We start from the raw sequence: 57,671 nt of genomic DNA on the forward strand, positions 1-57,671 counted from the left end.
CGCTTTCAACAACTTGGAGAATATCCAATTTTTCAAGCTTTTCTTTATCCGCCTTGTTATTGTCCTTGAGCATGAATCTTAATCGGGTCACGCAATGAGTGAGGCTTGATACGTTTTCTTCCCCTCCGACGGATTGGAGAATATCCTTCGCCAACTTTTGATAGCTCATTTCCTTCTCTCCCTAAAATGTAAATTAAAACGCTAAGAGGAACCGGTTCCAAAACTCCTGAAAAAGAAAACCGATGACTAGAACCGGTTCCATGCGAGTTATTCTATTCCCTTTTCGATTTATTGTCAACGCTTTCTCGCTCAATCATTTCAAATTTGGATAACGTGACCGGCGGAAAATCCTCTCCGTTAACCAGTTTGATCATCCCGCCTGCCGCGTCCCGGCCTGCGTCCTTATAATAAAACTTAATCGTAGTCAATCCGGGGTGGGTGATCTCGGTGACTTCATACCCTCCAAAACCTGTGATCGACAAATCCTCGGGAACGCGAATCCCTTTTAGGTGAGCCGCTTTTAATGCGCCAAGCGCAATGTTATCGGTCGCGCATACCAGAATCGAGGGATGGAAGGCGTCGATGATGCCGCCGGCTTTTTTCACCGCCTCCTCCATTTTAAAGCTTGTCTCATAGTACTTAACTTCACAGTTCCCCGCTTCGCTCACGGCCCGTTTGAACCCTTCCTTGCGCTTCAAGCCGACTGCGATATCTTTTTCGGAAACGCCCAGATAGGCGATTTTCCGGTGGCCATTCCGAAGAACGTATTTGCCGATTTCGTAGCCGGCCGATTCGTCGTTATGTATCACGCTGTACACTTGGTCATGCTGCTGGCCTACCAGGATCACAGGAATGTTCATTTTATCGAACGCCTCCAGATGAGCGTCGGTAATTTGCGTAGCAAGCAAAATAATGCCGGCCACCTTTTGATTGGACAAACTGTAGATACTTTCAATTTCCCGCTCCAAATCCTGATTGGTATTCGCAATCAACATTTGGTAATTCAGCGCTCTCAATTGCTCATCAATCCCGATTAACACCTGCGACGAAGCAAAAGAATCGAGCCGGGGAACCACCGTTCCGATAATGTTGGTTTTTTTGGCTTTTAGGCTTTGCGCAAAGGTGTTGGGGACGTACCCCGTATGATGGATAACTTGTTCAATCTTCTTTTTGGTCGCTTCGCTGATCGGCCCGCCGTTCAGATAGCGTGAAACCGTACTTTTGGCCACGCCGGCCAGCTTGGCGATATCCGCAATTGTTTTCATTCTTCCAACCCCGTGTATCAAAAAATTATGATTCTATGGGATGTATTTTATCCCATATTGTTAAACAAAGCCACTTAGATCACGATATCGGTCCGGTGGCGGCTTCATGTTCTCCTCCCCATCGCGGAGCTGTACGGCGCATAATTTTTCATCACCCATTCGTGAAAAATCCGGAAGGCGGCACTGGCATCGGGCGCCGGAAATATGAATCTGCCGCGCGCTTCCTTGCGGCTAACGCGAGAATCGGCAAGCGCTTTGTCCTCCCCTTCGTCCAGAAATACTTCGTAGGCGCCGTCTTTGTTTTTGAAGCCCACGGCGTGGATATCAAGCCCCTGCTTCAAAAAGTCCAGATGAATCACGGAAGGACCGGGCTCGGTGAGCCATTCGCCGCCGAAGCTTTGTTCGTCCACGAGATAACCTTGAAAATAGCCGTCAACCGCGGCGTTCAGCCGCTCGATGAAAGCATGCAGCCGGCCGAAGGGGAAGTTGCCGATTTGAAACGCGTCATCGTCGGCATATTCCCAAAGGAGATGCTCGAGGATTTTGGCCTGCGTGAAGCTGACGGCCCTGGCGAGCTCCCGGTCAAGCGGTTGTCCGAGCGTCTGCCGGACGATCTCCTTCAAGCTCTGATAATACTCCCCAAATAAGTCCGCATCGAAAAACGCCTCTTCGCTTAACCGGTACAAAAAGCTATTTTCCGCGCCATGAAAATTATCCATTAATACTTGCAAATGCTGGTTCATCAGGTTCCCTTCCTTGGTTCCAAGTGAAATCTTGGCGGTTAGTTATTCTGTATAACTCTACGATAACCGGGAGCGCTTTTTTTGTAAATTATATCGCCAAAACGTGATGTCCAAGTTAAAATAAGGTAATTCGAAAAACAGGCTTAAAACCAGGGAGGTATGGAAATGGTGCAGGATCATTTAATCCGTATCGAAGGAAAGGCCATTGAACTGCGTTATGCGCGCGTCACGGATCTGGACGCCTATTTCGCCTTTTTGCAGGATGTGGAGATGCTGCGGCTGACGGGGAGCCAGGGGGATTTTACCCGGGAAAGTACGGAAGTTTGGCTGCAAAAGATCAGCCAGGCGAATGAGGACCGGATCGACTTGATCATCGTAACGAAGGATTCGGGCGAATTGATTGGCGAAGTGGTCTTAAACGAGATCGATCCCGTAAACCGGAGCGCAAACATCCGGATCGGGATCAAAGGAACCGAGCATCGCGGGAAGGGGTACGGAACGGAAGCGCTGATGCATATGCTGCGTTACGGCTTCGAGGTTTTGCGGCTGCACCGGATTCATTTGGGGGTCTACTCGTTTAATCCGCGCGCGATTCATGTGTATGAGAAAATAGGCTTCCGCCGGGAAGGAGTGCTGCGCGACGAGCTCTTTATGGACGGCGGATTCCATGATTCGATCCTGATGTCGATGCTGGAGGACGAATTTCGCGCTCTGCATTCCCAAGAAGGTGCATAACGGCGCTAACAGGTGTAACTAAAGCAAAAAAAGGATGAGGTGACGATAATATGGGCAACGAATTAATTCGCGCATTTCAATTGTTGAAAGAAAAAGAATGGGTGGACTTGACGCATACGTTTGGTCCGGACTCCCCTCATTTTGCGGCTTTTCCCGACGCCGAATTTACGACATTGTTCGATCATGATGACGGTTTTTTGGCGCAAAGCTTTACGTTCGCAGGGCAATACGGAACCCACCTGGATGCCCCGATTCACTTTGTCCGGAACAAGCGCTTTCTGGACGAGCTGGAGTTGAAGGAGCTGGCGCTCCCGCTCATTGTGATCGATAAATCCAAAGAAGCGGCGGAAAACCATGACTATACGCTCAGCATAGAAGATATTTTGCAATTTGAAGCCGAACACGGCAAGGTCGCGGAGGGCTGCTTTGTCGCTCTGCGCACCGATTGGAGCAAGCGCTGGCCTGATAAAGAAGCGTTCAGCAACAAGGATGCCGACGGCAACAGCCACACCCCCGGCTGGTCGCTGGCCGCGCTGAAATTTCTGTTTCAAGAACGGAACATCAAGGCGATCGGCCATGAAACGTTTGACACGGACGCAAGCAGCGATTATCAAAAAAACGGCGCCCTTCTCGCCGAGTATTACGTGCTTGAGCAAGACACCTATCAGGTCGAGCTGTTGCGCAATTTGGATAAAGTGCCTGCCACGGGCGCCGTCATCTTTAATATCGTACCGAAGCCGCACAAAGCATCGGGATTTCCGGTGCGGTCATTTGCCATTTTGCCGTAAAGCCGCCCCAATTGAAACGCGCCGTTGCCAAAGCGGCGTGTTTTTCTACTACAGCCCGTCAGCTTCCAGATTTCTCTTCTCCCCCTTCTACCTGGGCCACAGTCCTCTACCCCGCCGGAAATTATCTAACTCAACTTTCGCAATATGAAAATTGGCAAGTAAGTGTTGATATAATTGGTCGAAGCAGCTATCGAGACCTGAAGTTGACACTGAAAAACTATCCCGGTCGTTTAGGCGACTTTGTGGATTAATTCCAGCAGTCGTGGTAAAGCGATCGCTCCATCCGAGTGTACCTGCTTCGTACTCCAGCTTTCTGGGTCTATTGTTGAAAGGAATAGTTGCAAAATATACAGTAGCTTATCCGGAAATGCTGCCACAGCGCTTGATCAAGTGTAAAACCTGCAATTACTCCGCTATATTTCGATAAAGAAGCAAAAAGACGAGGAAGTAGTTGTATGAAATGCAATTAAATAAGTAATTGGGCAAAAAGATGTAAAGTTAGTTGTATGATTTGCAATTAATGGTCAAGATTAAAATTTTACTCGTAGTCCATCTGTACAGTATCAGCGGTTAAGCCGTTTTTTCGTCCTGCGAACGTTGAGTTCCAGTATCTTAAAAAAGGCGATCGGGCCGATATATCCGGCACCAATCGCCTCTCGCTTTAATCCATCCGGTATTTGCGAAGCCCTAACGCTTCAGCTTTAACATTTCGCTCATCATTTTAGCCATCTCGGCGCGGGTGACGGAGCCCTTCGGTTCGAAACGGCCGTTGCCTTTTCCGTTCAGCATGCCAGCGGCCTGCATTTGGCTTACGGCATCCCGCGCCCATACGGAGATGGAAGCAGCGTCGGCAAAATCCTTGCCTTGGCCGGACGGCGTCAGGGAAGCGTTCATGGCCAGGGCCATCTTACTTAAGATGACCGCCGCTTCCTCCCGGGTGATGCCGTCCGCCGGACGGAAGCGTCCGCCGCTGCCCTGAACCAGGCCAAGCGATGCGGCTTGCTCCACCGCTTCCGCATAATACGCCCCGGGCGGCAGGTCGGTAAACCGAACTACGACAGCGTCAGGCCGAGCCCCAAGCACCCGCATCATCACGACCGAAAAATCGGCCCGCGTCACCGGAGCGGAGGGGGCAAAACGCTCGGCGTCCAGCCCTTGAATCAGATGTTTGGCCGCAAGCTGCCGCACGACATCCTCCGACCAGTGGCCGCGCAGATCGGCAAAATCCTTCCGCAGCTCAACGATTTCATAGATTCCGGCATGATCGGCCGTAAAAGTAACCGTCCGGCCGTCAAACGATCCGCCGATATAACGCAGTCCGCCGTTCACCCGTTCGTACACTCCGGCATAAGCGGAATTCAGCAGCTTCGCTTGCTCCTCCGTTAGCGTCAGCCGAATTTCCGCGGCAGATTCCAGGTTCCCGTAATCCGCCGATTCGCTCCCCTTGACTAAAGACAACCCTAACTCATAAGCGATGCCGGTGGAGGTCATCCCTTTTTCCAGACCGCTATTTCCGGCAGCCTGGTATCCCAGTTTAACGCTGAGTTTATCGGCATCTCCAACGCGATTCCGCAGCGAATCCTGGGCAAATGTAATTTGGCTGCCCGGTGCGCTCAAAGACAAAGATACTTTGCGCTCCTTCGCCAATTGGGCAAGGGTGGCCGCATCCAGGTCCACGATAACGGGACGACCTGCCTCGGCATCCTCGGGCTTCACCTGAACTTCGATCTTACCGTTCGCAGCCGCGGACGCCGCTTTCCGAAGCTGATCGGCGGAAACCTCATAGCGGCCGTTTCCGGCCGGAGCCGCCGCGATCACGCCGCTGGTTACGCCGTCATTTGCAGGCTGCTCGGCCGCAGGCGGGTTGACCGGAGCGGTAGTGGCGGCGCTGCTTGAGGACGACGATTTGGAGCCTCCTCCCGAACTGCCGCTTCCCGGCTTGCTGCCGCCGGCGCCGGTATAAAAGCCCCAGATGTCCGACAGCGTTAGACCGCTGTTGGCATCCTCCGCCTTGGCGTACCATTGATAGTAGGCGCTGCTGCCCAGTCCCGTCCAGTTAACCGCAGCGTTTTCGCCGCTCTTTACGCCCGCTTGCTTGCCGATCAACTGATCGGTATACACCTTCACCCCGATATAATCGGTGGCCACCCGTTTGGTCGCCGCCTGAAGGTCCAAATCCAGCGAAAATTCGTCTTTGCCCGGATACTCCGCGGGATCATAGAAATTATAGTCATCCAAGTATGGCGAATAGGTTTTGATATGCAGTTTGTTGTTCGCCATATCGAACTGCATCAGCCGGATATAACCCAGGCCGCCCTCCGGAGCGCCCTGGTAATCGGCCAGCATCTGATATACGTTGCGGTCCGGGATGCCGTCTCCGTTGTCGTCAAGCGCATCCAGCTTGAGTTCGGCATCATGATAGTGGCCGGACAAGGCCGCAATGACGTTTTTGTTCGGTTTGACGACTTTCTCAAAAATTTTCTCCGCGATCGGTGCCCGGTTGCCCGAGACGAGCAAATATTCATGCAGGCACAGAATCGCCTTCCGTTCCGGATACATGGACACGACTTGATTCATCCACTCGATCTCTTTATCGCCCAATCCCCAGCCCATATACACGATAATAAAATCATTGCCGTTTGCGGAGACGAGATCGTAATGTCCGCGGTTGTTTTCATAGGAGCCCGCAAACACCGGGCTGTCCTGAAAGCGCCAATCCCCGAAATACTTGGTGAATTGGGAATAGTCGTTATTCTGGTGGCCCACGTCATGGTTTCCGGCCAGCACCCCGTACGGAATATTGGCGTTCTCCAGCACCTTCATATCCTTGTCGGCTTCGATCCACTGGTATTCCTGGTCGGCCTTATCGACAACGTCGCCGGTGTGAATGACGTATTTCAGCTTCAATTTATCCTTATTTTCGGCGATCCACTGCACGTTCTTCTGATAAATGTAAGGATAATCCTGCGCGTAGTACTGGGTATCCGACATCCAGATAAACGAAAAATCATAAGGATCTTCGGATACCGGACCGCTCTTGTCCGCCAAAGCGGCGGCTTCTCCGGCGATCTCATCCTGCACCATCACCGAGATAATGCCACCCGCCGCATAAGCTCCTGCAGTCACGGTCGACTTCAGGATAAAATCCTCCGCGCCGGCGATCACCTGATCCAAGGTGACCCACTTCGACTCCGCCGCGCTCCAAGCATACAGGCTGACTTTGCGCCCAGGCAGGGATTTGCCCTTCCATTCCACGTCCACCCGGTCGCTTGGCTTCACGGAGGGGTCCAGTTTGATCTCATAACGCTGATAAGGGAAGCGGTCATCCGCATCCGTGGTCAGGTATTCACCGTCGACCGCCCCGATTTTAGCGTAATCCTCGCCGGTCAGACTCTTCTCCCCGGCAGGCGCCAGCTCACCGGGCGGTTCCGTATCCGCCGTGTTCTGGAATCCCGTAAAGCGGTCCTGATGCGCTCCGTCATACAGATACCCGCGGTAAAAAGAAACGTTCATGTCGTCACCGTTAGGGTCCTTGACGTTCACCTTAAGTTCGGCCGTGCTGCCTACTCCGGTTTGGCCGTTGGCCGGCGCAATCAGCTGCGGCGCCTCCGGATTTTCGGCCGGCACTTCAAAGCGAATCGTCTTCTCCGCCGCGTTTCCGGCCCTATCTGCTGCTTTGACGTACAGTTCGTGGCTGCCCGGCGCAAGCTTGGAAGAGCTGGTCTCCAGCGGCAATTGCACGGCTTTTCCGTCAAGCGCGGTTTCGAGCTTTTCCACCCCGGCAAGGGCATCGCTGGCTTCGGCCCGGATCGTAAATTTACCGCGGTACATTTTTCCGTCTTCGACGCTGGCAGCAATGTTCGGCGGCGTGTTATCGACCGTCACTTTGGCGCTGGCCGCAAGCTCGCCGCTGACCGCCTTGACGGTATGCTCCCCGTCCGCTGCCCCCGTGGTGTCCCACATAAACGCCTTGGACGCAAACAGGCTCTCCGGAAGTTCGAAGCGGAATCCGATGGATTCATTTTTACCCGCCGAATCGCCCATCTTGATCTCTTTGTCCCGCTCGGCATAAGCCGGGTCGGTAATTTCCGTACCGTCGGCCAGCACCAGCCGCACGTTTTTGATCTCGAAATCGTCCTTATTCTCTTCCGCCCGATCGTCAAACGGACCGGATTTGGAACCGGCGCGGATATAGATGACGTTGTCGCCGCCCGGCTGCAAACGGCCCCCTTCGATCGGGAAGCTTAACGTCTGGTACGAAGTAATCGGATCAAGGAACGTATACAGGATCGTTTCGTCCTTAAGCTCCTCCGGGCCCATGGTAATGGCATTTTTGAAATAGTAGTCGACGTTTTTGACATCGAACACAAAGTAAGCGTCGTGCTCCAGAGCAGCGCTCGTGCCTTCCGTAACGGGCTTTCCGTCGATCTCAAAGGTCACGCTGTCAGGTCCGCCGGTTTTGGCCGTGCCTTTGACCGTCTTCGTTCCGCTGAGCAGGTCGCCGTCCTTTAGATTGAGGCGCAGCTCGGACTGATCCGGTCCGCCCGTAATCTCGACCTTGTATTCCGGGGAGGTCACTTCATTGAAACCGTCGGATACCACATAGTAGTATTGGATGAACTTGCGTCCGATGAGATCGGCCGCGTAAACCTTGTGATGGTAATGCAAATCGCCGTAATCCTCGGTCAGCAGATACGGAACGTATTCGGTTTGCTTGTCCGATTTAACGTACAGGGTCACGGACGCCACTTCTTTGTCGTCCTGCGCCCAGCCTTTAATTTCGAAGCCCTGGCTTTGATCCGTTGTCGTAATGCCGGTACGGTCTTCTATGGTAGGCGGCACCGTGTCATCGGCAATCGAGACCGGAGTATCCGGCACTTGAGCGGAATCCACGGCGCCCGGCGCAGGAAACTGCAATCCCCCGCTCACTTTAATCATTTGGTTGCTGCCGTTAACCGGATATTTATACTGGAGGCCGGTGTTCTCTTTCGTTTCCGTTTTGCCGTCTTCATAAACGGTGTCGGCATCATAATAAGCCGCCGAAACTTCCTTGCCGGCATTCGTTTTAATGACAAATCCGCGTCGTCCCGAGTTGGAAATGCCGCCGGCCGGGACTTTGAACAAGTCCACGTTCTCCTCGAGGCTTGTCCCGTAAAATTTATTGAAATCGGCAGCGGTCAACGCCGTGATGCTGTCGCTTATGATCCAGAACACAACCGCCTGCCCGGATGGAATCACGAAGTCCTGCTTGTCCGGAGACCATAATACGTCCCCCGGCGGACCTTTATCCGTATAACGGTAGTACAGCTTGTAGTTCCGGAAATTCACGTCCCGGTCCGAATTGTTGTAGATTTCCACCAGTTCGTACCCGTCCGCTCCATTAACGTTGGTCGTGTTGGCGACGATTTCCGTTACCAGAAGCGGCGGCGCCTTCTGCGGATCGAAATCTGGAAAGTTTACAACTTGAACCGTATACAGGTCCGTTGACACCGGCTGGCTCCCGCCGACCGCTTCAATCTGATATTCCAAGGAAGGTTCGGTGAGCTGGTCCGCCGGGACGGAAGCCGTATAAACGCCGTCCTGCGCTTTCATCGCAATAACCGCATACCTCGATTGGGAAGCCGTTTTATATAAAAAATTCAGGGTAACGCCCGCCATCTCCGGCCCGGCCGGTTCCAACGAGGCTTCCACGGTCATGCCGGCCGCGGCGTCCACGCTTGTCACCGGGGCATGCTTAATCGAAAAAGCAGCCCCCGCCGGAGCTTCCGTCTGCTCCTGCGTTACGGCCCCCGGCGTTGCGGGCAGCGTTCCCGGACCGTCCATCATGATCATTGCAACGTTTCCGTCCGTCGGACGCTGATAGAAAATACCCATGTTCATCTGGGTCTGCGCATCGTTCTCATAAGCGGCCGATACCAGCGTCGCGCCCGCAGCGTCCTTGATTTCAAGCTGGCGCGGGCCGGCATTGGACATACCGCCGCCGCCGCTGATCCGGAACAAATCCGTTCCTTCGGTCAGCCCCGTTCCATAATTCCGGTTAAAATCGCCGGCTGTAAGCTGGTTGTTTTTTCCGTTCATGACCCACAAAACGATGGCTTTGCCGGCCGGGATGACGGCGTTTGCGCTTCCCTCCAGCGGCCACTCCGTACTCGTGTTATAAACGAGCTTGAAGTCGGCAAAATCCAAATCGCGCCCGCTGTTGTTGTACACTTCCACAAACTCGTAGGCGTCCGCTCCGTTTACGTTATCGCTGTCCGGCACCAGTTCGGTAATCAGCAAATCCAGCGGCTTTGCTTCAATGCCGGGCTGCCCGCCCCTCACAAGCTCCACAGTGAAGTCGTCGCTTCGTGCCGAAGTTCCTTCTTCATCGCGGGCTTCAATATAATAGGTCAAGCTGCTTCCGCTCAGCCCGCCGCCATTCAGATCAGCGGAATATTCATCTCCGCTGCCGCCGGCCATGGACACCTCTTCCAAGCCCTGACCGTCCACCCGGTAATATACCGAAGCGGTCACCGTTGTTTGGGCGCCCGTGATGAGGGCCGCTATCGTTAAATCTTGCCCGGCCTCATGCGTAGCCGATGCCGGCGTATGCACAATCTGCAGCGTTTGCTCCTGTCCTTCCGCCGCGTTCCCCGTACTTTCATCTGCCGCTGCGGCCACAGCTTGAAATCCGTTTTGACCGCCAGCTTCCGCGTATCCGGCAGGCGCTGCCGTTCCCAGCAGCAGACCGGCAACGGCTGCGATCGAACCCCATTTTTTCAAGTACACCCAGTTCAACTTTCCTTGCACCCTTTCTAATAGTGTCTGATTTTCCCGACATTTTTTTCTGTCCTTGTTCAAAGGCACTCTGAAAAATATACAACGGTTATGTAAAACGACGATTATATGCAGGTAAATTATCCCGCCCTTTTTATGAAATCTCGTTCAAATGAACACTAACATGCAATCAAAAAAAGACTGCCAATCGGCAGTCCTTGAAGGGGATACATTCAACCATTTTCCCGCTCATGCGTCTTCCTCCGCGACGCCGAGCGCAATGTTCTTCTCCTTAAATATGGCATTATGGGAAGAGACGTAAGCCGCCGCAGGCGCATCCGGCTCCAGGTACAGCTTGGCGCTGTTCACCGCCAGCGCCGCATCGGTGAAGGCGCCGGCGATCAAATGCAGCTTGCCGGCATAATGAGCCACATCTCCGGCGGCGAAAATCCCCGGGAGGTTGGTTGCGAGTTTTTCGTTCGCGCGGATGTCCCATGGCCCCATCTCCAGCCCCCAGTTGACGATATTGCCGAAATCGCCGCGCAATCCGTGATTTACGATCACCGCATCCACTTCGAGCCATACCGCTTCTTCCGACAATCGGCCTTCCGCGTCGACGCGCGCGATCGATACCCCCTCGATCGCCTTGCCGTCCGCGCTGCCGCGCAGCTGTTTCACGGCATACGGCGTAAGGACGCGAACCGAGGACTGCATCATCCGTTTCACATTGCGCTCATGCCCTCCGAAACGCTCGCGGCGATGTACGACGGTGACGCTTGCGGCTAACGGTTCCAATTCGTTCGCCCAGTCCACCGCAGAATCGCCGCCGCCGGAAATGAGCACCCGTTTGTTGCGGAATACCTCCAGTTCCTGCACCGTATAATGCAGATTGCCGACCTCGTAACGCTCGGCCCCTTCGATGTCCAGCTTCGCGAGTTTTAACACCCCCCGCCCCAAAGCGAGGATCACCGTTTTTGTCCAGTGACGCTCGCCCGTTGCCGACGTAAGTATCATCGTGCCGTCGGCCCGCCGTTCCAGTTCGCTGATCTGCTGCCCCAATACGATCGTAGGATCGAACGTCATCGCCTGTTTGATCATTTGCTGCGTAAGCCGCTCGCAGCGAATCGGCGTTACTCCGCCGACATCCCAAATCATCTTTTCCGGATAAATCAGCGTACGGCCGCCGAGCTCCTCCTTCGCCTCGATCAGCTTCGTTTTCATGTCGCGCATTCCGCTGTAGAAAGACGCATACAATCCGGCCGGTCCGCCTCCGATAATCGTCACGTCATAAAGTTCCAAATCTTGCGTCATCTATTTCCCTCCCGCCTTTTAAGTCCCAAATTGCGCCCGGTGCAAGCGGCTGTAAATCCCGCCGCGGCCACCAGCTTTTGGTGCCGGCCCTGCTCGGCGATGCCCCGGTCCCCGGTCGGTCACAACCACGATGCGGTCGGCTGTTTGCTATTTAAACAAGTCCGGGTACATCTCCTTGGCCAACCATTCCATCCCATCGATCGTATTGTAGCTGTATCCGAACATATAGTTATAATCCACCGCGTAAATTTGCTGGTTTTTGATCGCTTTCATGCTGGATAATTTGGGATTGGCGTAAAGCGCTTCTTTGAGCTTGTCGGCGCTAACGCCGCCGGTTGTGGCCCAATCCGGAATGATTAGCACGTCCGGGTCAGCCTCAATCAGCGATTCTACGCTAACCTCCCCGGTTTCATTCTTAAAAATATTGTCCAATTTAACCATTTTGAAAGCGTCGTTGAAGAACGTTTCATCTTGGGCCGCGTAGACGTTCACTTCTTTGGGATCGCTTATATGCAAGTAAGCGAACGTTTTTTCCTCCGTAATGCTTGATAGTTTCGAGGCGATGGTTGCTTGTCTGTCCTTTAACTCCTGAATAAAGCTCTTGGCTTGATCCTGCACGCTAAAGATCTCGCCTAAATTCTCCAGATCTTTATAGATCGAGTCATACGTTCCCCCGGCGACCGAAGATTCCAGGACGTACGTTTTAATGCCCATGTCGTTAAGCGCGTCTACGGTTCCCACTCCCCAGTCGGCATTATCGAACAAACCGCCGCGGCCGAATACCAGGTCGGGGTTCGTTCCCAACGTCACCTCTTTGCCGACGTATTCGTCGCTTAAAATATTCAATTTGCCGTATTCCGCTTCCACCGCTTTATCCGGGGCTCCGAAATTTGCCCCTACCCCGGCGATTTTGTCGGCCAACCCCAAATGGAGCAGCAACTCCGCCGCCGGTCGGGTATTGGCCATAATACGTTCCGGCGCTTTATCGAACACTTGCTCTTTCTTTTCCCAAGTCGTTCCGCCCTCCGCCTTCGTAAAGTTTTGAATCGTTACAGGATAGCGGCTTTGCGCTTCGGTTTGCGTTTCGTCCGGGCCGCTTGTCGCCGCCGTCCCTCCGCAAGCGCTTAATGTCAGCATCACGGCTAAAGCGATGCCTGTTAGCACATGCTTTTTCACTGATCATTCTCCCCCTTTATATTCCAAAAGCGAACCCCAGCCCGTTCGTAACGGGATTAATATAAGTCTGGCATTTGACTTGATAGAGCGACTCGATGGTTTCCGGCGTCAGTACCTGATCCGGCGTGCCGTGCGCATACACCTCGCCGTTTTTGATCGCATACAGATAATCGCAATAATGCGCGGCCATCTCCAAATCGTGAAGAGCCGCCAGTACGCCGATGTTTAAACCTTTCACACAGGACAAAATTTCCAGCTGATAGCGGATGTCCAAATGGTTCGTCGGTTCGTCCAAAATCATAAATTTAGGCTGCTGCGCGATGGTTCGCGCCAAAATCACCCGCTGTTTTTCCCCGCCGGACAGCGATAAATAACTGCGGTCTTTATAATCGATCAGATTCGTTCGCGCCAACGCTTCCTCCACGATCGCATAATCTTCCCGCTTATCCGACTCCAGCAATTTTTTATGCGGCGTTCGGCCCAGCATCACCATTTGCTGAACGGTTAAATCAAAATTCATTTCATTAAATTGGCCGACCACGCCGAGGCGCTGGGAAACTTTTTTTTCGGAGGTCTTCAGCACGTCCATGTCATCCAAAAAAACGGTGCCTTTTTGGGGCACTAAGCTTTTGTATATGCTTTTTAACAGCGTCGATTTTCCGCAGCCGTTAGGCCCGATCAGGCCGACGAATTGCTGGTTCTTCACCAGAATCGAAACATTTTTGACGATTTCCTTTTTGCCGATGCGGACTTCCATTCCTTTCGCGGTCAATTCCATTTTGTCACCCTCCGAAATTGTAGCCTTTTTTTACGATCATGTAGATGAATAACGGCGAACCGATCACCGAAGTAATGATCCCGATGGGTAATTCGACATTGTGTATGAGCGTTCCGGATAAGATGTCCGACCATATCAAAAACAGCCCCCCGAGCAGAAGCGTTCCCGGCATCAACCGCTTGTGGTCCGCGCCGAACAGGCCCCTGGAAATATGCGGGACAATCAGCCCCACGAAACCGATCATTCCAGCATAAGCAACCATGGTTCCCGTGATAAGAGCGGCGGCGATCATATAAAATTTACGGTAGGCGCTTAAATTGATGCCGAGGGTAATGGCGGATTCGTCGCCAACCAGCATCGTATTGAGCACCCGGTGTTGAAACAGAAACAGGGCGCATCCCAGCAAAACGACAACCGCCATGATCGGCGCTTTTTCCCAACTGGACGAGGCCAAGCTCCCCATGGACCAAAAAGTGACCGTCTTAATGCCTTCGGCATTGTTGGCAAAATAGATGATCAAACTTGAAAAGGAGCTGCACAACGCGCCGATGACAACCCCCGACAAAACGAGCTTCACTGAGGTCGCTTTGCCGCCGATGCTGGACAAAACAAGCACCGCGACCGAAGTGATCATAGCGCCGACAAAGGCTCCAAAAGCAACGCCGAACTGGGACAACAGGGCGCCGCTGCCAAACCCGACCAGAATAGCGAATGTCGCCCCTAGCGACGCCCCCGACGAAATGCCGAGAATATAAGGATCGGCGAGCGGATTTTGCACCACGGCCTGCATCACGGCTCCGCACAAAGAAAGCCCCATGCCGATGAGCAAGGCAAAAATGACGCGGGGCATTCGAACCTGCAAAATGATATTCAAGTAAGATTCGCTTTCGACTTGATCCAATGACCCCCATTGGCCGTTTGTCAATGTATGTACCATGATCTCCATGGCTTGACGGAACGGAATATGAACCTGACCGATGGATACGGAAAAAACGGCGGATATGAGAATCAAGCATAATAAGAAAAATATGAAAACATAGTAGATGCTGCCTAGCTTTTGTTTTTGGACGTCTACGCTGTTCAAAAATTCACCTCCTCAGCCATTGCGCTAGCAAAAAATATATGATAATGAGAATCATTATCATATATTACGTTATAATTTGCCAAAATTCAATCGCTATTGAGAAAATCGCAAAAATAAACAGCAGTAACTGAGAGTCGCTCTCAATTACTGCTGTTGTAATAGTACATTAGTTTTCGATAAAGGCGGAAAGCTTTTAAAAGTGGTGATCCCCTTGTGCTCCAAAGCCCGTCTGGCAGGATTCGAAAGCAGCGAAAGAAATCCCGTGTCCGGATTCAGTTTTGTTCGCAAATTCTCTTGTATTTAGTTCATTTTATAAAGCTTGTTTTCTTCAGCTTCACCACTTGCTCTTCGGACAGCCCCGTAACTTTGGCTACCAGCGATATCTCCATCCCCTCACGGAGCATATTGAGGGCAGTTTTCTCGATGCCCTTTTCCATGCCTTGTTCTATCCCTTTCTCTATACCTTCCTCCATACCTTCTTTCAAACCTTCCTCGTATTCCAAACGACTCCACGCGGGCATCAGTTTCATCATGGATTCACCTTCCTCCGGGTATTGTTCCTTCAACTCTTCCAGCAACCGCTTATCTTCCTCGGGATCGGTATTGAAATACAGATCCGCCACCGACATGATCAGGGCCATCGCGCATCATCCAACCTTCCTTGCAGCCGTAAAATCCTCCGTAAATAAATCGTTATGAACTTTGCGATAGACGTCAACAAAATCTTCATAATTTGGCTCATCAATCAAAAACATCAAATCGGCTTCCACAGGCGCCGGTTTGGGTTGGCACGGGAACGGGGAGCCTGCCTTTCAAGCGGCTATGTTCCATAAGCCAAATCGTAATCGGCACATAATGATCAATGAGAGCGGTCCATTTTGGGGTCGATGCCCGGCTTTTTTCATAAACCTTTAGGAGAAGGAGCTCTCGCGGCTGTATACTTTAAAAGCAAGCGCCGCCCAACCGCCCTGTTGCGGTAATTTATTGGTAACTTCTAGATCGTAATGCTTTTTCAAAAGGTTTGTGATCTTGTCCATGAGGTTCCCCCAAAATTTCCATGAAAATAATTGTAATCGTAACTGTCTCAGACTATCGTTTTTCATGAAGTGGGTTATGCCGAATTTTGCGGTCTATCCATTTGGAAGATAGTCCTCTACATCAAATTCTCTATCTTTAAAATAATATTTTCGATCCTCTTCCGTGATTTCCCGGACCACTTTGCATGGGCTTCCTACGGCAATCACATTATCCGGAATATTTTTCGTCACCACACTGCCTGCCCCGATCACAACGTTGTTGCCCACCTTGATATTTTTTCCATAATCACAGTGAAAAGGCGGTTCAATGTGTACATTTGCGCCTGCTTTTCCAAGAGTACTTCGGATCATTTCATCCATTTTTGCCTTTTCGTCCGGGCGTATTAAATTATACTTTCGTTAGATCCATCAGCTTCTGTATAGTCAACAACACACCATTCTCTTCATTGGACTTTGTGATAAAACTGGCCGCTTTTTTGGTATTCTCGCAAGCATTGCCGACCGCAAAGCTGTACTTTGCAATGCGCATCAGTTCCACGTCATTTTCACCGTCCCCAAAGGACATCGTTTCCTCGAACGTCACTCCGAGCATATCCTGGAGTTTTTTGACCGTTTCCCCCTTATGGGTGTGGAGCGCGGTAATGTCCAGCCATCTAGGTTCAGAATCAACGATGTAGATTTGCCCCAGCAGCATATTTTCCACATGTTTTCTTAACGCTGAACTGCGGCCTTCGGGATCGTAAACGGTAATTTTAATAAAATGACCGTCAATTTGCCTAAACGAGTCAAGTTTAACCACTTTTTCATAAGAGCCTTTAACCACGCTGAACAATTCGTCTTTTATCGTGGCATCAACATAAGCCGCTTCGCTGGTACAGGCAATAATCGTCATCTTCGGGTCAAAATTTTGAATCTCTTCAATGGATTTCCGGGCCAGATCATAATCAATCGTAAACTCCTTGACAACCTCCCCATCCTTTTTGATTCTTGTTGCGCTATCTCCCAGAATCCAGATGCCTTTGCCATGCTCTCCAAACAACTTCTCCACTCTCTCGCATTGCTTCCCGGTACAGGCAGCGAAAGCCATACCTTTTTTCTGCATTTCGGCATATACCCGGTTAAACAAATCGATATCAAACGATCCCTCATTATTTAAAAAAGTACCGTCCAGATCGGTCACGACGAGTTTAATCATGTCAGTCCTCCTTCTAGTGCACGTTCTTATCTTCGTCCTCATCCCCATTTCCATGAACATTGCGTGTGAACTTCTCATGTAAACGTCGGGCGTAAATATGTGTCCGGGGAGATTCAACCGCACCTCTAACCGCAAAATAGACGCCAATCAGTATGCATATACCTAAAACGGCTTGAACGATGATTGACATGGCGCACTCTACCCCCTTTTATAAAAGTTAATACAACCCCTTTATAATGTAGTTTTATAAAGTATCTGCACCAATCACGTGATAACTTGGCTGATACATTAAAAGCATAAATGTTGGAACGCGTTACATGTCAAGGTTTAATTCTATTCAAATAAATCCTCAATGGAACGAACCGGTTTCACCTCCACGGGCTGTTTCGGCATCGATAGACACGTGTAGGTTCCAGTCCATATGACGGCACATAAGATAATGTATGAAAGCATCCTAAATCCTCGCTTTCTCTTGTTTGCTTAAAATGCGGTTTATTTTCTCCGCGCTCAACATCATGAAGATAAGAAAAGCAAGCACAACAAACGGGAACAAGGTTATGTCCGTCTGTGTGGCGATGATTCCAAAAAGCGGGGGAAGAAATGTGGTTCCCGTATATGCGGCCGCCATCTGATACCCCATCAGCCTCGCTGAATTTTCCCTTCCAAACCGGGCCGGCGTTTCATGAAGAAGCCCTGGATAGACGGGAGCAAGGCCGAGTCCAATCAGAATGAATCCAATGAGGGAAAGCGGAACGGACAGCGGAAGCAAAAGGATGATCCCGCCGGCAATGGCGACAATCTGACCGCACCGGATTAACACACGATTATGGACTTTCATCGTAATAAAACCGGTAACCAGCCTTCCGACGGTAATTCCCCCGTAGTATAAAGAGATCCAGCCGGCAGCCGTCTCCGCCGCAATATTTCCCGCACCGACCAGGTAGGTGGCTCCCCATAACCCTACCGTGGTTTCAACCCCGCAATAGAATAAAAAAGCGATAAGGGAATATTTGACGCCTTTGATGCGGAGGACATTGGCTTTGGAACTTCCGTTCGGCTGCACGATCACGGATTCAACTTGGGTCTGTTGTACTTCGTTTTGCGAATGTTCAAGCTCGCGGCGGGCGGCGACGCGTTTCCATAGGGGGAGCGTAACAAACAAGATAATGACGAGTCCGAACTGTACCATCGAAATTGCTGCATACCCCCCTCTCCAGGAGTGATGGCCGGCAATATAGGCGGACATAATAATCGGCCCCATGGTTGCCCCCACACCCCAGAAACAGTGCAACCAGTTCATATGATAGGCGTTGTAATTTTCAGCCACATAGTGATTCAGGGCCGCATCAACGGCACCTGCGCCAAGGCCAAGAGGAATGGCCAGAAGAACAAGCCAGATCATCGAGGGAGCCACAGAGAATCCAAGCAGCGCACCGGCAGTCAGACAGCAGCTAATCAGGGTAACCTTGCCCGTCCCCAAGCGCTGAATTAGGCTCCCGCTAGCCAGACTGGATACGATGGTCCCTCCCGCCACAACCATGGACAAGATCCCGGCAGAGCCGAAGGAAGCACCGATGTCGGGCCATATCACGGGCCAGGCCGATCCCAGCAAAGAATCGGGAAGCCCCAGGCTAATAAACGCCAGATATATAATGATTAAGAACCAAGTTGCCATAGCAGTTCCCCTTTCATAGTGAAGGTATATGATCCCAGTTTCATCTGCTTCCTAATGAAAGCACCTTACTTAAATCACTTTATAAAGTTCATTTATTTAATATGCATCAGCAGCTCTCTTTTGTCAATACATGGAGTTGAACGGCAAAAAGAAAACCCCAAGATTCGATCAAGGGGTTCCAAGTCAATTAAAATGGCTTAAGGCCGGCTCCAATTCTTTGAGCGTCAGCCAGCGCATGCCCGTCTCAAAATCCTGTTGAAAGGTCTCCTGCAGAATCACTTCAGGATATGACGGCATGGGATGCTGAGTCCGATAAGCTTCCCACGCGGAGTTCCAGATATCCGCTCCCACCATGTCCTGGTATATCACGATTTTGTCCGGAGCAAGCACGGCATTTACGCTTTGAATGACTTGGCATACCGAGCCCACAAACGTTTCCTTGTCCATCTCATGATACCAGTCCACATCCATAGGAAGGAACTTGATCTCTCCGGCCATGCCGTTTTTTCCTTTGAATACTTTTCCATCAAGATAAATGCCCATACCTGGCGGGTATTTCGCGGGAAAATAAATACCCAGTACACATTGCTCGTCATCCGGATCCCGGTTCGCACAATACCCGCTGATAGCGGCATTAACATCATTCTCCACCATAACGGGCAATCCAAATTGCGTTTCAATATCTTCAATCATGCGCACACCCATCAGCGCCTGATGAGCGCTCACCGTAATCTCGCCATTGACGGCCTGTCCGGGAATGCCGATGCCAATTACTTTAATGGAGGGATACAACGTGAGGAAGCGTTCAATCATGTCATAGAACTGTTGCCGGTCAAAAACAGGCATTACATATTCTTCTTTTTGCAAAATATGATCTTCCAGATTCACGACTGCCGCGGAAATAAGCTCCTGCCCTTGGGTCTCCTTCATGTAAATGACGAGCGCGAGACTAAAATCGTAATTGTATCGATAGGTTAGCGCCGGTCTTCCCCCGTTGGACGGAACGGTTTCGTCCTCAAATATCTCACCAAGGTCATGCAGTTCTTTTACGAGGGAATTCACCGTAACTACGCTCAGTTTGGTCAACGCAGCCAGCTGTGGTTTGGTTGCCGTTTCCACCCGTTTCATCGCCTGGCGCACATTGTTTAAATTGATTTCTTTTATTAAATTAGCGTTTGCTTTTTTCATCAGTATCCCTCTTTAATGAGCATGTTTCCAATCCATAACCTGTTCGCACATATAGATAATTTTACACGGATATCCCCCGGTTTTCATCTTTTTCTATATGCCGCCGACAGGGTAGCAATCGATAAGAAACGTAAATTCAATTTTTCGGGTACAATAAAAACGATTGTCCACCTTACAATTTAGGAGGAAAATGTGATGAATGACGCCAAAAACGGTTCGCTGACCCGTTCCATCATCCCGCACCTGTGGTTCGACAAAGCGGCCAAGGAAGCCGCGGAGTTCTATTGTACCGTCTTCCCGGATTCTAAAGTCACGAGCGCAGTGACCTTGCGCGATACGCCCTCGGGCGATTCCGATCTCGTTACGTTTACCGTCTGGGGACATCCGTTTATGGCGATCTCTGCGGGGCCGTACTTTAAGATCAACCCTTCCATCTCGTTTATCGTAAATTTCGACCCGTCCCGGGAGGAGAACGCAAGGGAGATGCTCGACGAGGCGTGGAGCAAGCTGTCCAAAGACGGCACCGCGCTTATGCCGCTGGATAAGTACCCGTTCAGCGAACGGTACGGCTGGATTCAGGACAAGTATGGCGTTTCGTGGCAGCTTATGCTGACGAATCCGGACGGGGAGCCGCGGCCGGCGATCATCCCCTCCATGATGTTCGTGGGCGAAAATTACGGTAAAGCGGAACAAGCGCGCGAGTTCTATCTTTCGGTCTTCCGCAATGCCAAATCAGGAAACCTGTTTCGGTATGGCCCCGGCCATGAGCCGGACCGGGAGGAAGCGGTGATGTTCACCGACTTTATGCTGGAAAATACCTGGTTTACGGCCATGGACAGCGCGCATGAACACCATTTCAACTTCAACGAAGCGGTTTCCCTGTTGGTTAATTGCGAGACGCAGGAGGACATAGACTACTACTGGGAAAAACTTTCCGCCGTCCCCGAAGCCGAGCAGTGCGGCTGGCTCAAAGACAAATACGGCGTTTCGTGGCAAATCTCCCCCGCTCTGCTGGACGAAATGATGACCAAGGGCACGCCCGAGCAAATTGACCGCGTCACGCAGGCGTTCTTGAAAATGAAAAAGTTCGACCTTGCGGAGCTGCAAAAAGCGTTCCAAGGGGATCGAGGATAAATCGCCGCGCTTGAATGAACTCGTAAAAAACGGGAGAATGACACGGCCCGCCGGCCGGCATCCTCCCGTTTTGCACTTTATTTTGCCGTTCAAATTATTCAGTTATGCCCAAACTTCGTTTATACGCAAAAATCTCTTCGACAGCCTGCTGATAGCCGCCCGCGGCCCGGAACGAATCGCCGAGTTCAACGCATGCCTTGCGGATCGACGGATCGCCCAGCACCTTCTCCGCCGCCTCTCTGAGTTCTCCCGCAGTTAAGTCTGCTTGATTTAACTGGACGCCTGCGCCCAGTTCAGCGACACGCCGGGCTATTACAGGCTGGTCGGCGCTTTGGGGCAGTACGATCAGCGGCACGCCATAATACAGGCCTTCACTGGTGCTGTTCATCCCGCCGTGGGTGATAAACAATTTAGCGCGCTGCAGCACTTCCAGCTGCGGTACGTAGCCCGCCACGATAAAATTCGCCGGAATATCTCCCAATTCCTCCATCCGGGTTCGGCTGCCAACGGATAAAATCACGGTGTACTTTGTTTCGGCGAACGCCGCAAAACAAAGCTTGTAAAAATCCAACGCCTGGTTGAAAACCGTGCCGAGCGATATGTAAATCAGGCGTTCCGTGTCCACTCGGGAGAAATCAAATGAATCGTTGGAGCGCGGCACGACAGACGGCCCGACAAACTTGTACGTCTCATCGAAACTTGCTCCATCGGGTTGGAAGGGTCTCGAAGTGTAAACAATGGTCATGGGCGCTGGATTGCAAAAAACTTCGTAAGCGGAGCCCGCTTGCACATGGTATTTCGCTTGCACCTCGCTGACCAGCTGCTGGAACTCCTTAATGGCCCGTTCATTCACGTCTGCCGGAAAATGGCGCGACAAGCCCTCCTGCAGACGGTCAAAGCCGCTTTGCTCCATGGCAAAACTCGAGCATGAGTTGATCGCCGGCAAACCGAGGATTTGCGCAAGCAAACGCCCGCAGCCGAACATCGAGTCATGGATGATGTAATCAAAGCGCTCTCCCTTGGTTTGCTCCAGGACGCTGGGAATGACGATATCGGCGGTGCGCAATAGTCCGCCTACCCGCGCCCAAGGCGTTCTTCCGCCCGCAAGGAACGCCTCCAGAAATTTCCCGACGTCGAAGGTGATCGCTTTTGCGCCCGTCCGCTCCACGCGATCGCGAAATTGCTCGGCAACGAAATACACCACCTCTTCGCCGCGATGGACAAGTTCCTGCACCACACCGAGAGTTGGATTGATATGTCCCTCGGAGCCTCCATTGATAAATAAAACGCGTGCCATAGCCATCACCCTTTCTTGACAAATTTATTCGTATTCTCCGCCGGTCGGCTTCAATTCGTCAAGCGGAACAAGCGACGCGGCGGCAAACAGCAATTGCTCCTTGCTGACCGACTTGGCCGTGCTGATGGAAATATGCGTCGATCCGCGCGTGATATACCAAGTCCCGTTTCCTTCCTCCTGCTGCCGCAAATCCATGCTCGACTGCCGGACGGCAAAATGCGGGTATGTCAGCTTCACCACCCCAGCTTTCTCTTGCTCCGCTGTCATTCCGTAGTCCGTAGCAACGCCTTTTCGCGGTACGTAAGGATCAAAAACGCGGGCGGCTTCGGCTTGTTCCCGGATGTGTTTTACTTCTTCGCTTGTATATGGGATGGTAACGAAACGGTCGGAGTAGTATTCGTCGCTTGCGTACTGGCCAAATTCTTGCAGTCCGCCCTTTTTCATCCAATACAGCTTGACGTGGGACTGATCCTTGCCGAACGCGGCCAAAACCGCCCCCTCCTCGGTGATGGAAACAGCTTCCGCGCGCAACGCTTCGTTAAGGTTGCTCCGCTCGATATGCCCGTCTTTCCACCGGTAAATCGACGTATGCGGGACCGTCCCCGAGCTCACGATCACCTCAGGCAAGCCGTCGTGGTCCACATCCGTTTCCGCGGCATAACCTTCATCGATCACCATAAGCTGCACCGGCTCCCCGTCTTGCAACTCAATGTAACGGGTCATGGAAGCGGCCGCGCCGACGGCGCCCTGGATTTTGACGACTTTTTTACCGAATAACATAATGCTCTCGACAGTCACAGCGTCGTCCTGATCGTAATGATATCCGGCTACCGTTCCCAAATCGTACACGAGATGATCTCGGACTAAGGCTGCATAAAGAGAATCGGTATCGTTCTTGCGGGTATAAATGACGATCTTGTTTCCCCGGGAAGCGTCTCCCCCGCTCAAAGCTGTTTCTTTCACGATGCGATCCGCCTGCTGCAACCCTTCTTCCAGCACTTGGACTTTCCCGGAGCCTTCATATTTTTGCCACAATAGCGGCAGTTCCCCGCCTTCAGCGGCATCTGCAAAGGTTGCCGAAGCGCTGGCCGTATTCGATATTTGCGGCGATGCCGGGCTGTCCTTTGCCCCGGAAGCTTGCCCGGGATCCGCAACGTTCCCGTAAGCTGCGCTCAACAACAAGCAGGCGGCGCTAATGACCAAAATTTTAAAATTCAAATAAGATCACTCCAAACGACTATGATACTCTTATAGACGCATGAACATGGAAAAAGTTGATATTACTCCTTGTTTTGCTGTAACTCTTATTATACACATCAAGAAAAAGAGGTAAAAACCAGGAAGCGATCCGATATCACGCGAGTGATACAGGATCGCTTCTTCATTTTGGCTGTTTGTTGAATTAACCGTTCCTTTTTTTCTTCAAATCTTCCGCAAGCTGCAGAGTCCGATTTTTGCTCAACGGGTACAGCAGAACGATAACTAAAAATGCAAAGAGAATAATGATCGCCGGCGCGAGAGTAGCCAGCATATAGATACCGTCCAAGGTTCTTTGTTCCTGAACTTCAAGCTTAACATTGTAGCCAACAAGTCCGATGGCAAATCCGCCAACTCCTCCGGCGACCGCTTGGCCCACCTTTCGCGAAAATGAATAGACAGAATAGATGGTACCGTCCTCCCTCAAACCTGTTAGAGATTCATGATAATCAATGATGTCCGTGACAAAGGCCCAGATCATTAAGTTAAAGAAAGCGTAACCAAACATGCCGATAGCGGAAAGGGCCACAAATTGATTGGCTGAAAGATCCGGTAAGAAGTACAGTATTCCATATGCCATGACGGTCAGAAGCAACCCCACACAGGTAATTTCTTTCTTGCCAAATTTTGCAACCAGCGGTTTGGCCAGGGGCATGGCGATGAGAACGGTTGCCACCTGCATTACACCTACCAGGCTTAATGCTGTAGAGCTACTAAAATAATCTTTAAACAAATATACGTTGGTACTTCCCATCAAGGTCAAAAACACTATAAAAATCAACGATGCAGCCAAAATTGAAATCAGCGGCTTGTTTTTAAGCAATCCCTTTAATGTTGTAGACATAGAGGATTTAACTTTATTATTTGAGTTGTAGGAAGTAATTCGCTCTGTAGACAATCGGAAGCATCCAAGATATGAAGCCAAAGATAAAATGGCAAAGAGAACAGCAGCAAGCAAAATTCGGTTTGCGTCTATCTTGTTGTCTACAAAAATAATCAATGGGACTACCGCATTGACAAACAACTGAGCGATGGTGGCACCGAGCGTACGGAAAGTAGATAAAGTAGTGCGTTCAACAGGATTACCTGTGATGACAGATGCCATAGAACCATAAGGAATGTTGACCGTGCTGTACAAAGTACCCCATAAAATATAAGTCACATAGGCATACGCAACGTAAAAGCCGTCTGACAACCCGGGAATGTGTACAAACATTAACACGCCACAAATGACGAGCGGAAATGACATTCTAAAAATCCAGGGCCGGAACTTCCCCTGTTTGCCCGGATTTCTTGTGTCGATAAATCTGCCCCATGTAATGTCCGCGAGCGCATCCCATAGTCTTGCGATCATGAAGAGAACCCCTACAGCAACTGGGCTGATCCCCAGAATGTCTGTATAATAGACCAATAAGTAGGATCCTACGAGCATAAAGAAGAAGTCATTGCCTAAATCCCCCAACATATAGCCGAACTTATCTCTAAAACCAAACTTTCTGGTCTGTGTGCCTGTTTGCTCAATTTGCAAAGTTTCGAGATTTTTTTCCGGATTCATGTTTCCTCCACCCCCGCTGATTATTCGCTCTGTTTATAATGGAAATCAGGAATTTGCGTCCACCGTTTCCTTAATTCATGGGCTGCGGCTTTAGGCTTGCGATCCCTGGTGAAGATCCCTTTTTTATTGCCCTGTACACGGATGATTCCCTGACTTGTGGCAAAATCCGCAAAATTCCAGACCTGCTCCCCCACGAAATGGTCAAATTCATCAAAGATTTCGTGGTTTGCCTTGTAAAACTCCACTTGGTATTCTTCCGTAAACATAATGGGTTCCACATCATGAAGGCCGGCGATCGTATCGGTTCCATATTCGGTCATCATAATCGGCTTTTCCGGGCAGCGCTGCAGCCAACCGTTAAGTTCTTCGCGTAACTTGGCTTTCGCGGACTTTAAATCTCCCCCATCAACATACCAGCCGTAATAACGATTAAATGCCAGCACATCCACCAGCTCGGCGATTTTATCCGCCTTTGGCGAAGCCTCGATATGAGTGACTAAGGTAACCGGGCGTTGTTGCGGGTCGGCTTCCCTCATCAATTCAATAAGCGGTTTGAAGTATTCATAGGCACCTTCTTCATAAGAAGCTGGCTCATTAGCTACATTCCACATCACTACGCAAGGATGATTTTTGTCGCGTTTAACCAAATCGTTGATCACCTGCTGATGATGCTCAAAAGTCTGTACCTCTTTCCACGTATTTTTCTTCTCACCGCCGGTTAACATCACCAGAAAATTCAGATCCAGACCTACAGCAGGAGTTTCATCAATAACCACAAACCCTTCCCGGTCGGCGAGACGCATGATTTCTTCCGCATAGGGATAATGAGCGGTGCGGAAAGAGTTGGCCCCCATCCATTTCATCAGATTAAAGTCCATGATATTAGCGGCTTCATCCATCCCTCTTCCGTGAATGGGCGTGTCCTCATGTTTGCCAAACCCTTTAAAATAAAACGGTTTATGGTTGATCAGAAACTGTCCGTTCCTAACTTCCACAGTTCTCACGCCAAAGGGCTGCTCGTATACATCGATCAAGCTGTTATCCCGGATTAGCTCTATTTTTAATGTATATAAATAAGCGTTCAAAGGCTGCCATAGCCGTACATCGGAAATGGTGACAGCACCTTCGGCACCGTCTGCCGCGGCTACCGCTCGCCCGTCTTCGTCAAGCACGGTTACGTGAACGTCGGCGGAGCCCGAAAAATCTACAGAATAATTCACCACACCGGAATTCCCGGCAATGTCCGTAACCACCGTGACATCCTGAATAAACGTTTGAGGAGTCGTGTAAATCTTCACGGGGCGCTGAATGCCGGCATAATTAAAGAAATCGAAATTGGGACGGTTTTTAAGTTCTTTACCGCCTCCCGGAAGCTCAATCTCCGTATAAAGCCCTACAGGCAGCGTCGAATAATCAACAATATTGTTAACGGCCACAGTCAAACGATTTGCCCCCGTATGGACGAAATCATCAATCACCGCTTCGAAAGGAAGGAATCCCCCTTTATGTTCGACAACAAACTCCCCGTTGACATAAACCTTGGCCGTATGTGTGGCTGACCCAAACCTTAACACCAAACGCTCGTCCTTCATCGCACCGGGCAATGTAAATTCTTTCTCGTACCAAACCCAACCTACATGATCACGAATATCGGCGGTTACCCCGATATCGTTGAAAGAGGCTGGGACGGCCATTGGAATCGCATCTTGCAATCTGGATTTATACCACTGCTCATCAAAACCGGCACCATGATCGAGCTTGAAGTTCCACACTCCATTAAGCTCAAGCAAACTGCGGGTTTCGGTCATTATGGGATACAACATCAACAACACTCCTTGTTTCATGCTCTGGTCATGTACCCTCATAATAATGAAATCCTGTTTGTCCAACTACCGTTTCCCCGACTTCCTCTTTGCACTTTGCCGACTATTTTGCGCCAACAAAAAAACCGGTCAACGTCAGGTTGACCGGAGCATAAGCAATTTTCCGAACTCGTTACTTATTGTTTTTCGCCCACTCGTTGAGCTGCTTTTGTTTCTCCGCGATAATTTTATCGATTCCGGCGGATTTCAACTTGGAAATAAATTCGGGCAATATCTTATCCGGATCGACGCTGCCCGTTTCGAGCGGAAGCTTGTATTCCGTAACCACATTGGACACCGCGGCGTATTCCGTCTTAACAGGACTTGCATCGAACGTAAAGCCAAGCGCCTTGGATTTTATTGCCGACTTGTTGAATTCATCCATTTGCTGCCAAATCGTCGGGTCGCTTCCTTTAAATACATAAGACAGGAATTGATTGCCGAACAACCATCCCAAATTTAAACTGTAGCCCGAAGTTTGAGCGTCGATGCCATGAGGAAAATCAATGACGTTATCCGAGTGTGACACATAATGCTTCCCTTCGATCCCCCAATCGAATAGATTCACGATTTCTTTGTCCGAATACATCAGGTTCAGGAAATCCATTGCTTTGTCCGGTGTTCTGGAATTGACCGGAATCCCCCACATAACACTCGTTACGTTTGAGGTTGTCGATACCGGCGGAAGCAAGCTTGCCGTAACCACCGCTACGCCGCTGCTCTTCGATTCTTGCTGTTCAAACCCGGGCTTCATGTTGGAGAAGTAGGAAAAACCGCGATTGAACCTGATTAAATCGAACTGGGACGTTTTATTCGTTGCGGCATCTTTCTGGATTAAACCTTGAGTGTACCAGCTTCTCATCTTTTGGAGAAACTGCGCATATTCCTGAGATTCGTATAAATTGACGACTTTGAAATTGTTGTCATAATTCGGCAATACGCCAATCGAATCGCCGAGCGTGTCGAACGTGTGGTACGAATCAAGCATGGACCGGCCAATGTTGCCCGGAATCAACGGCGCTACATTGGGCTCATTAGCCTTGATCGTTTTCAAGACCGCCTCTACATCATCCAGCGTACGAATGTGGCTGACGTCGATATGATATTTATCCGCGAGATCCTGCCGCATGGTAAATCCATGATTGTTGGCAAAGTCGCGTACCGTCGGAATACCGTAAATAGCCCCTGAAATTCGGGCCGCTTTCAAATAGACGGGGTCCAGCGCTTTTTGTATCCCTTGGCCATGCTGCTCAAGCAGCTGGTCCAGCGCAACGAGTTGCCCTTTTGCAACATAGTTGCTGTAATTATTTGCTTCGACAAACATCAAATCCAGCTTGTCCTCACTGCTGAGCATCAGATTGACTTGTTGGTCCCAGTTCCCGTAGCTGATCGGTATTAATTTTACGGTTGCATTGATTTTCTCCTGTGCGATCTTGTTAATCGAATCCTGCACCAAAGGCAAGTCCTTTGGCACTGCTCTGAAGATCGGGAAAGCCACATTCAGCTCCACCGCTTGTTCCGTCGGCTTCGCGGACCGATCTCCCGCTGCCGGCGCTTGTCCATTATTGCCGTCACATGCAGATAAAAGAAGCGCCGCCGCAACGAGGAGAGCGCTTACACCCTTTAGGCTTATCGTCATGACCATTCCCCCTGATTTGCCTGGCGATATTCGTTTGGAGTAAGGCTGGTGTACCTCTTGAACATCCGGGAAAAATGAGAAAAGTTAGCATAACCGATATGGGATGCGACGGCGCTGATCGGCATATCGGTATTGGCGAGCAGTTCTTGCGCCCGCTTGAGCCGTTCCTGAAACAAATAATCCGAGACAGCCATCCCGGTCTCTTTCTTGAAGATCCGGGTCAGATAGTCCGGGTTCAAAAACACGTGATTCGCTATGTCTTCCCGCGACAGATCTTGTGCAATATGAAGTTTAATGTAATGCTTGACTCTTTCGATAACACTCTTCGATTGCTCAACCGTGTTTACATATTCCAGCGCTTTGCCAACCGTATGCTTCATCCATGCGGTCAGTTCGGTCACGGAACGGGTTGCGCTCGCAGCAAGTCCCACTGAAACGTTATCGCTGAACAATTGATGAGCCTGAATCCCTTTGGTCTGAAGCATATAATACAACATCTGCTCGAAATCCTGATAAAATTGGCGCAGCAGCTTCGCATCCAATGCATCCTGCTGCACGAGCCGATCTAAATAACCGGCCGCCTCTTCCAATACCCGGCTGTCCTTTCCCTCCTTCAGCATGAGCGCCCACAAGCTCATATCAGGGAGCCGATTGACGGGAGGTAGTAATCGAACACGGGACAGCAGGAAAACCTTATTGTTATATGCAACATTGTTTACCTCTAAAGCGTTAAGCCGGTTTACCATATCGAACATCTCGTGTCCGCGGACACTTTCTCCGATGTAACAGGATAAATCGCAGTAAAAATACTGCCTGCAACTCGCGATGTATTGTTCGCAAGCTTCCCTCAGCGATGATTCGATCTCTCCATTGCTCTCCGCGGATAAAATGGCCAGCAATCGTCCGCTGCCGATCACAATTACTTTTCCGTCTTGACGGGGACCGAGCAAAATTTCTTCGGCAGAACTTCTAAGCGCAAATTCCAAAATCTTCTCATCGCGCAAAGTCAATAGTTTATGCCACCTCTGCACACTAATAAGAACCGGCACAAATTTCATATCTTCGGTATAAGGGAGATTGCGCTCGTCCGCGGCCCGCTTTACCGACTCCGCTTGCGGCGGGATCGTCTGGTCCAAAATATCCAGCCAAAACCGTTCGATCAACACCGGCTGATGCCGGAACCAGAATCGGCCATATTGGCTGTATTCGGCTAATTCCGTTTTCTTGTTAATTTTATGGATCGCTTTAAGAAGTACTTTCTCAAGCTCGCCAAAAGGGACCGGTTTGAGAATGTAATCCAGACTCCCTAATTGGAGAGCCTCCTGGGCATATTTGAAATCGGCATGGCAGGTCAGGAAAATCGTTTCCGTCTGCGGATACCGCTCCCTGACCCATGCCGTCAACTCCAATCCTGTGGCCTGCGGCATTTCAATATCGCACAGCATCATATCGATCCGTTCTTTTTCGAACAGCTCCCTGGCTTGTTTTACGGTAAAAGCGGTGAACACGGCTGTTATGCCTAGCTTATGCCAATCCATTCCCGAACGGATCCCCTCTACGGCATGAATTTCATCGTCAACAATCAATAATTGAAGCATTCCTTAGACTCCTCTTTCCGAATAATATGGAAGCCTGATTTCTACAACGGCACCGCGCGGAAAACCGTTATAACAAGAAAGGGCCGCTTTATCGCCATACAACAGCTGCAATCGCTTGCGAACATTCCATATTCCGATATGCTCGCCTTTTTCGTCAATGACACGGTTTCCTGAGCGTATCTGAGTTAGTATCTCCTCCTCGAACCCTTTCCCCGTATCGCGGATGAAGATCTCGATATATGGCTCCAGCCCGGTTTCCTGTAAATCGATATCTACAGATAAATGTATAGGCTCCTCCAGCGTCACGCCGTGCTTGATCGAATTTTCCAAGAAGGTTTGGATTACTAGCGGCGGTACTTGAACATTCTCCAGAAAGTCAGGAACGTTGATGGTACAGGTTAAGCTGTGCGGAAAGCGGAGTTCCTGAATCCGGACGTAGTTGCGGACATGCTGCAATTCCTCCTGCAGAGAGACGAACGTCAAGTTGCTGCGGAACATGAAACGGAAATACTGCACCAAACACAAGATCATTTCTTGAATCAATTCGTAGTTTTTTACTTGGGCCAGATTAAACAAAATGTTCAAGGAGTTCATGAAAAAATGCGGATTAATCTGAAGCTGCAGGTGCTGCAGTTCCGCCTTTTGTTTACTCAACTGCTCTTCGTACACGCTGATTTTCAAATCCTCAATTTGCCCCATCATCGTGTTGAAGGTTTCATTAAGCAACAGAAATTCATCGGATGTACGGTACGGCTTGATTCGCATTTTTACGTTGCCCTCGTCGTTGATCCTTCTCATAACGGAAATCAACCGTTTGAGCGGCAGGAGAAGGATATGGCGAAGCAACAGCAGGCTGAGCGGGATAAGACCAATGGAAGCCAGTGAAATGAACGCAATGATTCGCGTCAAATGCGGCAGATTCTGCAAAATTTGCTCATTCGGGATAGCCGCTACCAGGTTAAAATCACCTATTTGCGAAGATTCCCCGACGATTAACACCTTATTTTTACTTCCAGACGTGTAAGACTGCTCAAACCCCATCGTGAAATCGATATTTTCAACCATCAAAGGATTGGTGCTGACCATCGGTTCTCCCTGATTGGTTACGAGCAGCGCGCTTCCTTCCTTGCCCAGATCGATCAAATGAAGCGGGATAAGCAATGTTTTCGCGTTTACCCATGCCCCGATATAAAGGTCGCCCGATTGAAGCACTCGCAGTACATAGTAGTCTTGTCCGATTTTCCGCACAAACCATTTGCTGCTGCCGGTCTCCGCAAGAATGGTGCGATCACCAAGGAAACGGTGCAAAAACTGCTCTACCTGATCCCTTTCCGAAAAGGGAACCCCGTCCTTAAAAACGTCCAATAAATCCTGCCTTGCACGGGAATACACAAAAAAAGCATCGACGGATTTGTAGAGAGTAATATCGTTCGCGAGCGTAAGCGAGACACGGTACTTGGCCATTTGGTACTCGTCCTCCGAATTAGGGGCGCCCATAGACTGGATGCTGTAGTCGTAAGTCAACAAACGAATTAGATTTCGATCCGCATCCTGCAGTTGGGTGTCGATCTGTCTTGTGTATAAAGAAAGTAAATTTTTATTGGAGAGCGTCACTTGGTTACGCACAACGTGGATGCTGTAGTAGTTGTTATAGATCAGCAGCGTGATGAGCGGAATCAAAACCAGCAGCAGCCCCACAACCATCTTGAATCGCAGCGAATTCAGTGAAATATGCCGGATTTTCATGACTCTTCACCCCACGTTCTCATTAAAAGACTGCCGAAGCGGGCTAGGGCAGTCCTGTCATCATCCTATTATCGGTTATTTTTCGATTACAGAATCATAACAAATTTCTCATTCCCACACTACCGTTTTGACGACAATTCACTGTGCATCTTACGACATACTCTTATTTAAGCTCTCACAAGCGTAAGGCCATTTTCTCTAAACGCTAAAGAAGAGAGGGGGCCCCCTCTCCTCGTGAACTCTGCTTGTTCCATATGGTATATATTGGGGGCAAGGCTGACCAGGTATTGAAAATTGACTTAAATCACATCGTGTGTTAGCATGATTTTAGCCAATAACCGAATATAAAAGTTTTCTAGGGTTCCGCGGTCGCAAGACTGGTCTGGTCCGAGAGAAAACGCACAGCCAAGCGGCTGTGACACGGAGGGATAAAAGCCTGGGAGATAAACGCATTTAGCGGTTTATTTCCCAGGCTATTTTTTTGTGGCTAAATTTAGGTTCAACCTAATCATCCGTGCTTGACAGTCAAGCCGGCAACAGACCGTGGCCTGGAGCGAGACTCGCTATCCGGTGGCTTTGCACGATTATCCCGTTTGACCAGGTGACTTGACTTCCTGAACCAAAGGAATAAAGGTGCAAAGTGGTTTGGAGAGCCTACCTCCATCGACTTTGGTCTTGAGCCCAAATTTAAAAAAAGAGTTTAAGGAGGAAAGAGTTATGAACAAAACGTGGATTTCCGTCATTGTTGCGGCTATATTCGAGGTTGCTTGGGTTATTGGGTTGAAGCATGCGGATCACTTTTGGGAATGGGGTGGTACACTGATCGCTATTTACATCAGCTTTTATTTGATGATCAGGGCAGCGCGTTCATTACCGGTTGGAACGGTATACGCCGTATTTGTCGGCTTGGGGACGACAGGGACTGTGGTTGCCGATATCCTTCTGTTTAACGCTGACTTAAGCGCTGCGAAAATAGTTTTGATCGGCCTGCTGCTCATTGGCGTGATTGGACTGAAAATGCTTAGCAAAAACAAGAAGGAGGAGGCAAGCGGAATATGAACTGGGTGTATTTGATTCTGGCCGGCCTTTTTGAAATGACCGGGGTACTGCTTATCAACAAGTTTAATCAATCCCGCAATTGGCAATCGTTAACTCTTTTGATAGCTGGTTTTGGCCTTAGTTTTGTATTTTTGTCATTGGCCATGACAACACTCCCCATGGGAACAGCTTACGCCGTATGGACTGGAATCGGCGCTTCTGGCGGAGCGATCCTGGGAATGATCCTCTATAATGAGCCGCGAAACATAATGCGCATTTTGTGTATAGGATTGGTCCTCGGCTCTGCTGTGGGGCTGAAACTAGTCAGTTAGGAAAAACGTATATCGGCGTACTTTCAAGGAAACATGAAATTGGGAAATAAGCGTCGATGTATTTGCAATTAATGGTCAGAGTGGGGCCGGTCAAACACACTTTTGCCCGCCATCCGACTAGGCGATAAAAATAAAAAGGAGCTTATAACAATGACCGTAAAAATAAAAAAATGCCGCCGTGAAGATTTGCAAACACTCCAAGAAATAAGCATTGAAACCTTCAACGATACATTTAAAGATCAAAATTCACCCGAAAACCTGCAAGCCTATTTGGAAAAAGCATTTAACGCTGACCAGTTGGAAAAGGAACTGTCCAATAGCTTTTCGGAATTCTATTTCATCTGGTTTAATGAAGAACCCGCCGGATATTTAAAGGTAAATATGAATGACGCCCAATCCGAAAACATGGGTGATGATTCCCTCGAAATTGAGCGGATTTATATAAGAAACAAATTTCAAAGAAAAGGGCTGGGAAAATATCTAATCAACAAAGCGCTGGAAATAGCCATAAGCCAAGCCAAAAAGACGGTCTGGCTGGGAGTTTGGGAAAAGAACGAAAACGCCATCGACTTTTATAAAAAAATGGGTTTTGTTCAAACCGGGGCTCACTCTTTTTATATGGGGGATGAAGAGCAGGTTGATTTGATAATGTCCAAAACACTAGGAGGGTCACAATGATATATAGAAACGCTACTGTTGAGGATATATCTGCTATAGTGGATGCAAATGAGCAAAAAATATCCGATATTGATAACTTTTATAAACCATATCAATCACAAATCATACGCTGCCCATACCAAAAAGCTTGGTCTTGACGTGATTAAAAGCTTTGATTTCAACAATAATACTTACTAAGAATTGGGTTGTTACACTGCAGAGTAATCAGCTTTCTGAATTCAAAAAAAGAAAAAGCGAGCATTTGTGGAAATCCGGCCACGAACACTCGCTCTTTTTGAATTTCAAAATGGATTCATTTAATACCTTTTCATAGACCCAACTGAAGCTGCTGAATTAGCAGATCCGTAAAGTGTGCGGCATGAGCGGCAACGGCATCCAAATTATCATCGAAGCTGTTAGCCGTCACACCGCCATGTCCGGCGATATCGGATACCGCTTTTACAGCTAATACCGGTATTCCATATTGCGCAGCGGCCTGCACTATGCCAAGCCCTTCCATATCCGATACCTTGGCGGCGGGGAAGGTTGATTTGATCCTTTCTACCCGCTCCGGCTCACTCATGAATGAATCCAGGGTCAGTACTAATCCGAAATCGAGAGAATACTGGAGCTCTGCCGCTGCAGCTACTCTCCTCGCCCGATCCAGCAAGCCAGCATCCAAATCGTAGCTGGCTGGCATTTGCGGAACCTGACCGGGTTCATATCCGAAGCAAGTAGCATCAACATCGCCATAAATGTACCGCGTTGCAACAACGACATTGCCGACGCTCAATCCTGCGCCAAATGCGCCAGCCGATCCGGAATTTAGGATCAGATCCGGCTGATACCGTTCGATCAACAGCGTGGTTGCGACGGCTGCGTTGACTTTGCCGATGCCGCTTTCTACGAGGATTAGGGATTGGCCCCGGTACACAGCCTCCTCAATGATAACCTTGCCTACTTGGGTCCTGGCCGTAATTTGAGCCTGACTGCGAAAAGGAGTTATCTCCTCCTCCATCGCCGCAATTATAGCAATCCGCATAGAGCCTCTCTATTCTTGCAGATAAGAGATCGGCTTATCTACAGGCACCTTTGTGCCGCCGAACTCCTGCTCAATATATTTCTGCGTATCCTCGTTGTGATACAACTCACCTAATTTCAGAATGCCTGGATCATTCTGCTTATCGGAAGTAGTCGCCAGCACATTGATGCTGTTCTTCGTATCTACGGAAATTTCCTCATGGAACAAGGAGTCCTTCAGGACATTCAATCCGCCTTCCAGAGCAATCGTATTGCCGATCAGTACCAGATCGACGTCTTGAATCACCCGCGGGCCGGTTGTATCGTCGATCAGCTTGAACTTCAGATTTTTAGGATTCTCGACAATATCGTTAACCGTACCTGTCCCCAAATTAAAATCATCCTTCAATTTGATCAGCCCGGCAGCCTGCAGCAGGCTTAAGCCTCTGGCCGTATTGGCCGGGTTATCTGCCAGGGCGACGAGGGCGCCGTCCGGAACCTCCTTAATATCCTTGATCTTCTGTGAATAGATGCCCATCGGTTCAAGATATGTGGTCGCTGTTGCTACCAGATTGGCATTGCTTTCTTTATTATAGTTGACGAGATAAGCCCAGGATTGAAAAGCATTCACATCGACTTCGCCTTCCTTGGTAGCGTTGTTCAACTCAACGCCGCCATTGATCTCCTTGACTTCAATATTAAGCTTGGCATCCTTAGCCGCTTGTGATTGCGCGATATGCTTCCAAATCTGAGCATCGGAACCCTGCGAACCAATAACAATCTTCTCGCCATCGCCCGATGATTTGCCGCCGCAGCCCGCAGTCGCCAGTATCAATACCAATCCGAGTGCTAGTCCGCCCCATAGTTTACTTTTTCTCATATAATCTTCTCCCCTTTATATCTGGATGCAAATTTCTCCTAATGCATGGTCATACCGCCAGTTACATTAATGGCTTGCCCTGTCATATACGAAGACAAGGAACTGGCCAAAAAAAGAGCGACGTTGGCAACATCCCTGACCTCGGCCGTTCTGCCCAGCGGAATTTGGGAACAGTCCTCCGCATAGATCTCCTCGGCCGTCATGCCGCGGATTAATCCGCCTTCGATGCGCTCCCGATGCTTCATTGGCGTCTCCACAATACCCGGACATATCGCATTGACGAGTATGTTATGCCGTGCCAGTTCAATCGCCATCACCTTGGTTAATCCAAGCACCGCATGCTTCGATGCGCAATATCCCCCCATAGCCCGGTAGCCGTTCTTGCCGGCCTGCGAAGCCATTTGGATAATTCTGCCCGGCTTTCCGGCATCGACCATCGCTTTCGCAAATATTTTCGATACCAGGTATAACCCCGTAGAATTAATGGAGAATACCTTCTCCCAATCCTCCAGCTTGCTGTCAATCACGTAATCCATCGTGGAAGTGCCAGCGCAATTCACGACGATATCCGGAATCCCCGCCTGTTCCAACACAATATTTGACCAGCGATAGATATCCTCCGATCGGGACAAATCCAATCTGGACTCAAACAACTGCCCGTTAACTTCTTTATAATCCCCTTCATGAGCGAGATCGGCAGAAATGACCCTGGCCCCGCTCTGCAGTAAAATTTGTACGATGCCTTGTCCAATGCCTGAATTGCCGCCGGTTACAACCGCCGTTTGAGGCGATAAATCCAAAGTAATCATGGCGATTACAATACTCTTTCAAAAGGATCTCTGCTGATTCCGGCTTGCAATACGATCTTCGCGTATTCTTGAGCAGAGAACAGGGAATGATCCTTGTAATTGCCGCATTCCAGCGCTGAGACAGCCGGAACCTCGGTTGTTTCCAGCACGCGCTTCAGCGTTCGTTCCAATGCGGATGCGATCTCTTCGGGATCATGCTCATTCCAGAGAATCAGATAATATCCGGTTCTGCATCCCATCGGAGAAATATCGATGATGCCTTGAATCTCGTCTCTCATATAGGTAGCGAGCAGATGCTCAAGGGTATGAAGTGCTGCCGTCGGAATAGCGTCTTTATTCGGCTGCAGGAAGCGAAGATCATATTTTTGCACAGTGCTGCCTTTTTCGTCATGCTCAAGCCCTGCCGCCCTGACATAAGGAGCCTTTACGATCGTGTGGTCCAATTGGAAGCTTTCTACTTTTGCCATTGTTTTTCAGTCCTTTTTATAATGTTGTATATTTGACCGGTACCCGCCCAGAGATTAGAGGCAGTATCCCGCGCAAACCCTAGTAATACCCCGATGTCAATGCGTCGTCTTCTTGGTGAAATAATCCCCGATGAATTGGCACACGAACACCAGAATCAAGATCAGAATCGTAGCTACAAGTGTAATATCCGTCTGGAATCGGTTGTACCCCTTATTGATAGCCAAACTACCCAAGCCGCCCGAGCCGATGGCCCCAGCCATCGTGGTCAGCCCGATCAGGTTAATGATCGTCACCGAGGAGGCCCTGATAATCGCAGACAAGCCTTCTTTCAGGTACACGCGGAAAATAATCTCAAGCGGCCCCAACCCCATTGACTGAGCTGCTTCAATAATCCCGGAATCAACTTCCACTAACGCATTCTGTATTTGCCGGGCATAGAAAGGCACGATGCCGATGACCAGGGGCACGATCGCCGCATTCATGCCGATCGATGTGCCTGTAATAAGACGGGTAAGCGGCACGACAACAGCGATAAGAATGATGAAGGGAATGGATCTGAACAGGTTAATGAGTTTCTCCAACACACTATAAACCAGCCTGTTCTCCAGAATCCCTCCCCTGTCCGCCACAACCAGGGTGACGCCAAACAATATTCCAAATAACACGGAAAATAACGAGGTAACGACCACCATATAAATCGTCTCATAGGTGCTTAGCAGGATGTCCTCTCTTAAATTCCAGATGTTAGGGAAATATTTCGTAAAAAACTCATTCATGCTGGATCACCCACCTTACTATTCTGAAGAAGCCGGGAATTGATAACTTCAACGTCTACCCGAGCCGACTGCAAGTAGCGCAAAGCTTCCTCCAGATCACTGGTAGAGCCAGACATCACTACGATCAGATTGCCAATAGGCGTCTGCTGTAAGATCTCCACATTCGCGAATAAAATATTCGTCTTAACCCGGTAACGGGCAGTAAGCTCGGAGATAACCGGTTCACTTGTACTATCGCCGATATAAGAAATCTTGCACAGCATATCGTTATCCTTCAGATGAAGGAGTGAAGGATGCAACGTGAGCTTGTCCAGCATCTGCTCAATATGAGTAGCCGTATTAATGAAATCACGGGTCAACGTATTTTGCGGACGGCTAAAGATCGAGACGATATCGCCCTGCTCGATAATCCGCCCGGCTTCCATAACGGCAACCTTATTGCAGATCTCTTTCACGACCTGCATTTCATGCGTAATAATGACAATAGTCAGTCCCAGCGTTTGATTTAAATTTTTCAGCAATTCCAGAATGGATAGCGTCGTCTTCGGGTCCAAGGCACTGGTCGCTTCATCGCACAGCAATATTTCCGGATCATTCGCCAGCGCTCTGGCTATAGCTACCCTTTGCTTCTGCCCCCCTGACAATTGTGAAGGATAAGCATTCAGTTTATCCGATAAGCCTACCAGCTCTAGCAATTGTTTAACCTTCCGGTCCCTTTCACGCTTCGAGAGCTTGGAACTCTTCAAGGGAAAGTCCACATTGTCATAGATTGTTCTGGAGTTCATCAGATGAAAATGCTGAAAGATCATCCCGATCCGCTTCCTGGCCAAGCGCAAATCCTTAGGCTGCAAAGCCAGCAAATCCTGCCCATTTACTACCACACTTCCCGCCTTAGGCCGCTGCAGCAGATTAATCACACGAACCAGCGTGCTCTTCCCGGCCCCACTGTAGCCGACAATGCCGTATACGTCTCCCGCGTCAACCTGCAAGCTGATATCCTGAACGGCTGTAACCGGTTGTGACCCAGTTTCAAAGGTAACTTGAATATTGGATAAAGTAATCATGATGCCCAACCCTTTCTAAACTTCTACACTACGACTGTTCCGGAAAATTTATTTCTGTCATTTTACATCAGTTTACTCGGAATTGCTACAAAATTTTTTTCCCTATTTATGGCTCAACCTAATAATTGGCGCTTGACAGTCAAGCCGGGAACCGATCATGGCAAGAAATATCGGCAGATCAACATCTGCTGTCCGGACGCTTTGCACGATTATCCCGTTTGATCCGGAAGCAGAAAGGAAGATAAATTCAGGAGAAGAAAATAGGCTTGGGAGCAGCAGACATGTTCGAGATCGTTAGACAGGTTTGTGAGATAGAGGTTTAAGAGAATGAGGTTTAAGAGAAGTGAAGCAGACCTGACGGGAGGAATGGGGCAAGACACCGAAAAAAATGAAAGGACCGTGATTAGCCACCACCCTCTCCCCCCCTGAACAAAAGCGATAATCGTGCAATGCAGCATGCAAGGATACCAAGACACGAACACTATCATAATTTATTTTGTCAAGCACTGATCTCGGTTTTGAGCCCTATTTATTGTCAAACATTCAAATAGAAGATCGTTTTCGGACAAGAACACTGGCTTGATCGATGGTTTGTTTAACAATTGAAGCGGCAGGTTGGCCGCTTGCTAACCGAAGGCCCTGACCCGCCCAAAGTGACATATACTCGGGGTTGTTCGCTTTTGCAGCCGCCTGGCGAATGTCCCGGGTCATCGCGTTTTGAATAGGGTAAGCCGGGATGGTTCCCGGGTACTGATGCATGTCAATCATAAATTGGGTTTGAATGCCTCTTGAAGCTTTTCCGGAGTATGCACGCGTAATTTCCGTGGATTCCTCGTTTGTCGAGAGGATTTTCTGTTTGTACGTTTCGTGGGCTCCGCTCTCGGGGCAGGCCAGAAACGCCGTGCCCATCTGTACGGCTGAAGCTCCTAATATAAGGCTTGCTGCAAGTCCCCGCCCATCCATGATTCCCCCCGCTGCGATGACCGGGATCGACACATGGTCAACGATCTGCGGAACAATAGTCATCGTGCCGATCAAAGCATGAGAAGGGTCTTTCGTGAAGGTCCCCCTATGCCCGCCTGCTTCGCTCCCCTGAGCCACAATGGCATCTGCGCCGGCTGCTTCCAATTGCTTGGCTTCATCAACCGTTGTTGCCGTTCCAATGATGAATATTCCATGCTGTTTTATGGTTTGGATCACGTCTTGAGAGGGTATGCCAAACGTGAAGCTAAATACGGGTACACGCTCCTCCAAAAGTACCTGTACCTGTTCCTCAAATGATTCTGAAAACTTCATAAGCGATGGATTTTGAGCCGTGCCAAGTTCGATGCGGTATTTATTCAGATAATCCGTCATCCGGTAAATTGCTTCTTCCGACTCTTCCGCTTGCTCAGGCACAAACAAATTTACTCCGAAAGGCCGGTCCGTTCGCTGCTTGATTTTTTGGATCTCGCTCCGGAGTTGCTCCGGCGTTAAGTATCCGCCCCCCAGATTGCCCAGCCCGCCGGCATTTGAAACAGCCGCAACTAATTCGGGTGTCGAAACGCCACCGGCCATCGGCGCTTGAAAAATCGGGTAGCGAATTTTAAGCGTACGCGTCAAATCAGTTTCAAGCACTTTTAAGGACCTCCTTTTATTGTAAAATCTCAGACTTTTAATTTTTTTCGTTAATCATCCATTCCATTTGTATCTGGTTCCAACGCAAATTGCCTACGATCTAAATTAGCTCTTGATCAGGATGAATACGAGTTTGGTTTAAATTTCCCATCGCCGCTTTTTGACTTGAAATAACTGCACCAATTAGCAATATTATAGCGGCAGCAACAAGCACCAATGTGGCCAAAAGAAGCGATAGGCTGTAGCTATGCGTCACTTCCAACACGATTCCGGCTCCGATGGGACCGAGTATTTGCCCGATACCAAAAAAGCCCGTCATCAAAGCAATGGCTCTATTCCCACTGGATGGTCTAGACATACGAGCCGCGGCGAGAGCAAGCATGGAAATGCCCATAAACGTGCCGCCAAAAAGGATAGACCCTAACGTTACGCCGAATATATTGGGAAGCCATACCGGCAGTATGACCCCAACGGCCTGCAGGACAAGCGCAATAATCAACGGTTTGATGTAATCGGCTTTACTTGCCAACCAGGACCAGAACACGGTTGATGGTACCGCCGCTATCCCAACGATAATCCAGCTATAGTCGGCAAAACTTGACACTTGAGGCATTTGCTTAACCATGGCTACAAGAAACGTCGCGCTTACTATATAACCCAACCCCTCGAGCCCATAAGCAACAAGAAGCCAGGCGAAGATAGCTGGATTTTCCGCTGATAAACTCGGGGATTCAGCATTTTGAACAAAACTCGAGGATTGGTTGCATTTGCAAGGAATTATTCCGGCTAAGATCATGGAGTTCGGAACATTGGAAGGCATCCTTGGATGTATTCATGCGGGTCTCGGGGTATCCCTGTTACCTCGCTCGGTGGTTGAAAGAGCCATGGTCCAATATAACTTGCGCATTCATCAGATTTCGGATAAATCCTATTTAACACCAACTCTATTCATACGCCGTAAAGATACTTATGAAACTGCAGCTATGTCCGAATTTATCCGGATTTCAAGACAGAGGTTCAACTCCCCCTGACGTCTTTAATCCTGATGTTGGCACTGTATAATGCCGAATCACTGGTCACCTTGAACGACGGATATGCTCGATCCGCTCCCAGCTTCAATGTATTGTCAAACAAGCTCTCCTGCTGCTTGTCGATCAGAAAAGTAAACTGTTTTACCGTAATCGTAATATCGGTTTCAAGCGGTTTCTCAAGAATGTGGATGACCAACACCCCATTGCACCCGCAATCCTCGGTATCATAAAAAAGCTTAAAAAAACCGGGACGTCCTGCCAAACATTCCGCTAGTTTTTCTTCCGTGTAGGCATCAATTGAAATGATCACCTTCAGGCCCTCCATCCGTCTTCTATTTTTTGGTTCAGTAGCTTTAACGGTGTTTTTACATTATAACACGACCTCGGTTGCTTACAGCTTGAAAAGCGTTGATTAAAGTGAGCTTATAAGTTTTAATATAAAAAACCCATGACTACAAAATTCAGCCATGGGTTTAAATTTATCGGTGTACTAATCAAAGACATTCGTTGTTTTCGCGTCGCGATTCAGGCCAGGGAGACGATCTCTTAGAAGTTGCTTGCCGTCGTTTCCAATTCCGTCATCATCCCAACAATTTCGATGCCATAAGTGGGGCTGGTCGCCCATGATCCGCCTAATGCTTCCACCGTAACGACCTGCCCCAACAAACCTGGAAAGTGCCTTGGATCGGGTGTATACGCTTTAGGATAACCTGGAGCGCCTGCGTACAGGGCCAAGTGATCAATCTGCGCCTGAACCCCTTCCTGCCAACTGAAAAAGCGCTGATGTGCCAGATGATCCGTGTCGGAGCCGCCTACCTGCGTTTTTAAGCCGGCCGGATTATTAAACGTTTCATCCAATAAGCCGCCAAATTTTCCAAAGCCCGTTTCCTTTGCAGCCTGGCAGTACACCACAACCGGATCGACGCCCGCTTCGAGCGCCTCCTCCCAGACAATATCCGCTAGATCTATGAACACGTCCGTCGCTCCCTTGGCCCTTGCCCATGCTTTGGCTTGCTCGACAGTAGCCCTTGGAGCGGACAATATGTAAGTATCGCCGGACGTGGTCCAATCCTCGGCATTGTCTTCTGGCGGTGCAGCGTTGCCTTCTAGCGGTGCGGTGTAATCTTCTGCCGGTTTGGCGGTGTCTTCTGGCGGTTTGGCGATGTCTTCTACCGGCTTCTTGTAAGACAGTGTAACGGTATCGTCGGCGGAGCTCCACGTAATATCCATTCCGGCAAGTTCACTCAAAAATCGTAAAGGGACATAGGTTCTTCCCTGAAGTAACATCGCGCTAGTATCCATACTTATTGGCATCCCGTTGACAACAGCGGAGTTGTCGCCGATTTTCAATTCGACATTCACATCGCCTTTGGATAAAATAAGCGTTTTTTGAGTCCCGCTTCCCTCCCATTTCACGTAAAAGCCCAGGGATTCTGCCATAAACCTGACGGGCACCTGTATTCTGCTGTTTGCATCCATATACGGTTTTGCATCCGGAAAATTAACTTCCGAGCCATTGTAAATCAAACGGATGTTGCGTTGGGTAGCGCTATTCGCCTCATCAAGTTGAGGCGTATCGCCAGAAGCATCCGACTTGACGCTTAAATAGCCGGCGCTTGCCCAACCCGTCCGTCCATCCGGCAACTTGACATGGAACCAATCCCCTTCATTGGCCAAAAGGGTGACTTGCGAGCCCTCAGGAATTTTGGCGATTACCTCATACTGCAAGCCGCCGCCGTTTCTAATGTTTAAACTGTCAACAGTAACCGTAGCTATTTTGCCGGTATCCTGCAAAGCCTGCGATTTTGCGGCGTCGGCGGCGTCCGTAGAGCCGCTGGAAGCTTTGGATCCTCCCAGATTGTCAGGCAAACCGTTAAGTTCGGCCATCGTAACAAAAGTGTAGCCTTTCGACCGGTAGTAATCAATAATTTGGGGAAGCGCCTTGACCGTCTTATCCCGTTTTCCTCCCCCGGAATGCATCAGCACGGTGATCTTGTTACTGGAGTTGGACTTCACCGCTTTGAGAATATCGGCAACGGAGCTGTCCGCCGCCCAGTCCCGGGTATCTATATTCCACAGCGCCTCGGCATGTCCCAACGCCTTAATTTCTCCCTTCACCCGAGCCGATGTCGCCCCATAGGGAGGGCGCATCATGGTCGGTGCAGCGCCGGTAATCTCGCGAATCGCATTATCCGTCTTTACAATTTCTTGGCGGGCCTTCTCTTTGCTTAGCTTGGTTAATTCAGAATGACTCCACGAATGATTGCCCAGAGCATGACCTTCTTGTACGATGCGTTTCATAACATCGGGATACTGCTTAACCCTGTCTCCTACTACAAAAAACGTGCCCTTTACTTTGTGTTCCTTCAAAATATCAAGCACCTTATCGGTATATTTTTTGTCCGGTCCATCATCAAAGGTTAACGCCACCATTTTATTGGCTTTGGTCCCCTTTGAGGAGGCCGCCGCCGCGTAATCGGCTCCGGCTGTAAAAACCAAGGCCAGCGCCATTACGGTAAACACAACAAGTCTGAACCAATGATGCCTTTGCTTCATTTCCATTGACCTACTTTCAGCAATATTATTTTATGTACTAAAATAGTATATATAGTAATTGTATCAGAGTTTTAGAGAACTAGTAGCTAAATTGTAAAACATGAAATTGGAGCAAATGAAAGACTATCATATAATCTATCATAATTGCAAATTAGACGCAGTATTCCGTACAAAAATAGAGCGCATTATTACAAGCACAAATTTATGGCGCTCCCGCATCCCATTAACGTACGATATTGTTGGATCAGTTCAGTACAAGTGGAGGAGCAGCACCTTACCAATTCCGAATATGCAAAAAGCTCCTGAATCTCCACGACGGGAAACCCAAGAGCTCGTTTGTTTAAGCTGATGCGGTCGAGAGGACTCGAACCTCCACGGGGGGTTAGCCCACACGGACCTGAATCTTGTATGCGATTCGGAACTAAGCGGAATATAAGTCAATGGAACGGAATTAAAAAACCGTCAAAAGCCTTGTGAAATCGGGGTTTTTGGCGGTTTTTTCGTTCAAATCCAAGCCCCGCAAGGACTCCCAGTAATGCCCTAAAATGCGGCCAATTTTGGACGTTTGAGAGAACTCGGAGAGAACAACGACCAAACCAGCCCACTCCCTGCCATTGACAAATTAACGAAGCGACCGCTTCGGGGAGGGTTAATATGAGACACGCAACGACGATTACCGTCGCTAATCAAAAAGGCGGCACCGGCAAGACGACCACCGCCTACAATTTGGCTTACGCCTTATCCAATGAAGAAAAAAAGGTTCTTCTGGTAGATTTCGACCCGCAAGGTAATCTAACCTTATGTTTCGGCATCGAGCAGCCCGACAAGTTGGACGTCAGCATGTTCAACATCATGAACGCAGTCATGGGAGATGAGCCTCTGCCCTCCCCTAACCAATATCTTCATTCCCAAGGGAACATTGACCTCATCCCGAGCAACATTGAATTGTCGGTTGCTGAAATGAACCTCCGGGATGAGATGGGCGGCGAAAAGACGTTGGCCGCGCTGCTGGAGCCGATGAAAATGCAGTACGATTTCATCATCATCGACACAAACCCGTCACTCGGCTTGCTGACGATCAACGCGCTCGCAGCCAGCGATAGCGTTTTGATTCCCGTCAATCCGCAGCTCTGGTCGGCAACAGGACTTACGCAACTATTAAACATTATCGTCAAGGTAAAAAAGCGGATCAACCCCCGCATTTCTATTGAAGGCATCCTGATGACGATGTGCGATGTTCGAACCAACTTGTACAAAGAGGCTTTCCGTCTGATTGAGGATTATTACGGTGATCGCATTCGTATTTTTGAAACGCAAATTCCCTTGTCCGTCAAAGTTGGTGAAGCGAACTTTTACAGCCAAAGCATCATAGAGTTTCATCCGAAATCCAAAGTGGCTGGCGCCTATCAAGGTTTGGCAAAGGAGCTGATGAATCATGGCGGGTAAGCGCCCTGTCCCCAAACTTGCCAGCATCGACGAATTGCTGTTGCTTTCGGAACAACCTTCGGAGCCCTCCGCTCCCTCTGTGCAGTCCGGAGGAATCCAAACTATTCCTATAAGTAAAATCAGAATGTATAAAGATCATCCATTCCGTCTCTACGAAGACGAAAGACTGACGGACATGGCAGACAGCATCCAGGTCAACGGCGTTCTGGTTCCGGTTATTATCCGCAAGATTGAACCGGACGAAAATGGCTGCGAGTATGAAATGCTGGCCGGCCACAACCGGATGAACGCCGCCGGGATGGTAGGACTCGATCACCTTCCCTGCATCGTCAAGGAAAATCTATCGGATGAAGAAGCGCTCATGTACGTGGTTGAAACCAATGTGTTGCAACGCTCCTTTTCAGAGATGCTCCCTTCCGAAAAAGCCAAAGTGTTGTCGCTGCGATATTCGGATATGTTCTCTCAAGGGAAGCGAAATGACATCATTGAGGAGCTTCAAAAGCTCGAAAATCCGCAGTACATCAAAGAAAATCCAACTTCGCCCCTAGTAGGGGCGAAGTTGCGAACGGATGAAAAATTGGGGATTGAATATGGTTTGTCAAAAAATACGGTTGCCCGTTTGTTGCGGATCAACCATTTAACTATTGAGTTAAAACGACGCGTGGACGATGCCGAAATCGGCATTTACCCTGCAGTCGATCTCTCCTACCTTTCCGAGGCCGAGCAACGTCTGGTCGACGGCCTCCTTTCGGGACAAGGCTACAAGGTGGATATGAAGAAATCCTCGCTGCTGCGAGAATACTCCGGCAAACTCACTGATGAACAGGTCGTACGGATTTTATCTGGGGAGGCCACTCGCAAGCCGAGAAGTAAAACACCGGCTCCTTTCAAGCTTAAGCATAAGGTGTACGCAAAATATTTCTCACCGCAAAGCAAAGCTTCGGAAGTAGAAGAGATTATCGACAAAGCACTGGGCATGTATTTTGCCCATCAACGTCAGCAACATCAATCTAAAGAAATTGAGGAGGATGACCATGCTAACGAAGTTTAAAGACATTGACCATCACCAATTTTATGAAGGCATGATTCGCATGACATACAGCCAGACGGACCCGTATCGCCAAGCCTTATTTTTTTTGTTCGGCTTGACAGAACAAACCCGTTCCCACGTTCGCGACCTGTACGATTTCGATGGAAACAGCATTTGCCTGGAAGGCTTGAATAAAGGCTGGCAAACCAGTTCCACCCTCAAATTAACTCGTCTTGCGTTCAACTTGTACAATGGATATTCCGGGGACGAAGACCGGGATGCATCTCGCAACTACAGCCCGTACTTTATGTTTGATACCGGTCTGTTGCCTTACTTCTTTGAAGCCGTTAAACTGCGTTATCCCGAATATGCGAAGATTCATTCTCGCGATTTTGTGCAATTTCCATATAGCGCGGCGGAAAGATATGAGGAATGCGATCTAGAACATTGATTGCAGTTTCGAGAAGGGAAAGTCGCCAAAGAAAGGAGGGCCAACATGCGACGAGTCGAACGGTTGCAGAGCCTATATGAGTCAGCTATAGCAGACTTGACCCGAAGCGGAAATGCTTGGACCGATTTTCTATCCTTTGCCGCCTCCATCTACAAGTATTCTTTCGACAATATGTTGCTCATTTACAGTCAAAACCCGGAGGCCACCATGCTGGCCCCCCTGCCCGTTTGGAACAAGATTGGTCGTTATGTAAAGAAAGGAGAAAAAAGTATTGCCGTCTGCGATTTCGGGCAAGACAACCTTGTTCTAAACCACTTGTTTGACATAACGCAAACAACGGGCAAAGCGCCGCCTGTCCTTTGGAATCTGGAACAAATCGATCTTACGGAATTGGCCGGACGGTTGTCTTCTTACGAAACACATAATATTAGCGTTTGTATATCCAACATGGCAAAGGATGCCGTCATCTCTTCCATGGATGAGGTATTGCAAGACTGGACCTTAGATATGCAAGATCATTTTTTCGATATGCTTCCTGCAACGGGCTTTGAACAACACATGCAGGACATCATTCAGGATAGCGTCGTGTTTTTGGTTCATCGGCGATGCAAATTGCCGGAACCGGAGCGAATGGATTTCTCCACCATTGTCCATTTCGATTCGCTGCCGCTTGCCGCCCGATTGGGGCATCAAGTAACGACGGTATCCCGCGACATCCTGCAAGACATCGCCCGCCATGTAAAAATCCTTACTAATGAAAGGAGAATTTATCATGAGCAACAGCAAGTCCAACTTGAATTATCACGAGATCGACGGCCTTCAGTATCCCGACCTGCAAATCTCGAACCAGGCGGAAGCCGACCAGCAGCCGCTGGGCAAGTACGGCCGGATGGCGCTGAATTTCCTCCGCAATCATCACCCGCAGCGCTTCCTGATTCTCAAGATGCAAGGCAATCTGATGAAAAAAATGCACCAAGTAGAGCAGGAAGCCCACGCGAAGATGGACACATTGACCAAGCAGCTTATGAGGCACCACCCCATGCCGCAGACGGAAGACATCTTGGAGCGGACACGCCACCTCAATCAGATCAAAGCGACCGCCGAGGAACTGGTCCTGAACGACATCATACTGAAACCGCGATAACAACATTCTCATCCGATCCAGAGCCGCCCACCAGCGGTTCTTTTTTTCTGCCCAGAAAGGAACACGGCCAGCAAGAAAAGATATCCGCAGATCACATGTTGGAACTCCTACTGCAAAGCAGCAGAAGCGGATCAACAACCAAAGAACGTGTCTATACGTTCGTAATGGAGCACCACCCCGTCAAAGCCGCCAATCTTAGCACTGTACTCAAATCTCTATATGGTATTGGCGGCGCTAGAGGCGAATTCGGGAATGGATTGCGTGGTTACGACCACGACAGTAAAGGAATGCGACTGGAATGGATAGATGCTGACGGCTCTCATGAAGCGGCATTTACATGGAATAAAGTCGCCGCGACGACCCTGCGATTGATTCAAGAGGGGCGTTATGATGAACGTTTTGCCCCCTACCCACCGATTGAACCGGAATGGACGCTGTTCGATTACGTTGCCCAAATCGAACATGAGGCGTCTGAGTCTACAATTTTGGATTCCGGCTCCGACGCTGTTTCAAACCGCCAAGAATCCACCGACAGCATCCCTGAAGCCACGCCTGCTTTACCAATTCAAACGGTAACCGGCAATTATCGCTTTAACCCAGAAGCCTCCCCCTATCCTAACGGTCCAAAAAGCAAATATAAACGCAATGTCGAAGCTATTCAACTGCTGAAACAATTGGAGACGGAGAATCGGCTGGCGACTCCAGATGAGCAACAGGTCTTAGCAGGTTATGTAGGTTGGGGCGGACTGGCCAATGCCTTTAACCCTTCGGCTACCGGTTGGGAATCCGAGTACCACGAGTTAAAACAATTGATGGATGAAACGGAATACGCCGCGGCACGAAACTCGACCATTACCGCCTTTTATACGGAACAGATTGTTATTCAGGTTATCCATAATGCCTTACTTCGCTTTGGCTTGACCGACGGAACGAACCGCAAACTGCTGGAGCCTTCCATGGGAACCGGTAATTTCTTTTCTGTTTTGCCGACAGCATGGGAGAATGCCGAACTGCACGGTGTGGAGCTGGACAGTATAACGGGCCGTATTGCGCGCCAACTGTACCCTAAAGCAAATATCCATCTGCAAGGCTTTGAAACGCAGGACTTCGGAGATACACGTTTTGACGCCATTTTTAGCAATATCCCGTTCCACAACGTTCGCGTCTTTGATCCACGATATACAAATAGCTATCTGATTCACGATTATTTCTTCATTCGAGCATTGGATTTACTTAAACCCGGCGGCATTCTGGCTTTCATTGTTAGCAAAGGAACGATGGATAAGCAGGATTCCAGAGTGCGGGAGCTCATGGCACAAAAGGCTGACTTGATCGGCGCCGTCCGTTTGCCCAATACCGCTTTTCAATCATTGGCAGGTACCGAAGTAACCACCGACATTGTTTTTTTGCAAAAACGGGAACATCCCATCCAACTTCAAAAAGCAGAAATGCCCGAGTGGGTGTATGTTGGCACAACAATGGACGGGATTCCTTTGAACCGTTACTATCTCTCCCATCCCCATATGGTACTTGGAAACATGGTTTGGGATCGCGGCATGTATGGGGGAGAAAGAAGTACAGCTTGCATGCCGCATGAGGGCCAAGAGTTGTCGGTAGCACTGGAGCAGGCGCTTGCTGCGTTACAAGCCAATTTCGCCGCGCTGCCGGATGTGCCGGAAGAAGAATTGGATATTCTTGACGTAGAGCCAGATCGAATCAAAGCTCCTTCCGGGACCAAGAACTTTACCTATGTCGTTAGAAATGATCGGATTTACTATTGTGAAGATGGCTACTTGTTGCCCCAGGACATCAAGGGCAAAAAAGCCGAAAGGATCAAAGGGCTATGCGAAATCAAAGCGGCATTGCTTGATGTCATTCAGATTCAAACCCGCGACGGCTATCCGTTGACCGAGCTGGAGCAAGCGCAGCGAATGCTGAATCAGGTGTACGACCGTTTTGTTCGGGAACACGGTGCAATAAACGAACGGGCCAACACCACAGCCTTTGCCGATGACGATCAATTACCGCTGCTTCGTTCTATCGAGGATCTAACAGCAGACAAAACGTGGACGAAAGCCGCCATCTTTTTCCGACCAACCATCAGGCAACACCGTTTGCCAGACCGTGCGGAGACTGCACTAGAAGCCCTACAAATTTGCCTGAACCAGAGAATGAAAATCGACCTGCCCTACATCGCTCATTTGTGCAGGAAAACCACCTCCGAAGTCCGTGAGGAACTGGACGATCGCATTTTTCTCAATCCTCAAAAATATACCGGCGACGAGGAAGAAGGCTGGGAACTGGATGAAGAGTATTTATCCGGCAATGTCAAAGATAAGCTGGCCTATGCCACGCTGAAAGCTCAGGAACATCCCGAGCTGTTTACCCGCAACGTCGAAGCACTAACCCGTGTGCAACCTCCTCCACTTATGCCGGGAGATATAGATTTTCGCATCGGCAGTCCGTGGATTCCCGTTCGTTATTATCGTGACTTTATGTACGAAACGTTTGGATCGGCCAAGGTGTTCCAGGCTAATCAAACTATCGATGTGGATTATCTGGAATATACCAATACTTGGCGCGTATCCGGAAAATCGCTGGAACGGAATTCGATTAAAGTCAATCAAACCTTCGGAACCTCTCGCGTCAACGCTTACGAGATTTTTGAAAGCAGTCTGAATCTGCAGAGCATCACCGTTCGCGATCCTGTCACCTACCTGGACAGTAACGGTAACGAGCAAACCAAGTATGTCGTCAATGCCAAAGAAACGATGATCGCCCGCGCCAAACAGCAGCAGATGAAAGAAGCCTTCTCGTCCTGGTTATTTCGAGATAAAGACCGTGCCCAAGACCTGCTTGCCATTTACAACAACAAATTCAATACGATCCGGCCCCGAAACTATGATGGCGATCATCTCGTTTTTCAAGGCATGAACGAAGAAATGGAGCTGCGCAAGCATCAGAAAGATGTCGTTGCAAGAATCATCTACTCGGGTACGGCTCTGATGGCCCATGAAGTGGGGGCGGGCAAAACCGCAGCCATGATTGCCGCTGGCATGTATTTGAAACAAATTGGAGCCGTTCAGAAACCGATGTACTGCGTCCCCAACCATTTGACCGAACAGTGGGCCAACGAATTTCTGCGCTTCTTCCCCGCAGCCAACATTTTAGTGACGACGAAGAAAGACTTTGCCCTCGCCAATCGCCAACGTTTCGTTTCACGGATAGCTATGGGTGATTACGATGCAATCATTATCGGCCATAGCCAATTTGAAAAAATCCCGATTTCCAAGGAACGTCAGGAACAACTGCTGCGAGATGAAATCCGCAACGTCTCCCGCATGATCGAACAAATGAAAAAAGAAAAGGGAGACAACTGGAGCATCAAGCAGATGGTCGTTTTCGAGAACAATTTGAAATCCCGTTTGGAGCGTCTAGTCAACGAACAAAAGAAGGATGACCTGCTCACCTTCGAGCAGTTGGGCGTAGACATGTTGTTCGTGGATGAAGCGCATGCGTATAAAAATTGCTTCACGTTCACCAAAATGCGTAACGTTGCCGGCATCGGCAAATCCAGCAGCCAGCGGGCAACGGATATGCTGCTCAAATGTCAGTACCTGCAGGAAATGAACAATGGCCGCGGTGTCATCTTTGCCACCGGTACGCCGATCAGCAACAGCATGTCGGAGTTATATGTCATGCAGCGCTACCTTCAACCACATTTGCTGCAAAAACTTGGCTTGAACTTTTTCGATAACTGGGCGGCGACGTTCGGGGAAGTAGTCACGTCGCTGGAGATCACTCCAGAGGGTAGTGGGTACCGGATGAAATCCCGCTTCGCCAAGTTTCATAATTTGCCGGAGCTAATGAGTTTGTTTCGCTTAGTAGCAGACATCCAAACGGCGGACATGCTTAATTTGCCCACCCCACAACTGGAAGGCGGAAAACCGACCGTTATCGTCAGCGAATGTTCTTTCTTTCAAAAGCAAATGATGGACGACTTTGTCGTACGCGCCGAGAAGATCCGAAACAATGAAGTGGACGCCACCGAGGACAATATGCTCAAGCTCACGAATGAAGCAAAGTTGATGTCCATCGATCCCCGTCTGGTGGATGAAACCGCTCCTTCCGATCCAACATCAAAGTTGAACCGTTGTATCTCCAACACATTCGACATTTGGAAACGGACAGAAACGGATCGATTGACTCAAGTGATTTTTTGCGATAGCGGCACTCCGAAACCAGGGCAATTTAATGTGTATGATGAAATCAAAACGCAGCTTATTCTGCGAGGCGTCCCAGAGCATGAAATTGCCTTTATTCATGACGCACATACGGATGTCCAGCGGGAAGCCTTATTTGAACAGGTACGCCGCGGCGAAGTTCGGATACTGCTGGGTTCCACGCAAAAAATGGGGACCGGCACAAACGTTCAGGACCGGCTCATTGCCGCCCATCACCTGGATTGTCCATGGCGTCCAGCAGACATCACACAACGGGACGGCCGCATCTTGAGGCAAGGTAACCAGAACGACGTTGTCCAGATCTTCCGCTATGTCACAAAAGGGACATTTGATGCTTATCTTTGGCAAATCCAGGAGCAAAAGCTCCGATACATCTCGCAAGTGATGACCGGCAAAAGCATTTCCCGCTCCTGTGATGACGCGGACGAAACCGTGTTATCCGCGGCGGAAGTGAAAGCGATCGCGACGGACAATCCTTTGTTGGCCGAAAAGATGCAAGTCGATAATGAAGTGACTCGCCTGAAATTGCTAAAGTCCAACTGGCATAATGAGCAAATGATGCTCGAATCCAAAATCAAACAGTATCCGCAATCGCTTCAAAGAACAGAACAAGAAATCTCGCAACTCCAAAAAGACTTTCGTTTGCTTGAGCAGACCCGGAACAAACCGTTTTTCATGGACTTGGACGGAAAAACCTTTACGGAACGTCCAAAAGCAGGCGAAATGCTTCTGCTCCTGTATAATATGACGGTCTTACAACCTGATGAGTCACTTCGGATTGGGGCTTATCGGGGATTTGAAATTCACCTCGCACGGCAGTCTATGTACAACATGCATGTGGAGATTAGAGGAGCGAAAAGCTATGCTATCGATTTAGGCGACTCTGAACTGGGCAATATTTCTCGAATCGAAAATGCCATTGAGAAAATCCCTACCTTGCTTCAGGCTGCGGAACAAAAGAAGAAGGAATTGGATGATCAATACAAGGCTGCACAGCTTGAGAAAGCAAAGCCGTTCGAATTTGAACAGAAATTGCAGGAATTGGTGGCACGGCAATCTGAAATCAACTCGGCACTGGAGTTTCAGGAGCTGCAAGGACAAGAAATCATGATGGATGAGCAAATTGAGGACGGGCAATCTGGACAAAGAAATAAAGGATTTTCCTCTGAGCTAGAATAAGAATTTTAAAGTTATAGCAATTATAGTCGGCAACTCTACATCGCATTTTTTATTTCTTGGTTTTTGACTTTCAACTTCAACCCCCTCCACTTTTTATTTTTAATTGAATATCCGTGGCACAAAATTTCGCAATGTAGCCGAAAACCTGCCTACCGTTCCTGGTGAGCATTCACTCTAGGCCGTGATTCAAATATAAAAGTTATGGAACGCTAAGTTTGCAGCCGAGCGTATTTAGTGAAGGACGAAGTCATCGGTTCAGTGAAAGATAGCCCACGGATCCGAGAACTTGTTGATTTTCTAAAATAGTTGTAACGCTCACTACAACCCGAACTGCACGTTTAAACCATTTTAGACAACCATTTCTGTCCATATATTCAAAGAAACGAAACGTATTTGAGTTTAACTTCACCTCCAAGCAGGGTTCCTGGCTGAATGTGATCAAAAGTTCCTTTGCCAAGAAGACCAAACAAGTACTCTGCCACCTACGAGTCAAATCAGGGGATAAGTTAAAACAGCGAATCGAGTTGTATCTTTAAGACAAACGTTATTATAGAGCTATCTACTAAAGGGAAAAAAGACAAATTTTTATCGAAGAACGAAAATTGATAAATTATTTGGCATTCGACACAAAGCGATTTTTTATTCTCTAGTAAAAATGGAAATATATTGATATAATTCTATCAGGTGATGCATCACAAAAAAACCAATTTCTCTGATCAAGAAATTGGCAATTGTTTTTATTGTCTGCTTCATATATATTTCAATTTTCTAAACTTTAGAATAAGGAGTTGAAGAAAAATGAAATTTTCCAAAAAAATCGTTCTGTCCTCTTTATTTTCCCTTGTACTCATTTTAAGTTTAGGAGGTTCTATTTACGCCGATTCGACAGCCAATGAAACTACTTCAATCATCCCAGTAACACCATCGCAAGAAGGAGTTTCAGTCCAGGCTTATAGTGAGTATGGTCCTTTCTACGTTCGCTCCGAGAATGTGGGGGAATATGGAGGCTTTACTGTGGTGTTGAACAGCGGTGTAACCTCATTCTACCTTTCTGACTATAAAGTTTATGGAGTACACGCTGGTGAAAAAGCTCATATCATGTGGACTTTCACTGATTTCAATACTGGTAAAGTTCTGCTCAATAAGAGCATTGGTGATACAACAACTCCGACGGACTTTTTAGTTTCGGGATTACCTAGCGGCGCGACTATTAATGTAAGTTGGCAAAACATGGATAACACTGATGTTGTTGGCGGAACTTATGTGCTTGTTGACGGATATGCATACGATTGAATTTTTAAATCACCATCAGTAAAAATATAAACAATCATGAAAAACCTTTCCCTTCTCTAAAAGAGGTCGAAAGGTTTTTCATCGTTTTTGAATAAGATTTTTGTTAGTGGATATAATATTTTTATCAAAAAAAAACAGTTTAAAGGAGCGAGGGATATGTTGCAGTCGTTTTTTTTGACAATAACGTTGCTGCTTTCAAACATAATTGGAACTTCGGTACAGGATAGCACAGCAATTAAAAAGCTTGAACAAAGGACGGACTTTAAAATATATGTACCAACAGTATTTGAATCGGCTACAAATTACGAAATAAAAGTACCTGATAGTATCGCTGCCAAAGCAAATTATATTCTGATTAATTATTTTGACGACAATGATGCATATTTATTTGGAGTGAGACAATTAAAAAATAATTCTATTGTCGAAAAAGAAATAGTTAATTTGGATATAAACAAAGGAACCCAACACTCAAAGAAAATTACTCAGAAGATTGAATTAAAGCCCCAAGGTGAGCAAGTATTCCTTAATGGGCAGAAAGGGTGGTATATACCCTATGTAGGAAAACAACCTACTGGTGGAGTCCTGAAATGGATTGAGGGAAATACTTATATGGAATTAGATACTTCTAAATTGCCTAAAGCCTCGTTAATAAAAATTGCTGAATCAATGGTAGCAGTCGAATGATCTCAATCCATACCTGAAGAAAGGCTACTTGCTTAAAGAAGATCAGATGGGATGCAGATGTTGTCTCCCTTTCCTAGCGGCAATTTATCTGCTGGAGAACAACACCCCTTACGAAACTAAGAGCAGAACAACTTGATAAAGAACCTTTTATGATTTAATGAAGTCGAAGCTATGATGAACACAGTCAGCAGAAAATAATTGACTTAAATAAAAACAAAAAGCCGCAGATAGCGGCTTGAATAAAACAAATTGCTTATTGAGTTACCTTCTCACCCTTAGTTACTTTATAGGCAATAGTTTTAAATTCGTCAAATTTGGCGTAAAGAAAACCTTGTACTTTGTTTTTGGCCTTGGTTTTTGATTCAAAATTAAAGTTCAGTAACTTATATATAAACTCAGTATTAGGTTGTGGTATATTTCCTCTAGCTGGAAAGCCAAACTCAAAAGTACAACTTCCTGTTGAGTAAAGACTTTTAAAATCATAGTTTGCTCTAACGGAAGATAAGATTAAAGAATTATGGTACTTAGGATCTCTTAACAACTCTGTTTCATGAATAGCCCTTCCCTTAAATTTCATATTATCGATTTTTCGTTCCATCCATTTAATACCTTCTGGAAGCGGCTTTTCTGCATCAACAGAAATCTCAACATTAGTTATCTGAAGAAATTCAAATGTATCTGATTTATCAAGCGATGTGTTTAGTAAATTTAAGAAAAATCTAACACGAGCAGCATTATCAAAATCATTAAAGGTAACTTTTTGTGTTTCTTTGTTAGAAATACAATTTTTTCTTAAAAGAATATCCCTTAAATATCTAGTACATTTTTCATTTACTTCATGTGTTTCTTCTGCTGTATGTTCCATAGCGATATTTAATAATTTCTTATCATCGGATAATTTTAGTTCGATATATCCTTTATGCAGACTATGTTGTGTGTACATGTCCTTTGAACGGTCCGTTCTCTCAATTTCAAAATCGCAAGAAAGATGATTCGGATCTCCATTTACAGGTCTCAATGGACTCTGACTTATTATTTCATAACTACTTGAGTGTTGAGGTATTAAGTCTTTTAAAGGAATATTTATACCTTTTAATGCTTCAAATAAGGGTTTGTCAGAAAGCCACTCTAAATCTCTATTTCTTCTCTTTATTTGTGATTCTTTATCTTTTTGTTTCTCGAGAAGCACTTCGAACTCTAGTGGGCTTAGTAATGACATTGTAATCAAAGGAACTGTCTCATTCCGATCATTGGAACTAGTAAAAATTCCTTTTGAAGAAAGAAAACTTTTTAAATCATTATCCGATAATACTCTAGATGAAGAAACTAAAGGTCTTAAATTGTCTCCAAAGGGAAGAATAGTTTCTACATTCAGCTTTGGCGAATTATTGTCCAGCATTTTATTCCTCTCCCAATATTGAAATAGTATCCTTAAACGATCGAACTTCAACTGTTTCAATAAAATTACCTTCAAATAAACGCTTAGTTGTTTGCACGATATTTCTATGCTCAATTTCTAAATAATCGTAATATAGAATAACAGTTTGTTTTGCCCAGCTATTCGTTAATCTTTGCGTAAATCCCATAATTCTTTTTAAAGAATTTTCATTAAAGTTTTCATTGACAAACATCAATAGTGTTGGTCCTGATTCACTTGGATCAACACGCAAAGGCAAGACATTCGAATTAATTAGTTGTACAGGAAGTTTCTTACCATAATTAGTCGACACAAATGGATCAACATCATTGTATCCTGTTGGATGATAAAAAAAGTTATAGTCACCATATTTACTTATGGCATAATTAATCGATCTGTAAAGAAAATTTGCTTTATTGTTATCTACCAAGTAAATGGGACCATATTCGGCTTTTTTGTCTGTATTTCTAAATGCCTTTATTTCCTTAATAATATCTCTTTCTATGTCTTCTTTACTTGATAACCAAAAAATTATTCCACTGGTTTTCCGTTCTTGAATTCTTCTGCCGACTCGAGTTTCACTATATTTTTGGTCATAAGGAAAGCAATCCATCGCTTCTGCTAACTCATAGAGATATTTTTTAAATACTGATGTTGGATAATCCGGGTACTTTTCTTTATTATGTTTACAAGAAATCAATACGTCATCTTGCAAG

Annotated in this window: 46 protein-coding genes and 1 riboswitch (2 of these 47 cut by a window edge); of the genes, 13 read left to right on the forward strand and 33 right to left on the reverse strand. The window is 48.2% G+C overall.

What is annotated here, in order from left to right; all coding sequences use genetic code 11:
* From NYE74_RS23815 to NYE74_RS23825, 3 genes are all read right to left on the reverse strand, one after another.
* A protein-coding gene (locus tag NYE74_RS23815; RefSeq protein WP_036624042.1) for a beta-glucoside-specific PTS transporter subunit IIABC crosses the window boundary here: on the reverse strand, positions 1 to 169 show its start. The gene continues 1,667 nt to the left of window position 1, outside the view; only the first 169 of its 1,836 coding nucleotides appear in the window; the start codon lies at positions 167 to 169; its stop codon lies beyond the left edge, outside the window.
* A 103-nt stretch (positions 170 to 272) separates the two neighbouring features.
* Positions 273 to 1,265 carry a LacI family DNA-binding transcriptional regulator gene (locus tag NYE74_RS23820; RefSeq protein WP_036624043.1) on the reverse strand — a complete coding sequence of 331 codons (993 nt, stop codon included), beginning with the start codon at positions 1,263 to 1,265 and terminating at the stop codon, positions 273 to 275.
* A gap of 104 nt (positions 1,266 to 1,369) precedes the next feature.
* A complete protein-coding gene (locus NYE74_RS23825; protein WP_036624044.1) occupies positions 1,370 to 2,008 on the reverse strand; it encodes an Imm41 family immunity protein in 639 nt (212 codons plus the stop codon).
* A gap of 165 nt (positions 2,009 to 2,173) precedes the next feature.
* Between NYE74_RS23825 and NYE74_RS23830 the strand changes: the two genes are divergently transcribed.
* Both NYE74_RS23830 and NYE74_RS23835 read left to right on the forward strand, forming a co-directional pair.
* The gene (locus tag NYE74_RS23830) at positions 2,174 to 2,743 is read left to right on the forward strand and encodes a GNAT family N-acetyltransferase (protein WP_036624045.1); all 570 of its coding nucleotides are present in this window, start codon (positions 2,174 to 2,176) and stop codon (positions 2,741 to 2,743) included.
* 50 nt (positions 2,744 to 2,793) lie between these two features.
* Positions 2,794 to 3,531: a cyclase family protein gene (locus tag NYE74_RS23835; protein WP_036624046.1), complete on the forward strand. Its 738-nt coding sequence runs from the start codon at positions 2,794 to 2,796 to the stop codon at positions 3,529 to 3,531.
* 687 nt (positions 3,532 to 4,218) lie between these two features.
* Here the strand turns inward: NYE74_RS23835 and NYE74_RS23840 are convergent.
* The 11 genes from NYE74_RS23840 to NYE74_RS23890 form a co-directional block, all read right to left on the reverse strand.
* Positions 4,219 to 10,299, reverse strand: coding sequence for an S-layer homology domain-containing protein (locus NYE74_RS23840; protein ID WP_341005323.1), 6,081 nt, complete (start codon positions 10,297 to 10,299; stop codon positions 4,219 to 4,221).
* A 237-nt stretch (positions 10,300 to 10,536) separates the two neighbouring features.
* Positions 10,537 to 11,598, reverse strand: a complete 1,062-nt coding sequence (locus NYE74_RS23845; RefSeq protein ID WP_124331529.1) for an NAD(P)/FAD-dependent oxidoreductase — start codon at positions 11,596 to 11,598, stop codon at positions 10,537 to 10,539.
* Between the two features lie 147 nt (positions 11,599 to 11,745).
* The gene (locus tag NYE74_RS23850) at positions 11,746 to 12,774 is read right to left on the reverse strand and encodes an ABC transporter substrate-binding protein (RefSeq protein ID WP_036624048.1); all 1,029 of its coding nucleotides are present in this window, start codon (positions 12,772 to 12,774) and stop codon (positions 11,746 to 11,748) included.
* A gap of 16 nt (positions 12,775 to 12,790) precedes the next feature.
* Positions 12,791 to 13,552, reverse strand: coding sequence for an ABC transporter ATP-binding protein (locus NYE74_RS23855; protein WP_124331530.1), 762 nt, complete (start codon positions 13,550 to 13,552; stop codon positions 12,791 to 12,793).
* Positions 13,553 to 13,556: 4 nt separating this feature from the next.
* Complete coding sequence (locus NYE74_RS23860) at positions 13,557 to 14,636, reverse strand: FecCD family ABC transporter permease (protein WP_316560485.1); 1,080 nt, start codon at positions 14,634 to 14,636, stop codon at positions 13,557 to 13,559.
* A 305-nt stretch (positions 14,637 to 14,941) separates the two neighbouring features.
* Positions 14,942 to 15,277, reverse strand: a complete 336-nt coding sequence (locus NYE74_RS23865; protein WP_124331532.1) for a hypothetical protein — start codon at positions 15,275 to 15,277, stop codon at positions 14,942 to 14,944.
* A gap of 270 nt (positions 15,278 to 15,547) precedes the next feature.
* On the reverse strand, positions 15,548 to 15,673 hold the full coding sequence (locus tag NYE74_RS23870) for a hypothetical protein (RefSeq protein ID WP_265416180.1): 126 nt from the start codon (positions 15,671 to 15,673) through the stop codon (positions 15,548 to 15,550).
* A 93-nt stretch (positions 15,674 to 15,766) separates the two neighbouring features.
* The gene (locus tag NYE74_RS23875; RefSeq protein ID WP_124331533.1) at positions 15,767 to 16,033 is read right to left on the reverse strand and encodes a hypothetical protein; all 267 of its coding nucleotides are present in this window, start codon (positions 16,031 to 16,033) and stop codon (positions 15,767 to 15,769) included.
* Between the two features lie 28 nt (positions 16,034 to 16,061).
* Complete coding sequence (locus NYE74_RS23880) at positions 16,062 to 16,868, reverse strand: HAD-IIB family hydrolase (RefSeq protein WP_036624053.1); 807 nt, start codon at positions 16,866 to 16,868, stop codon at positions 16,062 to 16,064.
* Positions 16,869 to 17,322: 454 nt separating this feature from the next.
* Positions 17,323 to 18,543, reverse strand: coding sequence for an MFS transporter (locus NYE74_RS23885; RefSeq protein ID WP_240751561.1), 1,221 nt, complete (start codon positions 18,541 to 18,543; stop codon positions 17,323 to 17,325).
* A gap of 183 nt (positions 18,544 to 18,726) precedes the next feature.
* Positions 18,727 to 19,731 carry an ROK family protein gene (locus tag NYE74_RS23890; protein WP_036624055.1) on the reverse strand — a complete coding sequence of 335 codons (1,005 nt, stop codon included), beginning with the start codon at positions 19,729 to 19,731 and terminating at the stop codon, positions 18,727 to 18,729.
* Between the two features lie 195 nt (positions 19,732 to 19,926).
* Here NYE74_RS23890 and NYE74_RS23895 point away from each other — a divergent pair, with 195 nt between their 5' ends.
* Positions 19,927 to 20,865, forward strand: coding sequence for a VOC family protein (locus NYE74_RS23895; protein WP_278739237.1), 939 nt, complete (start codon positions 19,927 to 19,929; stop codon positions 20,863 to 20,865).
* Positions 20,866 to 20,959: 94 nt separating this feature from the next.
* Here the strand turns inward: NYE74_RS23895 and NYE74_RS23900 are convergent, their stop codons facing one another.
* The 7 genes from NYE74_RS23900 to NYE74_RS23930 all read right to left on the reverse strand — a co-directional run bounded on the left by NYE74_RS23900 (position 20,960) and on the right by NYE74_RS23930 (position 31,819).
* The gene (locus tag NYE74_RS23900; protein ID WP_124331536.1) at positions 20,960 to 22,162 is read right to left on the reverse strand and encodes a macrolide family glycosyltransferase; all 1,203 of its coding nucleotides are present in this window, start codon (positions 22,160 to 22,162) and stop codon (positions 20,960 to 20,962) included.
* A 24-nt stretch (positions 22,163 to 22,186) separates the two neighbouring features.
* On the reverse strand, positions 22,187 to 23,380 hold the full coding sequence (locus NYE74_RS23905) for a hypothetical protein (RefSeq protein WP_213510019.1): 1,194 nt from the start codon (positions 23,378 to 23,380) through the stop codon (positions 22,187 to 22,189).
* Between the two features lie 184 nt (positions 23,381 to 23,564).
* Complete coding sequence (locus tag NYE74_RS23910) at positions 23,565 to 24,974, reverse strand: MFS transporter (protein WP_036624059.1); 1,410 nt, start codon at positions 24,972 to 24,974, stop codon at positions 23,565 to 23,567.
* Between the two features lie 20 nt (positions 24,975 to 24,994).
* Positions 24,995 to 26,797, reverse strand: a complete 1,803-nt coding sequence (uidA, locus tag NYE74_RS23915; protein ID WP_124331732.1) for a beta-glucuronidase — start codon at positions 26,795 to 26,797, stop codon at positions 24,995 to 24,997.
* A 172-nt stretch (positions 26,798 to 26,969) separates the two neighbouring features.
* On the reverse strand, positions 26,970 to 28,475 hold the full coding sequence (locus tag NYE74_RS23920; protein WP_036624061.1) for an ABC transporter substrate-binding protein: 1,506 nt from the start codon (positions 28,473 to 28,475) through the stop codon (positions 26,970 to 26,972).
* Positions 28,472 to 30,073, reverse strand: a complete 1,602-nt coding sequence (locus tag NYE74_RS23925) for a response regulator (RefSeq protein ID WP_036624062.1) — start codon at positions 30,071 to 30,073, stop codon at positions 28,472 to 28,474. Before NYE74_RS23925 ends, NYE74_RS23920 begins: the two co-directional genes overlap by 4 nt.
* Positions 30,074 to 30,076: 3 nt before the next feature.
* Positions 30,077 to 31,819, reverse strand: coding sequence for a sensor histidine kinase (locus tag NYE74_RS23930; protein ID WP_316560484.1), 1,743 nt, complete (start codon positions 31,817 to 31,819; stop codon positions 30,077 to 30,079).
* A 344-nt stretch (positions 31,820 to 32,163) separates the two neighbouring features.
* Positions 32,164 to 32,264, forward strand: a riboswitch (guanidine-I (ykkC/yxkD leader).
* 272 nt (positions 32,265 to 32,536) lie between these two features.
* Here NYE74_RS23930 and NYE74_RS23935 point away from each other — a divergent pair.
* The 3 genes from NYE74_RS23935 (at position 32,537) to NYE74_RS23945 (ending at position 33,867) form a co-directional block, all read left to right on the forward strand.
* Positions 32,537 to 32,878: a DMT family transporter gene (locus NYE74_RS23935; RefSeq protein ID WP_316560483.1), complete on the forward strand. Its 342-nt coding sequence runs from the start codon at positions 32,537 to 32,539 to the stop codon at positions 32,876 to 32,878.
* The gene (locus NYE74_RS23940) at positions 32,875 to 33,189 is read left to right on the forward strand and encodes a DMT family transporter (RefSeq protein ID WP_036624065.1); all 315 of its coding nucleotides are present in this window, start codon (positions 32,875 to 32,877) and stop codon (positions 33,187 to 33,189) included. Before NYE74_RS23935 ends, NYE74_RS23940 begins: the two co-directional genes overlap by 4 nt.
* Positions 33,190 to 33,339: 150 nt before the next feature.
* Positions 33,340 to 33,867 carry a GNAT family N-acetyltransferase gene (locus tag NYE74_RS23945; RefSeq protein ID WP_124331539.1) on the forward strand — a complete coding sequence of 176 codons (528 nt, stop codon included), beginning with the start codon at positions 33,340 to 33,342 and terminating at the stop codon, positions 33,865 to 33,867.
* A 307-nt stretch (positions 33,868 to 34,174) separates the two neighbouring features.
* Here the strand turns inward: NYE74_RS23945 and NYE74_RS23950 are convergent, their stop codons facing one another.
* The 8 genes from NYE74_RS23950 to NYE74_RS23985 all read right to left on the reverse strand — a co-directional run bounded on the left by NYE74_RS23950 (position 34,175) and on the right by NYE74_RS23985 (position 41,300).
* The gene (locus NYE74_RS23950; RefSeq protein ID WP_124331540.1) at positions 34,175 to 34,888 is read right to left on the reverse strand and encodes a 5'-methylthioadenosine/adenosylhomocysteine nucleosidase; all 714 of its coding nucleotides are present in this window, start codon (positions 34,886 to 34,888) and stop codon (positions 34,175 to 34,177) included.
* A 9-nt stretch (positions 34,889 to 34,897) separates the two neighbouring features.
* On the reverse strand, positions 34,898 to 35,746 hold the full coding sequence (locus NYE74_RS23955) for a MetQ/NlpA family ABC transporter substrate-binding protein (RefSeq protein ID WP_124331541.1): 849 nt from the start codon (positions 35,744 to 35,746) through the stop codon (positions 34,898 to 34,900).
* Between the two features lie 38 nt (positions 35,747 to 35,784).
* Complete coding sequence (locus NYE74_RS23960; RefSeq protein WP_124331542.1) at positions 35,785 to 36,555, reverse strand: SDR family NAD(P)-dependent oxidoreductase; 771 nt, start codon at positions 36,553 to 36,555, stop codon at positions 35,785 to 35,787.
* Positions 36,556 to 36,560: 5 nt separating this feature from the next.
* The gene (locus tag NYE74_RS23965) at positions 36,561 to 37,022 is read right to left on the reverse strand and encodes an S-ribosylhomocysteine lyase (protein ID WP_124331543.1); all 462 of its coding nucleotides are present in this window, start codon (positions 37,020 to 37,022) and stop codon (positions 36,561 to 36,563) included.
* 96 nt (positions 37,023 to 37,118) lie between these two features.
* Entirely contained in the window at positions 37,119 to 37,799 is a 681-nt protein-coding gene (locus NYE74_RS23970) for a methionine ABC transporter permease (protein ID WP_036624070.1), read from the reverse strand.
* The gene (locus NYE74_RS23975) at positions 37,796 to 38,863 is read right to left on the reverse strand and encodes a methionine ABC transporter ATP-binding protein (RefSeq protein ID WP_124331544.1); all 1,068 of its coding nucleotides are present in this window, start codon (positions 38,861 to 38,863) and stop codon (positions 37,796 to 37,798) included. The genes NYE74_RS23970 and NYE74_RS23975 overlap by 4 nt, the downstream gene beginning before the upstream one ends.
* Before the next feature lie 543 nt (positions 38,864 to 39,406).
* On the reverse strand, positions 39,407 to 40,480 hold the full coding sequence (locus NYE74_RS23980; protein WP_213510022.1) for an NAD(P)H-dependent flavin oxidoreductase: 1,074 nt from the start codon (positions 40,478 to 40,480) through the stop codon (positions 39,407 to 39,409).
* Positions 40,481 to 40,580: 100 nt separating this feature from the next.
* Entirely contained in the window at positions 40,581 to 41,300 is a 720-nt protein-coding gene (locus tag NYE74_RS23985; protein ID WP_227872645.1) for a YbfB/YjiJ family MFS transporter, read from the reverse strand.
* On the opposite strand from NYE74_RS23985, the gene NYE74_RS23990 reads away from it, so the two are divergent.
* Positions 41,275 to 41,511 (forward strand): LysR substrate-binding domain-containing protein, encoded by a 237-nt coding sequence (locus NYE74_RS23990; protein WP_082207845.1) that lies wholly within the window; start codon positions 41,275 to 41,277, stop codon positions 41,509 to 41,511. The genes NYE74_RS23985 and NYE74_RS23990 overlap by 26 nt on opposite strands.
* Here NYE74_RS23990 and NYE74_RS23995 read toward each other — a convergent pair.
* Entirely contained in the window at positions 41,498 to 41,821 is a 324-nt protein-coding gene (locus tag NYE74_RS23995) for an iron-sulfur cluster biosynthesis family protein (RefSeq protein ID WP_240751559.1), read from the reverse strand. The two genes, NYE74_RS23990 and NYE74_RS23995, sit on opposite strands and share 14 nt — an antisense overlap.
* Before the next feature lie 236 nt (positions 41,822 to 42,057).
* Positions 42,058 to 44,067 carry a polysaccharide deacetylase family protein gene (locus NYE74_RS24000; protein ID WP_341005204.1) on the reverse strand — a complete coding sequence of 670 codons (2,010 nt, stop codon included), beginning with the start codon at positions 44,065 to 44,067 and terminating at the stop codon, positions 42,058 to 42,060.
* Positions 44,068 to 44,721: 654 nt separating this feature from the next.
* Here NYE74_RS24000 and NYE74_RS24005 point away from each other — a divergent pair.
* From NYE74_RS24005 to NYE74_RS24040, 6 genes are all read left to right on the forward strand, one after another.
* Positions 44,722 to 45,513, forward strand: a complete 792-nt coding sequence (locus NYE74_RS24005; protein WP_036624154.1) for a ParA family protein — start codon at positions 44,722 to 44,724, stop codon at positions 45,511 to 45,513.
* On the forward strand, positions 45,503 to 46,564 hold the full coding sequence (locus NYE74_RS24010) for a ParB N-terminal domain-containing protein (protein ID WP_036624155.1): 1,062 nt from the start codon (positions 45,503 to 45,505) through the stop codon (positions 46,562 to 46,564). Before NYE74_RS24005 ends, NYE74_RS24010 begins: the two co-directional genes overlap by 11 nt.
* A complete protein-coding gene (locus NYE74_RS24015) occupies positions 46,548 to 46,994 on the forward strand; it encodes a DUF6075 family protein (protein WP_316560481.1) in 447 nt (148 codons plus the stop codon). The genes NYE74_RS24010 and NYE74_RS24015 overlap by 17 nt, the downstream gene beginning before the upstream one ends.
* A 45-nt stretch (positions 46,995 to 47,039) precedes the next feature.
* Positions 47,040 to 53,561, forward strand: coding sequence for an SNF2-related protein (locus NYE74_RS33390; RefSeq protein ID WP_036624156.1), 6,522 nt, complete (start codon positions 47,040 to 47,042; stop codon positions 53,559 to 53,561).
* 798 nt (positions 53,562 to 54,359) lie between these two features.
* The gene (locus NYE74_RS24035) at positions 54,360 to 54,854 is read left to right on the forward strand and encodes a hypothetical protein (RefSeq protein ID WP_036624157.1); all 495 of its coding nucleotides are present in this window, start codon (positions 54,360 to 54,362) and stop codon (positions 54,852 to 54,854) included.
* Positions 54,855 to 55,010: 156 nt separating this feature from the next.
* Positions 55,011 to 55,538 (forward strand): DUF4367 domain-containing protein, encoded by a 528-nt coding sequence (locus NYE74_RS24040; RefSeq protein WP_036624158.1) that lies wholly within the window; start codon positions 55,011 to 55,013, stop codon positions 55,536 to 55,538.
* Positions 55,539 to 55,791: 253 nt separating this feature from the next.
* On the opposite strand, the gene gapS4b is transcribed toward NYE74_RS24040, so the two are convergent.
* Positions 55,792 to 56,937: a GapS4b family protein gene (gene gapS4b, locus NYE74_RS24045; RefSeq protein ID WP_316560479.1), complete on the reverse strand. Its 1,146-nt coding sequence runs from the start codon at positions 56,935 to 56,937 to the stop codon at positions 55,792 to 55,794.
* A gap of 1 nt (position 56,938) precedes the next feature.
* Positions 56,939 to 57,671 carry the 3' portion of a GapS4a family protein gene (gene gapS4a / locus NYE74_RS24050; RefSeq protein ID WP_036624160.1) on the reverse strand. Its footprint extends 191 nt past the window's final position, so the window shows 733 of its 924 coding nt (coding positions 192–924); its start codon lies beyond the right edge, outside the window — the gene reads right to left on this strand; its stop codon occupies positions 56,939 to 56,941.

Source organism: Paenibacillus sp. FSL P4-0127, from assembly GCF_038007325.1.
Classification (GTDB): Bacteria; Bacillota; Bacilli; order Paenibacillales; family Paenibacillaceae; genus Fontibacillus; species Fontibacillus macerans.

Bases quoted from the DNA above. Each gene is read 5' to 3' on its own strand.
- NYE74_RS23820 (WP_036624043.1), bottom strand. From the start codon at position 1,265: ATGAAAACAATTGCGGATATCGCCAAGCTGGCCGGCGTGGCCAAAAGT.
- NYE74_RS23825 (WP_036624044.1), bottom strand. From the start codon at position 2,008: ATGAACCAGCATTTGCAAGTATTAATGGATAATTTTCATGGCGCGGAA.
- NYE74_RS23830 (WP_036624045.1), top strand. From the start codon at position 2,174: ATGGTGCAGGATCATTTAATCCGTATCGAAGGAAAGGCCATTGAACTG.
- NYE74_RS23835 (WP_036624046.1), top strand. From the start codon at position 2,794: ATGGGCAACGAATTAATTCGCGCATTTCAATTGTTGAAAGAAAAAGAA.
- NYE74_RS23845 (WP_124331529.1), bottom strand. From the start codon at position 11,598: ATGACGCAAGATTTGGAACTTTATGACGTGACGATTATCGGAGGCGGA.
- NYE74_RS23855 (WP_124331530.1), bottom strand. From the start codon at position 13,552: ATGGAATTGACCGCGAAAGGAATGGAAGTCCGCATCGGCAAAAAGGAA.
- NYE74_RS23865 (WP_124331532.1), bottom strand. From the start codon at position 15,277: ATGGCCCTGATCATGTCGGTGGCGGATCTGTATTTCAATACCGATCCC.
- NYE74_RS23870 (WP_265416180.1), bottom strand. From the start codon at position 15,673: ATGGACAAGATCACAAACCTTTTGAAAAAGCATTACGATCTAGAAGTT.
- NYE74_RS23875 (WP_124331533.1), bottom strand. From the start codon at position 16,033: ATGGATGAAATGATCCGAAGTACTCTTGGAAAAGCAGGCGCAAATGTA.
- NYE74_RS23880 (WP_036624053.1), bottom strand. From the start codon at position 16,868: ATGATTAAACTCGTCGTGACCGATCTGGACGGTACTTTTTTAAATAAT.
- NYE74_RS23885 (WP_240751561.1), bottom strand. From the start codon at position 18,543: ATGGCAACTTGGTTCTTAATCATTATATATCTGGCGTTTATTAGCCTG.
- NYE74_RS23890 (WP_036624055.1), bottom strand. From the start codon at position 19,731: ATGAAAAAAGCAAACGCTAATTTAATAAAAGAAATCAATTTAAACAAT.
- NYE74_RS23895 (WP_278739237.1), top strand. From the start codon at position 19,927: ATGAATGACGCCAAAAACGGTTCGCTGACCCGTTCCATCATCCCGCAC.
- NYE74_RS23900 (WP_124331536.1), bottom strand. From the start codon at position 22,162: ATGGCACGCGTTTTATTTATCAATGGAGGCTCCGAGGGACATATCAAT.
- NYE74_RS23910 (WP_036624059.1), bottom strand. From the start codon at position 24,974: ATGAATCCGGAAAAAAATCTCGAAACTTTGCAAATTGAGCAAACAGGC.
- uidA (WP_124331732.1), bottom strand. From the start codon at position 26,797: ATGTTGTATCCCATAATGACCGAAACCCGCAGTTTGCTTGAGCTTAAT.
- NYE74_RS23920 (WP_036624061.1), bottom strand. From the start codon at position 28,475: ATGACGATAAGCCTAAAGGGTGTAAGCGCTCTCCTCGTTGCGGCGGCG.
- NYE74_RS23925 (WP_036624062.1), bottom strand. From the start codon at position 30,073: ATGCTTCAATTATTGATTGTTGACGATGAAATTCATGCCGTAGAGGGG.
- NYE74_RS23930 (WP_316560484.1), bottom strand. From the start codon at position 31,819: ATGAAAATCCGGCATATTTCACTGAATTCGCTGCGATTCAAGATGGTT.
- NYE74_RS23935 (WP_316560483.1), top strand. From the start codon at position 32,537: ATGAACAAAACGTGGATTTCCGTCATTGTTGCGGCTATATTCGAGGTT.
- NYE74_RS23940 (WP_036624065.1), top strand. From the start codon at position 32,875: ATGAACTGGGTGTATTTGATTCTGGCCGGCCTTTTTGAAATGACCGGG.
- NYE74_RS23945 (WP_124331539.1), top strand. From the start codon at position 33,340: ATGACCGTAAAAATAAAAAAATGCCGCCGTGAAGATTTGCAAACACTC.
- NYE74_RS23950 (WP_124331540.1), bottom strand. From the start codon at position 34,888: ATGCGGATTGCTATAATTGCGGCGATGGAGGAGGAGATAACTCCTTTT.
- NYE74_RS23955 (WP_124331541.1), bottom strand. From the start codon at position 35,746: ATGAGAAAAAGTAAACTATGGGGCGGACTAGCACTCGGATTGGTATTG.
- NYE74_RS23960 (WP_124331542.1), bottom strand. From the start codon at position 36,555: ATGATTACTTTGGATTTATCGCCTCAAACGGCGGTTGTAACCGGCGGC.
- NYE74_RS23965 (WP_124331543.1), bottom strand. From the start codon at position 37,022: ATGGCAAAAGTAGAAAGCTTCCAATTGGACCACACGATCGTAAAGGCT.
- NYE74_RS23970 (WP_036624070.1), bottom strand. From the start codon at position 37,799: ATGAATGAGTTTTTTACGAAATATTTCCCTAACATCTGGAATTTAAGA.
- NYE74_RS23975 (WP_124331544.1), bottom strand. From the start codon at position 38,863: ATGATTACTTTATCCAATATTCAAGTTACCTTTGAAACTGGGTCACAA.
- NYE74_RS23990 (WP_082207845.1), top strand. From the start codon at position 41,275: ATGGAGTTCGGAACATTGGAAGGCATCCTTGGATGTATTCATGCGGGT.
- NYE74_RS23985 (WP_227872645.1), bottom strand. From the start codon at position 41,300: ATGCCTTCCAATGTTCCGAACTCCATGATCTTAGCCGGAATAATTCCT.
- NYE74_RS24000 (WP_341005204.1), bottom strand. From the start codon at position 44,067: ATGAAGCAAAGGCATCATTGGTTCAGACTTGTTGTGTTTACCGTAATG.
- NYE74_RS24005 (WP_036624154.1), top strand. From the start codon at position 44,722: ATGAGACACGCAACGACGATTACCGTCGCTAATCAAAAAGGCGGCACC.
- NYE74_RS24010 (WP_036624155.1), top strand. From the start codon at position 45,503: ATGGCGGGTAAGCGCCCTGTCCCCAAACTTGCCAGCATCGACGAATTG.
- NYE74_RS24015 (WP_316560481.1), top strand. From the start codon at position 46,548: ATGCTAACGAAGTTTAAAGACATTGACCATCACCAATTTTATGAAGGC.
- NYE74_RS33390 (WP_036624156.1), top strand. From the start codon at position 47,040: ATGCGACGAGTCGAACGGTTGCAGAGCCTATATGAGTCAGCTATAGCA.
- NYE74_RS24035 (WP_036624157.1), top strand. From the start codon at position 54,360: ATGAAATTTTCCAAAAAAATCGTTCTGTCCTCTTTATTTTCCCTTGTA.
- NYE74_RS24040 (WP_036624158.1), top strand. From the start codon at position 55,011: ATGTTGCAGTCGTTTTTTTTGACAATAACGTTGCTGCTTTCAAACATA.
- gapS4b (WP_316560479.1), bottom strand. From the start codon at position 56,937: ATGCTGGACAATAATTCGCCAAAGCTGAATGTAGAAACTATTCTTCCC.